Annotated in this window: 59 protein-coding genes and 1 pseudogene (2 of these 60 only partly in view); 18 read left to right on the top strand and 42 right to left on the bottom strand. The window is 73.4% G+C overall.

What is annotated here, in order from left to right; translation table 11 throughout:
- Window positions 1-1,186 carry the 5' portion of a TOMM precursor leader peptide-binding protein gene (locus ACZ3UD_RS18815; RefSeq protein WP_465588375.1) on the bottom strand. It extends 1,127 nt beyond the left edge of the window, so only the first 1,186 of its 2,313 coding nucleotides appear in the window; the start codon lies at window positions 1,184-1,186; the stop codon falls past the left edge of the window.
- A gap of 10 nt (window positions 1,187-1,196) precedes the next feature.
- Entirely contained in the window at window positions 1,197-1,349 is a 153-nt protein-coding gene (locus tag ACZ3UD_RS18810) for a hypothetical protein (protein WP_465588372.1), read from the bottom strand.
- A 359-nt stretch (window positions 1,350-1,708) separates the two neighbouring features.
- Here ACZ3UD_RS18810 and ACZ3UD_RS18805 point away from each other — a divergent pair, with 359 nt between their 5' ends.
- Window positions 1,709-2,512: an AfsR/SARP family transcriptional regulator gene (locus ACZ3UD_RS18805; RefSeq protein ID WP_465588369.1), complete on the top strand. Its 804-nt coding sequence runs from the start codon at window positions 1,709-1,711 to the stop codon at window positions 2,510-2,512.
- Window positions 2,513-2,571: 59 nt separating this feature from the next.
- Here the strand turns inward: ACZ3UD_RS18805 and ACZ3UD_RS18800 are convergent, their stop codons facing one another.
- The 10 genes from ACZ3UD_RS18800 to ACZ3UD_RS18755 all read right to left on the bottom strand — a co-directional run bounded on the left by ACZ3UD_RS18800 (window position 2,572) and on the right by ACZ3UD_RS18755 (window position 12,582).
- Window positions 2,572-4,116, bottom strand: a complete 1,545-nt coding sequence (locus tag ACZ3UD_RS18800; RefSeq protein ID WP_465588728.1) for an acyl-CoA carboxylase subunit beta — start codon at window positions 4,114-4,116, stop codon at window positions 2,572-2,574.
- Window positions 4,117-4,285: 169 nt separating this feature from the next.
- The gene (gene metK, locus ACZ3UD_RS18795; RefSeq protein ID WP_465588366.1) at window positions 4,286-5,479 is read right to left on the bottom strand and encodes a methionine adenosyltransferase; all 1,194 of its coding nucleotides are present in this window, start codon (window positions 5,477-5,479) and stop codon (window positions 4,286-4,288) included.
- Between the two features lie 116 nt (window positions 5,480-5,595).
- Entirely contained in the window at window positions 5,596-5,991 is a 396-nt protein-coding gene (locus tag ACZ3UD_RS18790) for a hypothetical protein (RefSeq protein WP_465588363.1), read from the bottom strand.
- A 62-nt stretch (window positions 5,992-6,053) separates the two neighbouring features.
- Window positions 6,054-7,295: an NAD(P)/FAD-dependent oxidoreductase gene (locus tag ACZ3UD_RS18785; RefSeq protein WP_465588360.1), complete on the bottom strand. Its 1,242-nt coding sequence runs from the start codon at window positions 7,293-7,295 to the stop codon at window positions 6,054-6,056.
- Complete coding sequence (locus tag ACZ3UD_RS18780; protein ID WP_465588357.1) at window positions 7,292-7,846, bottom strand: SRPBCC family protein; 555 nt, start codon at window positions 7,844-7,846, stop codon at window positions 7,292-7,294. Before ACZ3UD_RS18780 ends, ACZ3UD_RS18785 begins: the two co-directional genes overlap by 4 nt.
- Window positions 7,833-8,300 (bottom strand): SRPBCC family protein, encoded by a 468-nt coding sequence (locus tag ACZ3UD_RS18775; protein ID WP_465588354.1) that lies wholly within the window; start codon window positions 8,298-8,300, stop codon window positions 7,833-7,835. The genes ACZ3UD_RS18780 and ACZ3UD_RS18775 overlap by 14 nt, the downstream gene beginning before the upstream one ends.
- 5 nt (window positions 8,301-8,305) lie before the next feature.
- Window positions 8,306-8,845 (bottom strand): SRPBCC family protein, encoded by a 540-nt coding sequence (locus tag ACZ3UD_RS18770; RefSeq protein WP_465588351.1) that lies wholly within the window; start codon window positions 8,843-8,845, stop codon window positions 8,306-8,308.
- A 40-nt stretch (window positions 8,846-8,885) separates the two neighbouring features.
- A complete protein-coding gene (locus ACZ3UD_RS18765; RefSeq protein ID WP_393035233.1) occupies window positions 8,886-10,289 on the bottom strand; it encodes a coproporphyrinogen-III oxidase family protein in 1,404 nt (467 codons plus the stop codon).
- Window positions 10,290-10,357: 68 nt separating this feature from the next.
- A complete protein-coding gene (locus ACZ3UD_RS18760) occupies window positions 10,358-11,767 on the bottom strand; it encodes a cytochrome P450 (RefSeq protein WP_465588347.1) in 1,410 nt (469 codons plus the stop codon).
- Window positions 11,764-12,582, bottom strand: a complete 819-nt coding sequence (locus ACZ3UD_RS18755) for a hypothetical protein (RefSeq protein ID WP_465588344.1) — start codon at window positions 12,580-12,582, stop codon at window positions 11,764-11,766. The genes ACZ3UD_RS18760 and ACZ3UD_RS18755 overlap by 4 nt, the downstream gene beginning before the upstream one ends.
- A gap of 349 nt (window positions 12,583-12,931) precedes the next feature.
- On the opposite strand from ACZ3UD_RS18755, the gene ACZ3UD_RS18750 reads away from it, so the two are divergent.
- Window positions 12,932-13,348, top strand: coding sequence for an SRPBCC family protein (locus tag ACZ3UD_RS18750; protein ID WP_380613141.1), 417 nt, complete (start codon window positions 12,932-12,934; stop codon window positions 13,346-13,348).
- 37 nt (window positions 13,349-13,385) lie between these two features.
- Window positions 13,386-14,858 (top strand): MFS transporter, encoded by a 1,473-nt coding sequence (locus ACZ3UD_RS18745; protein WP_465588340.1) that lies wholly within the window; start codon window positions 13,386-13,388, stop codon window positions 14,856-14,858.
- A gap of 84 nt (window positions 14,859-14,942) precedes the next feature.
- Here the strand turns inward: ACZ3UD_RS18745 and ACZ3UD_RS18740 are convergent, their stop codons facing one another.
- The 3 genes from ACZ3UD_RS18740 to ACZ3UD_RS18730 all read right to left on the bottom strand — a co-directional run bounded on the left by ACZ3UD_RS18740 (window position 14,943) and on the right by ACZ3UD_RS18730 (window position 17,560).
- Window positions 14,943-15,866, bottom strand: coding sequence for a DNA-3-methyladenine glycosylase family protein (locus ACZ3UD_RS18740; RefSeq protein WP_465588337.1), 924 nt, complete (start codon window positions 15,864-15,866; stop codon window positions 14,943-14,945).
- Between the two features lie 3 nt (window positions 15,867-15,869).
- Window positions 15,870-16,397 (bottom strand): MarR family winged helix-turn-helix transcriptional regulator, encoded by a 528-nt coding sequence (locus ACZ3UD_RS18735; protein ID WP_465588334.1) that lies wholly within the window; start codon window positions 16,395-16,397, stop codon window positions 15,870-15,872.
- A 113-nt stretch (window positions 16,398-16,510) separates the two neighbouring features.
- Window positions 16,511-17,560: an alpha/beta fold hydrolase gene (locus ACZ3UD_RS18730; RefSeq protein ID WP_393035215.1), complete on the bottom strand. Its 1,050-nt coding sequence runs from the start codon at window positions 17,558-17,560 to the stop codon at window positions 16,511-16,513.
- Window positions 17,561-17,802: 242 nt separating this feature from the next.
- Here ACZ3UD_RS18730 and ACZ3UD_RS18725 point away from each other — a divergent pair, with 242 nt between their 5' ends.
- On the top strand, window positions 17,803-18,861 hold the full coding sequence (locus ACZ3UD_RS18725) for a serine/threonine-protein kinase (protein WP_465588330.1): 1,059 nt from the start codon (window positions 17,803-17,805) through the stop codon (window positions 18,859-18,861).
- A 69-nt stretch (window positions 18,862-18,930) separates the two neighbouring features.
- On the opposite strand, the gene ACZ3UD_RS18720 is transcribed toward ACZ3UD_RS18725, so the two are convergent.
- From ACZ3UD_RS18720 to ACZ3UD_RS18690, 7 genes are all read right to left on the bottom strand, one after another.
- Window positions 18,931-19,371, bottom strand: coding sequence for a MarR family winged helix-turn-helix transcriptional regulator (locus tag ACZ3UD_RS18720; RefSeq protein WP_465588327.1), 441 nt, complete (start codon window positions 19,369-19,371; stop codon window positions 18,931-18,933).
- Window positions 19,364-20,125 (bottom strand): 4'-phosphopantetheinyl transferase family protein, encoded by a 762-nt coding sequence (locus ACZ3UD_RS18715; RefSeq protein ID WP_465588324.1) that lies wholly within the window; start codon window positions 20,123-20,125, stop codon window positions 19,364-19,366. Before ACZ3UD_RS18715 ends, ACZ3UD_RS18720 begins: the two co-directional genes overlap by 8 nt.
- 3 nt (window positions 20,126-20,128) lie before the next feature.
- On the bottom strand, window positions 20,129-20,986 hold the full coding sequence (locus tag ACZ3UD_RS18710; RefSeq protein WP_387628582.1) for a cyclase family protein: 858 nt from the start codon (window positions 20,984-20,986) through the stop codon (window positions 20,129-20,131).
- 65 nt (window positions 20,987-21,051) lie between these two features.
- On the bottom strand, window positions 21,052-21,288 hold the full coding sequence (locus tag ACZ3UD_RS18705) for a phosphopantetheine-binding protein (RefSeq protein ID WP_350743348.1): 237 nt from the start codon (window positions 21,286-21,288) through the stop codon (window positions 21,052-21,054).
- A 67-nt stretch (window positions 21,289-21,355) separates the two neighbouring features.
- Window positions 21,356-22,585: a beta-ketoacyl-[acyl-carrier-protein] synthase family protein gene (locus ACZ3UD_RS18700; protein ID WP_465588319.1), complete on the bottom strand. Its 1,230-nt coding sequence runs from the start codon at window positions 22,583-22,585 to the stop codon at window positions 21,356-21,358.
- A gap of 28 nt (window positions 22,586-22,613) precedes the next feature.
- Window positions 22,614-23,861 (bottom strand): beta-ketoacyl-[acyl-carrier-protein] synthase family protein, encoded by a 1,248-nt coding sequence (locus ACZ3UD_RS18695; RefSeq protein ID WP_465588317.1) that lies wholly within the window; start codon window positions 23,859-23,861, stop codon window positions 22,614-22,616.
- Between the two features lie 99 nt (window positions 23,862-23,960).
- Window positions 23,961-24,905, bottom strand: coding sequence for an ACP S-malonyltransferase (locus ACZ3UD_RS18690; RefSeq protein ID WP_465588314.1), 945 nt, complete (start codon window positions 24,903-24,905; stop codon window positions 23,961-23,963).
- Between the two features lie 411 nt (window positions 24,906-25,316).
- Between ACZ3UD_RS18690 and ACZ3UD_RS18685 the strand changes: the two genes are divergently transcribed.
- Window positions 25,317-25,964 carry a formylglycine-generating enzyme family protein gene (locus tag ACZ3UD_RS18685; protein ID WP_465588725.1) on the top strand — a complete coding sequence of 216 codons (648 nt, stop codon included), beginning with the start codon at window positions 25,317-25,319 and terminating at the stop codon, window positions 25,962-25,964.
- A gap of 67 nt (window positions 25,965-26,031) precedes the next feature.
- Here the strand turns inward: ACZ3UD_RS18685 and ACZ3UD_RS18680 are convergent.
- Window positions 26,032-26,828: pseudogene (locus ACZ3UD_RS18680) on the bottom strand (IS5 family transposase); the annotation flags it as partial.
- 101 nt (window positions 26,829-26,929) lie between these two features.
- Window positions 26,930-27,613, bottom strand: a complete 684-nt coding sequence (gene rpe, locus ACZ3UD_RS18675; RefSeq protein ID WP_465588311.1) for a ribulose-phosphate 3-epimerase — start codon at window positions 27,611-27,613, stop codon at window positions 26,930-26,932.
- 291 nt (window positions 27,614-27,904) lie between these two features.
- On the opposite strand from rpe, the gene ACZ3UD_RS18670 reads away from it, so the two are divergent.
- A complete protein-coding gene (locus tag ACZ3UD_RS18670) occupies window positions 27,905-28,756 on the top strand; it encodes an SCO6745 family protein (protein WP_465588309.1) in 852 nt (283 codons plus the stop codon).
- Here the strand turns inward: ACZ3UD_RS18670 and ACZ3UD_RS18665 are convergent.
- The 6 genes from ACZ3UD_RS18665 to ACZ3UD_RS18640 form a co-directional block, all read right to left on the bottom strand.
- A complete protein-coding gene (locus ACZ3UD_RS18665) occupies window positions 28,726-29,412 on the bottom strand; it encodes a C39 family peptidase (protein ID WP_465588306.1) in 687 nt (228 codons plus the stop codon). The genes ACZ3UD_RS18670 and ACZ3UD_RS18665 overlap by 31 nt on opposite strands.
- A 272-nt stretch (window positions 29,413-29,684) precedes the next feature.
- A complete protein-coding gene (locus tag ACZ3UD_RS18660) occupies window positions 29,685-30,263 on the bottom strand; it encodes a DUF4188 domain-containing protein (RefSeq protein WP_465588722.1) in 579 nt (192 codons plus the stop codon).
- A gap of 124 nt (window positions 30,264-30,387) precedes the next feature.
- Complete coding sequence (locus ACZ3UD_RS18655; protein WP_465588303.1) at window positions 30,388-30,993, bottom strand: TetR/AcrR family transcriptional regulator; 606 nt, start codon at window positions 30,991-30,993, stop codon at window positions 30,388-30,390.
- Window positions 30,994-31,100: 107 nt separating this feature from the next.
- On the bottom strand, window positions 31,101-32,087 hold the full coding sequence (locus ACZ3UD_RS18650; RefSeq protein ID WP_465588300.1) for an aldo/keto reductase: 987 nt from the start codon (window positions 32,085-32,087) through the stop codon (window positions 31,101-31,103).
- A 59-nt stretch (window positions 32,088-32,146) separates the two neighbouring features.
- Entirely contained in the window at window positions 32,147-32,896 is a 750-nt protein-coding gene (locus tag ACZ3UD_RS18645) for an ABC transporter permease (protein WP_465588297.1), read from the bottom strand.
- 71 nt (window positions 32,897-32,967) lie between these two features.
- Window positions 32,968-33,948, bottom strand: coding sequence for an ATP-binding cassette domain-containing protein (locus ACZ3UD_RS18640; protein ID WP_465588294.1), 981 nt, complete (start codon window positions 33,946-33,948; stop codon window positions 32,968-32,970).
- Window positions 33,949-34,053: 105 nt separating this feature from the next.
- Between ACZ3UD_RS18640 and ACZ3UD_RS18635 the strand changes: the two genes are divergently transcribed.
- Window positions 34,054-34,848: a TetR/AcrR family transcriptional regulator gene (locus tag ACZ3UD_RS18635; protein ID WP_465588291.1), complete on the top strand. Its 795-nt coding sequence runs from the start codon at window positions 34,054-34,056 to the stop codon at window positions 34,846-34,848.
- Between the two features lie 37 nt (window positions 34,849-34,885).
- Here the strand turns inward: ACZ3UD_RS18635 and ACZ3UD_RS18630 are convergent, their stop codons facing one another.
- A complete protein-coding gene (locus ACZ3UD_RS18630) occupies window positions 34,886-36,286 on the bottom strand; it encodes a pyridoxal-phosphate dependent enzyme (RefSeq protein ID WP_465588288.1) in 1,401 nt (466 codons plus the stop codon).
- Between the two features lie 168 nt (window positions 36,287-36,454).
- Between ACZ3UD_RS18630 and ACZ3UD_RS18625 the strand changes: the two genes are divergently transcribed.
- From ACZ3UD_RS18625 to ACZ3UD_RS18615, 3 genes are all read left to right on the top strand, one after another.
- On the top strand, window positions 36,455-36,982 hold the full coding sequence (locus ACZ3UD_RS18625) for a hypothetical protein (protein WP_465588285.1): 528 nt from the start codon (window positions 36,455-36,457) through the stop codon (window positions 36,980-36,982).
- A gap of 143 nt (window positions 36,983-37,125) precedes the next feature.
- The gene (locus ACZ3UD_RS18620; protein WP_465588282.1) at window positions 37,126-38,268 is read left to right on the top strand and encodes a serine hydrolase domain-containing protein; all 1,143 of its coding nucleotides are present in this window, start codon (window positions 37,126-37,128) and stop codon (window positions 38,266-38,268) included.
- Window positions 38,256-38,846: a hypothetical protein gene (locus tag ACZ3UD_RS18615; RefSeq protein WP_465588279.1), complete on the top strand. Its 591-nt coding sequence runs from the start codon at window positions 38,256-38,258 to the stop codon at window positions 38,844-38,846. Before ACZ3UD_RS18620 ends, ACZ3UD_RS18615 begins: the two co-directional genes overlap by 13 nt.
- A gap of 61 nt (window positions 38,847-38,907) precedes the next feature.
- Here the strand turns inward: ACZ3UD_RS18615 and ACZ3UD_RS18610 are convergent, their stop codons facing one another.
- From ACZ3UD_RS18610 to ACZ3UD_RS18590, 5 genes are all read right to left on the bottom strand, one after another.
- Entirely contained in the window at window positions 38,908-40,296 is a 1,389-nt protein-coding gene (locus ACZ3UD_RS18610; RefSeq protein WP_465588276.1) for an alpha/beta fold hydrolase, read from the bottom strand.
- Between the two features lie 232 nt (window positions 40,297-40,528).
- Window positions 40,529-41,338, bottom strand: a complete 810-nt coding sequence (locus ACZ3UD_RS18605; protein WP_465588273.1) for an alpha/beta fold hydrolase — start codon at window positions 41,336-41,338, stop codon at window positions 40,529-40,531.
- Window positions 41,339-41,420: 82 nt separating this feature from the next.
- Window positions 41,421-41,873, bottom strand: a complete 453-nt coding sequence (locus ACZ3UD_RS18600; RefSeq protein WP_465588271.1) for an SRPBCC family protein — start codon at window positions 41,871-41,873, stop codon at window positions 41,421-41,423.
- Between the two features lie 81 nt (window positions 41,874-41,954).
- Window positions 41,955-43,454, bottom strand: a complete 1,500-nt coding sequence (locus ACZ3UD_RS18595; protein WP_465588269.1) for an outer membrane protein assembly factor BamB family protein — start codon at window positions 43,452-43,454, stop codon at window positions 41,955-41,957.
- Between the two features lie 143 nt (window positions 43,455-43,597).
- Window positions 43,598-43,834: a DUF6215 domain-containing protein gene (locus tag ACZ3UD_RS18590; RefSeq protein ID WP_465588266.1), complete on the bottom strand. Its 237-nt coding sequence runs from the start codon at window positions 43,832-43,834 to the stop codon at window positions 43,598-43,600.
- 187 nt (window positions 43,835-44,021) lie between these two features.
- Here ACZ3UD_RS18590 and ACZ3UD_RS18585 point away from each other — a divergent pair, with 187 nt between their 5' ends.
- Window positions 44,022-44,711 carry an alpha/beta hydrolase gene (locus ACZ3UD_RS18585; protein ID WP_465588263.1) on the top strand — a complete coding sequence of 230 codons (690 nt, stop codon included), beginning with the start codon at window positions 44,022-44,024 and terminating at the stop codon, window positions 44,709-44,711.
- A 65-nt stretch (window positions 44,712-44,776) separates the two neighbouring features.
- On the opposite strand, the gene ACZ3UD_RS18580 is transcribed toward ACZ3UD_RS18585, so the two are convergent.
- Window positions 44,777-44,959, bottom strand: coding sequence for a hypothetical protein (locus ACZ3UD_RS18580; RefSeq protein WP_465588734.1), 183 nt, complete (start codon window positions 44,957-44,959; stop codon window positions 44,777-44,779).
- On the opposite strand from ACZ3UD_RS18580, the gene ACZ3UD_RS18575 reads away from it, so the two are divergent.
- From ACZ3UD_RS18575 to ACZ3UD_RS18550, 6 genes are all read left to right on the top strand, one after another.
- A complete protein-coding gene (locus ACZ3UD_RS18575; RefSeq protein ID WP_465588719.1) occupies window positions 44,924-45,514 on the top strand; it encodes a serine hydrolase in 591 nt (196 codons plus the stop codon). The two genes, ACZ3UD_RS18580 and ACZ3UD_RS18575, sit on opposite strands and share 36 nt — an antisense overlap.
- Before the next feature lie 89 nt (window positions 45,515-45,603).
- Entirely contained in the window at window positions 45,604-45,960 is a 357-nt protein-coding gene (locus ACZ3UD_RS18570; protein WP_465588260.1) for a DUF6204 family protein, read from the top strand.
- Window positions 45,961-46,035: 75 nt separating this feature from the next.
- Window positions 46,036-46,512, top strand: a complete 477-nt coding sequence (locus tag ACZ3UD_RS18565) for a MarR family winged helix-turn-helix transcriptional regulator (RefSeq protein WP_465588257.1) — start codon at window positions 46,036-46,038, stop codon at window positions 46,510-46,512.
- A gap of 59 nt (window positions 46,513-46,571) precedes the next feature.
- Window positions 46,572-47,258: a methyltransferase domain-containing protein gene (locus tag ACZ3UD_RS18560; RefSeq protein WP_465588254.1), complete on the top strand. Its 687-nt coding sequence runs from the start codon at window positions 46,572-46,574 to the stop codon at window positions 47,256-47,258.
- Window positions 47,255-47,569, top strand: coding sequence for a sulfurtransferase TusA family protein (locus tag ACZ3UD_RS18555; protein ID WP_465588251.1), 315 nt, complete (start codon window positions 47,255-47,257; stop codon window positions 47,567-47,569). The genes ACZ3UD_RS18560 and ACZ3UD_RS18555 overlap by 4 nt, the downstream gene beginning before the upstream one ends.
- A gap of 124 nt (window positions 47,570-47,693) precedes the next feature.
- On the top strand, window positions 47,694-48,140 hold the full coding sequence (locus tag ACZ3UD_RS18550) for a hypothetical protein (protein ID WP_465588245.1): 447 nt from the start codon (window positions 47,694-47,696) through the stop codon (window positions 48,138-48,140).
- An 11-nt stretch (window positions 48,141-48,151) separates the two neighbouring features.
- Here ACZ3UD_RS18550 and ACZ3UD_RS18545 read toward each other — a convergent pair whose 3' ends face one another.
- The 4 genes from ACZ3UD_RS18545 to def form a co-directional block, all read right to left on the bottom strand.
- The gene (locus tag ACZ3UD_RS18545) at window positions 48,152-49,066 is read right to left on the bottom strand and encodes a MerR family transcriptional regulator (RefSeq protein ID WP_465588242.1); all 915 of its coding nucleotides are present in this window, start codon (window positions 49,064-49,066) and stop codon (window positions 48,152-48,154) included.
- Between the two features lie 55 nt (window positions 49,067-49,121).
- Window positions 49,122-50,555, bottom strand: a complete 1,434-nt coding sequence (locus ACZ3UD_RS18540) for an RsmB/NOP family class I SAM-dependent RNA methyltransferase (RefSeq protein ID WP_465588239.1) — start codon at window positions 50,553-50,555, stop codon at window positions 49,122-49,124.
- 87 nt (window positions 50,556-50,642) lie between these two features.
- Window positions 50,643-51,602 (bottom strand): methionyl-tRNA formyltransferase, encoded by a 960-nt coding sequence (fmt, locus tag ACZ3UD_RS18535; protein ID WP_465588236.1) that lies wholly within the window; start codon window positions 51,600-51,602, stop codon window positions 50,643-50,645.
- A gap of 42 nt (window positions 51,603-51,644) precedes the next feature.
- Window positions 51,645-52,187: a peptide deformylase gene (gene def / locus ACZ3UD_RS18530; protein WP_465588233.1), complete on the bottom strand. Its 543-nt coding sequence runs from the start codon at window positions 52,185-52,187 to the stop codon at window positions 51,645-51,647.
- A 255-nt stretch (window positions 52,188-52,442) separates the two neighbouring features.
- On the opposite strand from def, the gene ACZ3UD_RS18525 reads away from it, so the two are divergent.
- Entirely contained in the window at window positions 52,443-53,108 is a 666-nt protein-coding gene (locus ACZ3UD_RS18525) for a hypothetical protein (RefSeq protein WP_465588230.1), read from the top strand.
- Window positions 53,109-53,166: 58 nt separating this feature from the next.
- Here ACZ3UD_RS18525 and ACZ3UD_RS18520 read toward each other — a convergent pair whose 3' ends face one another.
- On the bottom strand, window positions 53,167-53,846 hold the 3' portion of the coding sequence (locus ACZ3UD_RS18520; protein WP_465588227.1) for a primosomal protein N'. It continues 1,405 nt past the right edge of the window; 680 of the gene's 2,085 nt are visible here — the last part of the coding sequence; its start codon lies off the right edge, out of view — the gene reads right to left on this strand; its stop codon occupies window positions 53,167-53,169.

Here is a 53,846-nt window from a genome sequence, read left to right as displayed (position 1 = left end):
CCTTGCCGCCGCTCATCTGCCGTAGCCCGGCGCGCAGTTGGGCGAGGTCGGCGGAGCCGGCCACCGGGTTGCGGCCGGAGAGGTAGCAGTTGATCCGGACCGGGGCGCGCGGGTCCCGGCGGATCTCGGCGATCACACCGGTCACCGGGCTCACCAGGTGGCCGTAGCGCTCGTACACCTGCTCCGGCGTCTCGGCGCGGTGGCAGTCGGCGCCCTCCGCCTTCGGACGGGCCACCGGAACGACCGGGCGGGCCAGTTGGGCGGCCATCAGGCCAGGGTCGCCGCACTCGGGGCACTGCGGGCGGCGGCTCACCCGGTGGCCCTGGACGGCCAGGCCGAGGCTGTCCAGCACCCGGATCTCCCGCTGGCCCGCGTGCCGGTAGCCGGCCAGCCACTTGGCCGCCTCCAGAGCGGCGAGCTGCGCGCCGAGCGCCCGGACGGCGGGCACCGAGGTGTCCGGCCGCGCCACCGGGCCGGCCAGGCCCAGCGCCCGCTGCACCGGCACCTCGGAGCGCCGGTGGGCGCGCAGCCGGTGCGCCAGGCAGGTCCAGCACGGGCCGTCGGCCTCACCGAACACCGGGCCCACCCAGGGGCTGGAGCCGCCGGGCTTGACCGCCAGCCAGGCCCGCCCGGTGGCCCGGTGGGCGGCGTCGATCTCCCGCAGGGCCGGGTCGAGGTAGTCGGCGCAGACCACCACCGACAGCTCCCCGGCGTCCGCCGCGGCGGTGACCGGCAGGCCGTTGTTCCGGCAGGCCTGCTCGACCTCCCCCGCGTCGGCGCCGCCGACCGCCAGCACCGCCGCGCCCGCCTCGACCCGGCCGAGCGCGGCGGCGCCGTCCAGGCCGGCCAGTTCCCAGTAGGCCCGCGCCGAACGGCGGGCCGGGTCGGCGGCGGTCTCGCCGTGGTAGCCGATCAGCCCGGCCCGGGCGAGCCGGGCGATCAGCTGCCGGGCCCGGCCGTCCGGGAGCCCGGGCGCGGCGTCCCGCAGCACGCCGGCGAGGTCGCGGGTGCCGTCGAGCAGCGGCACCAGCCGTTCGATGCCCTCCCCTTGCAGGGCGGTCACACCCTGGTCGGAGACCAGGTAGGCCGCGTCGCCGGGCACCACTTCGGTGCGCAGATGGCTGCGGAAGCCGATCAGGCGGCGGTCGGCGGCGGGTGCGGCGGTCGAGTCGGCTCTGCGGGTCACCGGAGAACCCCTACAGGCCGTCGGTCGAGAAGCAGACGCACAGGTCGGCACGCCCGGCAGCGGGGTGGTCGAGGTCCACGATCGTCAGGTCCAGGTCGTGGTCCCCGGCCGGGGACATCAGGTCGATCAGGTCCAGCGAGTCGAGAAGGGCAGTTCCGAACACGTTCTCCCCCAGATGTCGTGAAGGTCCGTCAGATCTCGTCAAGCTCCGCTGCGGGCTTCCCGGAGCGGCACGAGGATTCTGGGCTGGCGACCGGAGCGCGGGACAGTGCCGCGCTCATCGATCGACCGTGAAATCCTCATGCCTCGGGCCGTTCTCGAGTCACCCTCGATCGGTGAGGCCGGCACTGGGTTCCGGGCCGCCCCGGGTGCCAAGGTGAAGACGCTGCGAGGCGCATCCCCACTCCTGGGGTCCACGAGGTCCGAAGGCCGTCGTGAGCAGCGAGTTCGCGACGCAGAGCCTTCGCGACACCAGCGCCTTCGCAACGCAGCACGGAGCACGAGGCACGAAGGGAGACTCCGGTGGAGATCGGCATCCTGGGCCCACTGACCGCCAGGCTCGGACGGACGTCGGTGGTGCCGAGCGCGGGGAAGCCTAGACAGGTTCTCGCCCTGCTCGCCCTCCGATCCGGCACCAAGGTGCCGGTGGAGACGCTCTTCCACGAGCTGTGGTCGTACGACCCGCCGCGCAGCGCGGCCACCACCCTGCAGACCTACATCCTGCAGCTGCGCCGCATGCTGGCCAAGGGACTCGCGCCGGACGGCACCTGCCCCAAGACGCTGCTGCGCACCCAGTACAACGGCTATCTGCTCGACGTCCCGGTCGAGCAGACCGACGCGGCCCGGTTCGACCGGCTGCGGGAGGCCGGCCAGTCGGCGCTGCGGGCCGGCGACTGCGCGACCGCGGCGATCCAGCTGCGCGGCGCGCTCGACCTGTGGCGCGGGCCGGCCATGGCCGACCTGCAGCTCGGCGAGATCCTCTCGATCGAGGCCATCCAGCTGGAGGAGAACCGGCTGAGCACCGTCGACGACCGGATCAGCGCCGACCTGGGCCTGGGCCGGCACGCCAGCCTGATCGGCGAGCTGGCCTCGCTGACGGCCCGCCATCCGATGCACCAGAACCTGCACGCGCACTACATGCTTGCGCTCTACCGCTGCGGGCGGGCCTCCAACGCGCTGGACGTCTACCGGCGGCTGCACGGCACGCTGGTCGAGTCGATCGGTCTGGAGCCCTCTCCCAAGCTGCAGCGGCTGCACCACGCGATGCTCAACGCCGATCCCCAACTGGACGTCGTGGAGCGGCAGCCGGACCTCGCCCGGCTGTGACACGGAGACGACCGCTGCCGGGGGGGGATCCGGCAGCGGTCGTCCGTTTCCGGGGGCGGCTAGATCGGCTGGTTGCCGTGCTTGCGGCGGGGCAGCTCCGCGTGCTTGGAGCGGAGCACCGCCAGCGAGCGGATCAGTGTCCGGCGGGTCTGCGCCGGGTCGATGACGTCGTCCACCAGGCCGCGTTCGGCGGCGTAGTACGGGTGCATCAGCTCCTCGCGGTACTCCTGGATCAGCAGGTCCCGGGTGGTCACCGGGTCGGTGGAGCCGGCGATCTCCCGACGGAAGATCACGCTCACCGCGCCCTCCGCGCCCATCACCGCGATCTCGTTGGTGGGCCAGGCAAAGGACAGGTCGGCGCCCACCGAGCGGGAGTCCATGACGATGTAGGCGCCGCCGTAGGCCTTGCGCAGGATCAGCTGGATCCGCGGCACGGTGGCGTTGCAGTACGCGTACAGCAGCTTGGCGCCGTGCCGGATGATGCCGCCGTGCTCCTGGTCGACGCCGGGCAGGAAGCCGGGCACGTCCAGCATGGTGACCAGCGGGATGTTGAAGGCGTCGCAGAGCTGGACGAAGCGCGCGGCCTTCTCCGAGGAGTGGATGTCCAGCACCCCGGCCAGCGACTGCGGCTGGTTGGCGACGATGCCGACCACCGAGCCGTTCAGCCTGGTCAGCGCGCAGATCACGCTGTTCGCCCAGCGCTCCTGGAGCTCCAGGTACTCTCCGTCGTCGGCGATCGCCGCGACCACCTCGCGCATGTCGTACGGCTGGTTGCCGTTGACCGGCACCAGGTCGAGCAGTTCCTCGCAGCGGCGGTCGGCCGGGTCGCCGGTGGGCTCGACCGGCGGCATCTCCATGTTGTTCTGCGGCAGCAGCGAGAGCAGGTAGCGGACCTCCTCCAGGCAGGTCCGCTCGTCGTCGTACGCGAAGTGCGCCACCCCGGAGACCTCGGCGTGCACGTCGGCGCCGCCCAGGCCGTTCTGGCTCACCTTCTCGCCGGTCACCGCCTGGACCACGTCCGGGCCGGTGATGAACATCTGCGAGGTCTCGCGGACCATGAACACGAAGTCGGTCAGCGCGGGCGAGTAGGCGGCGCCGCCCGCGCACGGGCCGAGCATCACCGAGATCTGCGGGATCACGCCGGAGGCCCTGGTGTTGCGCTGGAAGATGCCGCCGTAGCCGGCCAGGGCGGTGACGCCCTCCTGGATCCGGGCGCCGGCGCCGTCGTTCAGCGACACCAGCGGCGCGCCGGCCGCCAGGGCCATGTCCATGATCTTGTGGATCTTCTGCGCGTGGGCCTCGCCCAGCGCGCCGCCGAAGATCCGGAAGTCGTGCGCGTACACGAAGACCGTCCGGCCGTGCACCTCACCCCAGCCGACCACCACGCCGTCGGTGTACGGCTTGCGGTCCTCCAGCCCGAGGCCGGAGGCGCGGTGGCGGCGCAGCGGTTCCAGCTCGACGAAGGTGCCCTCGTCGAACAGCACGTCCAGCCGCTCCCGGACGGTCAACTTGCCCCGGGCGTGCTGGCGTTCGGTGGCGTCCGCGCTCGGGCCGTCGTAGGCCTCCCGGTGCTTGGCGGCCAACTGCTCGACGGCGGAGCGCAGCTGCGGGCCGACCGCCGCGGTCCGGGGGTGCACCGGGGCCCGGACCTCGGCGGGCGGCGGGGTCGGGCTGCCGACGACGGTGCCGAGACGATCGGCGAGTCCGCTCTGGATGGTGGTCAACGTACTTCCCCTCTCGTACTTCGGCTCGGCGTCGGTGCGGAGCCGGGCGTCAGAGCCCGGCGGCCGCGCGCAGCTCCGCCGCCCGGTCGGTGCGCTCCCAGGTCAGGTCCTGCGACTCGCGGCCGAAGTGGCCGTAGGCGGCGGTCTGGGCGTAGATGGGCCGCAGCAGGTCCAGGTCGCGGATGATCGCGGCCGGGCGCAGGTCGAAGACCTTGGTGACGGCCTCCTGGATGGTCAGCACCGGGACGGTCCCGGTGCCGAAGGTCTCGACGAACAGGCCGACCGGCTCGGCCTTGCCGATCGCGTACGCGACCTGCACCTCGGCGCGGCGGGCGAGACCCGCGGCGACGATGTTCTTGGCGACCCAGCGCATCGCGTAGGCGGCCGAGCGGTCCACCTTGGACGGGTCCTTGCCGGAGAAGGCGCCGCCGCCGTGGCGGGCCATGCCGCCGTAGGTGTCCACGATGATCTTGCGGCCGGTCAGGCCGGCGTCGCCCATCGGGCCGCCGACCTCGAAGCGGCCGGTCGGGTTGACCAGCAGCCGGTAGTCGCTGGTGTCGATGCCGAGCGCGGCGAGCTCGGGCTCGACCACGTACTCGCGGATGTCGGGGGCGAGCAGGCCGTCCAGGCTGATGTCGGCGGCGTGCTGCGAGGAGACCACCACGGTGTCCAGGCGCACGGCGCGGTCGCCGTCGTACTCGATGGTGACCTGGGTCTTGCCGTCGGGGCGCAGGTACGGGACGGTCCCGTTCTTGCGGACCTCGGACAGGCGCTTGGACAGCCGGTGCGCCAGGGCGATCGGCAGCGGCATCAGCTCGGGGGTGTCGTCGCAGGCGTAGCCGAACATCAGGCCCTGGTCGCCGGCGCCCTGCTTGTCGAGCTCGTCCTCGGCGCCCTCGACCCGGGACTCGTAGGCGGCGTCGACGCCCTGGGCGATGTCCGGGGACTGCGAGCCGATGGAGACGGAGACGCCGCAGGAGGCGCCGTCGAAGCCCTTCTGCGAGCTGTCGTAGCCGATCTCCAGGACGGTGCGCCGGACGATCGCGGCGATGTCGGCGTAGCCGGAGGTCGCGACCTCCCCGGCGATGTGCACCTGGCCGGTGGTGATCAGCGTCTCGACCGCGACCCGGCTGCCCGGGTCCTGGGTGAGCAGCGCGTCCAGGATGGCGTCGCTGATCTGGTCGGCGATCTTGTCGGGGTGGCCTTCGGTCACGGACTCGGAGGTGAACAGGCGGCGGGCCATGGGTGCTCCGTAAGGGTTGGCGACTGGGACGGACGGGCGGACGGGCGGACAGGCGGACGGGCGGGGAAACGGCGGCCGGTCCCCGCCGGTGGGGCGGCGGGGACCGAGCGGGGCGGTCAGCTCGCTTCGAGCAGCCGCTTGAGCTGGACGAGCTCCTCGGCCATCTCGTTGCGCTGCCCGACCACCACGTCCTCGTCGACGTGGGGCGGCAGGTTGACGGTGAAGCGCACGGCCACGTGCTCGTCGTGCTCCTGGAGGTCGAGCTCGGCCTCCTCCTCCTGGCCGCGGATCAGCGAGTGGATGACGTAGCGGCGGGCGCCGGCGCTCTCGGTGCCGGTGATCCAGGTCTCGATCGGGCCCATCACGGACTGCACCTGGAACCTGCCGTCCCTCTCGCCGTCGACCGCCTGGAAGAAGGTGGTCCACTCGGTCAGGTTGGGCATGTGCCCGACGTAGGCGCCGACCGTGGCGAGGTCGCCCCTGATGTCGATGCCTCCGGTCACGGGGATCATTGCGGTTGTCCTCGCTCTCTCTCGTGGAGCTCGTGCTCGCTCTCGTGGTGCGGGGCTGCCGGTCAGAGCAGGCTGAACTGCTCGCGGACGCCGCCGATCAGCTCGCGCGGCGAGCCGGGCGGCTCCTCGGCGCTGCCCCGCAGGGTGCTCTGCAGCAGGGCGGCCAGCGGCAGCACGGTGGGCAGGTGCGGGTCGGCGAGGCCGATCAGCAGCTGCTGGTGGGCGCCGTCCGCGAAGGTGGCGTCACCGGCCGCGTCCGCGCCCTTGATCAGCGCGCCGACCTTCTCCTGGTAGCGGGCGACCACCGCGGAGCGCTCCTCGGCGCCCGGGGCGGCCAGGGAGTCGACGGCCGCCTGGCCGGCGAACAGCCCGGCCTGGACGGCGATGTCGATGCCGCTGCAGAAGAACGGGTCCAGGAAGGCGGCGGCGTCGCCGGCGATCGCGTACGCCTCCCCCGCCAGCTCGGTGGCGCGGAAGCGCCGGTTGAGCGCGGGCAGCACCGGCAGCAGCTGGTCGGCGCCGGCCAGCAGGGTCTGCAGCGGGGCGGCCTCGTCGACCTCGGCCCAGAACAGCGACTCGATGTCGCCGCCGTAGCGCTGGGCGTGGTCGTCGCCGACCACCACGCCGACGCCGACCCGGCCGCCGCCCATCGGGATCACGAACACGTAGCCGTGGGTGATGCCGATGATGGTCATCGTGCCCTCGACCGCCAGCTCGTGCTCGCGCTCGGGCTTGAAGTGGCTGAACACCGCCTCGCGCGGGTCGAGTTGCTGCTCGGGCTCCTCCCGGGTGCCGAGCGCCCGGGAGACCAGGGCGGACTTGCCGCTGGCGTCGATGACGTACCGGGCGGAGAGCTCGGCGATCCCGGCCGGGGTGGCCGCGGTGAGCCTGACGCCGCTGCCGTCGGCCGCGAACTCGACGTCGGTGACGGTGTGCAGCGGGCGGTAGCTCGCGCCCTGGCGGATCGCGTTGTCCACCAGGATCTTGTCGAACGTGGAGCGGTCCAGCCGGACCACGGCCGGCAGGTCGCAGCCGGCCGCCCGGGACAGCGTCAGCTCCAGGCCGAAGCGGCCGGTGGCGTTGAGGAAGCGCACGCCGGTGGCGGCCCCGAAGGCCTCCTTGACGTCCTCCACGCCGAGCCCGCGCAGCAGCGGCAGGGTCTCGCCCGACCACGACTCGGGCAGGTGGGGGGCGGGCTGCATCGCGCGGTCCAGCAGCAGGACGCTCAGGCCCGCCCTGGCCGCGGCCGCCGCCGCGGTGGAGCCGGCCGGACCGGCTCCGATCACGATCACATCGGTGGTCACGCGGCGGCTCCCAGGGCGGCGGGCGCAGGCTGCGCGCCCGCCTCGAAGTGGCTGACGAAACTGTCCAGGATCCGGCCGAGGCGGTCCTCGAAGCGGCGCCGGTAGGCGTCCCGGTAGTCCTGGTGGGCGGGGTCGGACGGGCTGCCGCCCGGCTGGGCCGGGAGCAGCTCGTAGTTCCGCTCGGCGGTGACCAGACAGCCGCCGTCCTGCTCGGTGAAGCGCCAGGCGCCGACGTGGTCGGCCATGCCAAGCGGCGGGGTCGGGCTGAAGAACTCGATGTCGCCGCCGGGGGCCAGGAAGCGGACGGTGCGGACGAACTCGGTCCGGCCGTCGCGCTCCACCTCCAGGTCGAACTCCTGGTGCGCGCCGTCGTCGTAGTGCACCCGGACGGAGGTGATCCGGTCCCAGACGGCGTGCCAGGAGGCGATGTCCCAGAACAGCGCCCGGACCTCGGCCACCGGGGCGTCGATCGACCGGCTGACGCTCAACAGGTCGCTGCGGTCGGCGAGTTCGGCTGTTTCGCGGGGTTCGGCCCGCTCAGCGGTCGACATCGGCCTCGACCGCCTCGCGGAACAGCTGCAGGTTGTGCTGCAGGTGGCCGGAGAGCCGGCGGCCGAACTCGGCCTCGTCCGGCAGCGGGGCGGCGGCCGGGTCGCCGGAGGGCGGTGCCTGCAGCTCGAACTCGCGGGTGGCGGTGACGGTGGTGCGGCCGTCCTGCTCGGCGAAGGTCCAGCGGCCGGTCATCCGCTTCAGCAGCGGCGGCGGCGTGGTCTGCACCAGCTCCAGCTCGTACGGGGCGCGGCAGTAGCGGACGCCGCGGACGGTCTCCTGACCGCCGGGGCGCTCCACCGTCATGGTGAACTCCTGGTTGTAGCCGTCGCAGTAGAGCACCTGGACGTCCAGGGTGTCCGGCAGGATCGCGGGCCAGCGGTCCAGGTCGGCGAAGGCGCCGTAGGCGGCCTCGATCGGGGCGTCGATGACGACGCTCTCGGTGATGGCGGCCACGGCGGTCACTCCCCGCCCTTGCCGGTGAGCACCTTGCGCCAGGAGTCCAGCGCCAGCCTGGAGTGGCCGGCCAGCATGGTCGTCACCTGCTCCTCGGTGCTCGCCTCCTCGGTGGCCGGGTAGACCAGCGGGGCGACCTCCTCGTGGAGGTTCCACACGTGGGTGACCTCGACGCGGGTGTGCTCCGGGTTGCCGGCGGCCTGGGTGAAGCGCCAGATCCCGCCGTGGTGCTTGAGGAACTCCGGCGGCTCGGGCTGGAAGAACTCGATCTCCCCGGGGCGGCAGTTGCGGATCGAGCGGACCCGCAGCTGGGAGCCGTCGGTCTCCGAGGCGACCGTCATGAAGAACTCCTGGTAGCGCCCGTCGTCGTAGCGGACGTCGATCTCCTGCACGTGCGGCAGGTACCGGGGCCACGCGCGGACCTCGAAGAGCGCCCCGTAGACGGCGTCCAGCGGCGCCTCGATCACGAGGGTCTGCACGGTGCGGTGGGCGAACCCGGGGTGGGTGTCGATGGTGAGGCCCGCCGTGGGGCTGACGGTGGTCATCTCTGCTTGCTCCTTGGGCTGTTGTGCGTTCGGTCGGGTCTCAGGCGCCGAGCCAGTCCTCGCGGCGGCCGGCGAACAGGTCGACCATCGGGGTGTTCATGGCCCAGTGCGGGTGCTCCAGCGCGGTGGTCTCGCCCCAGAAGTCCGGGTTGGTGAACTCGAGCATCACGTTCATGTGCCACTCGCGGCCCAGCTGGGTGAGGGTGAGCTTGTCGTCGGCGAGCTCGGCCAGGCCGCGGCTGAGGATCCGCTCGACCTCGGGCTTGAAGTCCTCCAGGAAGCTGGAGCCGAACTGGAACTCGTACTCCTTCAGGTCGACCGCGAAGGCCTGGAGGATGTTCATCACGTACCGCTCCTTGCGGACCCGCGGGCTCAGCTGGGAGGAGACGGCCGAGATGAAGTGCTCGCCGCGGTTGACGGCGGCGATGTAGCCCTCGACGTCCTTCCGGCCGCCGACCCGGTAGTCGTTGATGAAGCTGTAGGCGCTGGGGCCGACGCCGAGGATCTCGACGTTGTTCCGCAGGAAGGTCCACTCGTTGTAGACGTTCTCCCAGCCCGGCCGGCAGAAGTGGTCGAACATGTAGTTGTGGAAGCCCATGTTCTCGGTGGCCTCGACCAGGTCGCGGTACATGTTGCGGACGTACTCCGACTCCTTGTCCACCAGCGGGGCGACCTTGCCCATCTTGATGAACTTGTCCTGCGGGGTGCCGGGGTGGATCCGGTACAGGTAGGTGGTCAGGTGCTTGACGTCGAGGTCGCGCAGCACCTCCAGGTCACGCTGCCAGGTCTCCCGCCGGTGGCCGGGCAGGTTGTACATCATGTCCATCTGGATGTTGCTGAAGCCGCGCGAGGAGAGCTCGTTGATGGCCTTGATGGACTCCTGGGCGGCGTGCGGGGAGCCGATGATCCGCAGGATGCTCTCGTCGAAGGACTGCACGCCGAGGCTGACCCGGTTGATGTGCGAGTCGGCGACGTAGTCCAGCTTGTCCGGGGTGTAGTCGCGGGCGTTGCCCTCAAGGGTGAGTTCGTAGTCCTTGGCCACCGGGTAGTTGGCGAAGATGGTGTCCAGGATCCGCTTCAGGTACGCGGTCTTGAGCAGCGAGCCGGTGCCGCCGCCGATGTAGATGGCGCGCAGGCTGCCGGTCTGGAAGCGCTTGTAGGACGCCCAGCGCTCCAGGTCGGCGACGATCGCGTCGACGAAGCGCGCCTCCTTGTTGCGCGGGTCGTGCGGGGAGAGCTGGTCGACGAAGTACGGGCAGGAGTAGCAGCGCACCCGGCAGAACGGGATCGACAGGTACATCACGTAGTCCTGGCCGGTCTGGTCGAGCGCCAGCTGCGGCAGGAACTCCTGGCCGGAGCGGTTCTCCCAGAGCGCCGGCGGATACAGGATGAACGGGGTGGTGTACTTCTGCGGGTACGGCTGGGTGGTGACGGGCGCGGTCATGCTCAGGTCTCCAATCGGACGTTCACAGGCTGGGGAGCTGCGGCGCTCCGGATTCGACTGACGAACCGTCAGGACGCGCTGCGCGGCTCGGCGTACATCGGCAGGCCGCCCTCGGGGCGGAGGGTCATCACCGGGCCGGCGACCACCCGGTGGCCCGGCACGGAGCGCAGCCGGAACTGCTGGACCACGGTGGTGAGCAGCAGCTGCGCCTCCATCAGCGCGAAGTGCACGCCCAGGCACTGGCGTTGGCCGCCGCTGAACGGGACGTAGGCGTAGTGGTGCTGCTTGGCCAGGTTCTCCGGGGTGAACCGCTCCGGGTCGAAGCGCTCGGCGTCGCTCCAGTAGTCGGGGTGGCGGTGCACCACCCAGGGGCAGATGGTGATGCTGGCGTCCTTCGGCAGCGGCAGGCCGCCCACCTCGTCGGGGCCGTTGCCCCACCGGGCCAGCAGGTAGATCGGCGGGTAGAGCCGCATCGCCTCCTGGACCACCTGCTTGGTGTACGGCAGGCTCGGCAGGTCGGCGACGGTGGCGGTGCGGCCGGCCAGCTGGGTGTCGACCTCGTGCTCCAGCCGCTCCAGCACCTCGGGGTGCTCGGCGAGCAGGTGGAAGGTCCAGGTCAGCGCGTCGGCGGTGGTCTCATGGCCGGACAGCAGCAGGGTCATGACCTCGTCGCGCAGCTGCTGGTCGCTCATTCCGCGGCCGCCGTCCTCGTCGGTGACGGCCATCAGCAGGGAGAGCAGGTCGCCGGTGTCGACGGGGTTGTCGCGGCGGCTGGCGATGATGTCGTGGATGACCTCGTCCAGCTCGGCGACGTTGGCGTTGAACCGCTTGACCAGCGGCAGGAACGGCATGTTGACCATCAGCGGGCCGAACGGGTTGCCGAGCAGCTTGGCGAACTGCTCGCTGACCTCGCTGAACGCGGTGCCGACCTTGCCGGCCTCGTTGATGATGTCCATGTTGAACAGCGTCTGGCCGACGATGTCCAGGGTGAGCTGCATCATCTCGGCGTCGACGTTGACCGGGCCGTCGGCGCCGCGGGCGCCGCGCTCGCGCCAGCGGTCCAGCATCCGCAGCGTCGCGCCGGTCATCATGTCGCCGTAGGTGGCGACCCGCTGCTTGGTGAACCCGGGCTGGATCAGCCGGCGCTGACGGCTCCACAGGTCGCCGTCGCTGGTCACCAGGCCCTTGCCCATGACCCGGCCGAGCAGCAGGAAGGCCGGGTGCGGGGCCTTGCTGTAGTTGGCCGAGTTGGTGGCCAGCACGTGCCGGATGTGGTCCGGGTCGGAGAGGAAGTAGAAGTACTGGTTGGCCAGGAAGCGCACCTTGACGGCGTCACCGTGCTGCTGGAACACGTCGGTGAGCAGGGCGATCGGGTTCTTCGAGAAGCCGCGCATCACACCGAGCGGGGAGCCGCCGGTGGCGACCGCCCAGGTCTTCGCGGGGCCGGCGGCGGCCCGCCGCTCCGGGGCGATGGTCATCGGTCCGCCCCCTTCCCGCCCTCGATGCCGACGGGCCGGCCGATCAGGTAGGTGACCGGCGGTCCGCCACGGCCCTCGGGCAACAGGGCGCCGGCCTCCCAGGAGTAGTCCGACGCGTCGAGGTCGTGCACCATCTCTCGAAGCTCCTCAGTGGTGTAGGTGCGCAGGTTGGAGGCGATGCCGTCCCACATGAAGGCGAGCGGCACCAGCGGCACGAGGTAGCTGAAGAACAGCCGGCTGTAGCTGACCGGCCGCAGCCGGGCCGCCCAGCCCCAGACCAGCAGCGGGCCGAGCGGGACGGTGAGCAGGATCGGCGCCCAGCGACGCTCGGTGAACTCGAACACGGCGACGGCCTCGCGCCGGCGGTAGGCGTCCTTCAGCACCTGGCGGGCGGTGTGCGGCCGCAGGTGGTGGAAGCCGGTGAACAGGGTGCGCAGTCCGGACAGCCGCTCGGGCACGGCCGTCGCGTCGACGGACTGCGTCTCGAAGCGGGTTCGGCCGTCGCCGATCGTGCGGACCGCCGCGGCCAGCGCCTCCCGGTTGGGGTACTTGTCGGTGAGGACCAGCTCGACGTCGGCGTCCTCCTCGGCCAGCCGGCCCTTCAGCACCGTCCAGGGGCCGGAGCCGCCGGAGCACAGGTCGACGATCCGGGAGATGTCGTGCTCGCGGACCAGCTTGGCCAGCAACGGCACCACCGGCGCGTAGACGTCGCCGCGCAGCACGATGGCCTCGCGCAGCAGGTCGGTGATCGGGTTCCGCAGCACCGCGGGGAACCAGGACAGATCCTCGAACTCGAACAGGTGACGCCGTTTCATCGCAACTGACCTCGCTCCACTGGATGGCGCCGTTCGGATTTCTCGGCGGTCGACGCCGGACAACCCCCATACTCCGCACTGGAATTCGAGCGGACCATCCCCAAAACCATGCAGCGCTCCGGTCAAGCCCTGGCGGGCCGCTGCATACCGACGGCGGGTCGGCGCGCTTACCGCCTCTGAGCAGTCGATATGCCCGCATACCGAAGTCGCCGGTAAAGGCGCTCAAGTGGCGTTCAAGCGGGATTCGAGGGGTTACCGCAAAAGCCGGTGAAGAATTGCCGGGCACCAATTGCCGGATCGATGCGAATCATCGATGCGAATCCCTTATCACCGACGAAAGGACTTCCCCATGTGGGAGTACGAGCACAGCGTGATCGCCGACACCACCCCTGAGGCGGTCTGGGCCCTCTACAGCGACACCACCAAGTGGGAGAGCTGGGACCAGGGCCTGGACGCGATCGAGCTGCACGGCCCGTTCGAGGTGGGCACCAAGGGCCACCTGAAGCCCAAGGGCCAGGACGGCTTCCCGTTCACCCTGATCGAGGCCGAGCCCAACAAGCGCTTCACCGACGAGACCGTGGTCAACGGCCTGGTCCTGCACTTCATCCACATCCTGGAGGCGCAGGAGGACGGCCGCACCAAGATCACCCACCGGGTCGAGATCACCGGCCCGGCCGCCGCCGAGGCCGCCCCGCACGTCGGCCCCGCGGTCACCGCCGACATCCCGGCCACCGTCGCCCGGCTCGCGGAGATCGCCGCGGCCTGACGGCCTGAGCCGACCCCTTCCACCCCAGGAGGCGCACGTGTCCATCATCGAGTCCAGGACTTCCACGGAGACGGCGCCTCCCGGGGCGCCGGAGCCCGCCGCGGCGGCCGGCCCGGGCCACCGGGCGGCCAACGGGATAGTCCTGCTCCTGCTCTGCCTCAGCGAATTCATGATGTCGCTGGACTTCTCCATCGTGAACGTCTCACTGCCCGTGATCCAGGGCGACCTCGGCTTCCGCGCCGGGGACCTGGTCTGGGTGGTCACCGCGTACGTCCTCTCCTTCGGCGGCTTCCTGATCGTCGGCGGACGGCTCGCCGACCTCTACGGGCGCCGGCGTCTGCTGGTACTCGGCCTCACCGGCTTCACCGCCGCCTCGGTGCTGGCCGGACTCGCCGACTCACCCGGGCAGCTGGTCGCCCTGCGGGCCGTCCAGGGCCTGTGCGCGGCCGCCGTCACCCCGGCCGCGCTGGCCACCCTGACCACCACCTTCACCGGCGAGAAGGAGCGCCAGCAGGCGATGGGCGCCTGGGGCGCGGTGCTCGGCGCGGGCTTCGTCTCCGGCGTGGTCGGCGGCGGCGTCATCACTCAGTACCTGAACTGGTCCTGGGTGTTCTGGATGAACGTGCCGATCGGCGCCGTCCTCGCCGTGCTCGCCGCCCGGCTGCTCGGCCCCGGCCGGGACGGCCGCCGGCCGCGCCGGATGGACCTGCCCGGCGCCGTCCTGATCACCGGTTCGGTGGTGGCCCTGGTCTTCGCGCTCTCCGAGAGCAGCGTGACGGGCTGGACCTCCACCAGGGTGCTGGGCGCGCTGGCGCTGGCCGCGGTCGGCGCACTGGCCTTCGCCGCGGTCGAAGTGCGCAGCGCCGAACCGGTGTTGCCGCTCGGCCTGCTGAAACTGCGCCGGCTGGTGGTGGCCAACCTGGCCAATGTGCTGATGATGGGCTCGTTCTTCGGGCTGGTCTACACCGTCACCCTGTTCCTGCAGGACGTGATGGCCTTCTCCCCGCTGCGCGCCGGCCTGACCTTCGCGGGCGCCGGGGTGGCGGGGCTGGCGGCCGGCGCCGCCTCCGAGCCGCTGGCCCGGAAGTTCGGCGCCACCCGGGTCCTGATCATCGGCGCACTGTTCCAGGCCACCGCCACCGGGGTGCTGGCCACCCTGCCGACCAGCGGCACCCAGCCGTTCGTGTCGGCCTGCACGGTGGTGGTGAACTTCAGCGGCGTGGTGGCGATCGTGATGATCAACCTGGCCGCCACCGAGGGCGTCGCCGACCAGGACCAGGGCGCCGCCGGCGGCCTGCTGAGCACCTGCGAGCAGATCGGCGGGGCGATCGGTCTGGCCGTGATCTCCACGGTGGCCACCTCCCGGGCGCATCACCTGGCCGGTTCGGGACACCCGGACACCCACGCGCTGCTGGCCGGGGACCGCTGGGGCATGGCCACCGCGGCCGCCCTGGCGGTGGCCGGCGCGCTGATCGCCCTGGTCGGACTGCGCAAGCCCAGCAAGATCTGACGGAGCAGATCCGGCACGACGTCAAGAGCGCCCCACCGCAGCTGGACCGCGGTGGGGCGCTCTGCTGTTCGCCACGCGTTCGGCTCAGCCGCCGACGCGCAGGTAGTGCCCCCAGTAGCCCTGCCAAGGCCCGTAGTGCTCGGCCAGCCGCTGGAACTCGGCCTCGCTGACCGGACGGCCGTAGACCCGCTGGACCGCCCGGCCCATCTCCTTGTCGAGCACGATCCGCTCCATCCGGCCGAGCCCGCGGATCAGCAGGAAGGACGCCGACCACTCGCCGATCCCGGGCAGCTTCAGCAGCCGCTCACGGACCTCCTGGTACGGGCCGGTGCGCAGGAAGTGCTCGTCCAGCTCGGCCCAGAGCCGCACCGAGCGGTGCAGGTAGCTCGCCTTGCGCTGGTTGCCGATCAGGGCGACCAGCTCGGCCTCCTCGAAGCGGGCCAGCTGGTCGACGTCCGGGAAGGCCCAGAGCCGCTCACCGCCCACGTCGATCCGGTTGCCGACCGCCTCGACCAGGGCCCGCTTCATCTGGCGGGCCACCGGCATCGGCACCCGCTGGCACAGGATCGCCCAGCAGAGCAGCTCGAACGGCGAGGGGAACTTGACCTGGTGGTAGCCGTGCAGCCGCTCCACCACCCGGGCGAAGGGCTCGTCCTGCCGGGCCAGCCGGTAGAACTCGGCCAGGTCGTCGGAGAGCCCGAGGTAGAAGTCGATCCGGTCGGTGACCGCCGCCACCGCCTCGGCGGTGATCGGCTGCTCCGCGGCGAGCCGGGCGTCCAACCCGGACGCCCCGGACGCCCCGGACGCCCCGGGCGCCGCCGTGAGGCGCACGCCCAGGGTCGCCCCGGCCTCCCGGACGGCCAGCGTGAGCGCCGCCTGCGCGGTGCCCTGCTGGCCGGCCATCGCCGGGAAGGAGCCGATGAAGCCGAGGGAGGCCCGGAAGTCGAACGGCTCCCGGGCGGGCAGCCGGATGTCCGTCAGGTGCAGGGCCGCCGCTTCCGTGGCCATGACTCAGTCCTCCTTGCGGTTGCTGGGCAGTCCGGGCGCGAGCGGCTGACCCCACTCGTCGGAGAGCGCGTACAGCACGGCGAGCGCCGCGTTGCGCGGGACGGGGGCGAAGAACTCGGAGTCGGCCTTCTCCACCGCGTACATCGCCTTCTCCAGCAGGGCGGCCCCGGTCTCGGTGACCTGCACCCGCTTGGCACGGGTGTCGACCAGGTCCGGGATCCGCTCGACCAGGCCCTTGCTCTCCAGGGTGCGCAGCACCTGGCTGGTCATCATCGGGTCGGTGCCGGAGTGGTCGGCCAGGTGGCGCTGGGTGGGCGGGCCCTCCTGGGCGCCGAGCCAGCCGGCGCCGGCCAGCAACACGAACTGCACGTGCGTCAGGTCGTGCGGCCTGAGGGCCGCGGCGATGGCCCGCTGCCAGGAGAGGGTGACGCGCCAGAGCAGGAAGCCCGGGCTCTCGGCCGGCTTGGCGGGCCGCTCGAAGTCGGCCTCCGGCTGGTTCTGCACTGCGGACTGGTTCATGGCGGTGCTCACTTTCCCTCCGTGGTCTGCATGTACTGGATCCCCCACACAGGCGGGCCCCTCTCCATTTACTATGCGCGTTTACTATATCGGATACGAGTATCCTCGGCGACCCGGCGGACGGGTCAGATCAGGGCCAGTTCCATCGCCCTGGCCACCGCCATGCCCCGGCTGTTCACCCCCAACTTGACGTTGATGTTGGCCAGGTGGCGGGCCGCGGTGTGCTCCGAGATCCCCAGGATCCGGGCGATCGCCCGGTTGGAGAGCCCGTCCCTGGCCCGGCCGATCACCGCCAGCTCGCGGTCGGTCAACAGCCCCCGACCGGGGTTGGCGAACGCCGCGAGCTCGGCCAGCACCGTCTCCGGGTCGGTGAAGTACGGCAGCGAGGCCCCGCCAGGCAGGGTCCGGCTCACCGCCTCCGGAAGCGCCTCCACCATCCGGCGGGCGACCGCCGCCGGACACAGGTAGCTGTCCTCCCGGCGCAGCAGCAGCGTGGGAACGGCCACCTCGGCCAGCTCCGACCACGCGTTCAGCGCGCAGGAGTCCAGGAACAGCGCGGCGGCGGCCTCCGGCTGGGCGCACATCCGCTGGTAGTCGGCGTACCAGCGGACCTCCTCCGGCCTGGTCCCCGGCAGCAGCAGCTCGGCCACCAGCCGGGAGCCGAGGTGCCAGTCCGCCCGGACCAGCCGCTCCACCGCGCCGGGCAGGTCGTCCGCCAGCCCGTCCGGGTGGTCGCGGTCCGCGGTGAAGGACGGCGCGGTGCCGAACAGCACCAGCCGGCTCACCCGGTCCGCGTACCGGGCGGCGAACAGCATGGCCAGCGGACCGGCCAGCCCGCTCGCCAGCACGATCACCCGCTCCTCCGCGCACGCGTCCACCACCGCCGCCAGATCCGCGAGTTGACGCTCCCGGGAGAAGTCCGGATCCTCCTCGGCGGACATCCCCACCCCGGGCGGGTCGTAGCGGATCACCCGGAAGGACTCGGCCAGCGAGCGGTGGAAGTCGCCCACCGGCCCGACCGACCAGTCCACCGACAGGTGCGAGACCCAGCCGGGCAGCACCAGCAGCGCCGGGCCCTCGCCGCCGGCCGTCCACGAGATGTGCCGCCCGCCGTCGACCAGGCGGCGGCGGACCAGCGGTGCTTCCCCGCCTCTTGCTCCGGTCGGCCTGCTCATACCTCGTTCTTCCCCCTTGCTCCAGCAGCCACGTTCCGTTGCTGTGCTGTTCGCAGCGTAAGGAAGCCCGGGGCCCGGAGGCTTGAGCCGAACTAGACGCCGACAGGACCAAAAGCCCGCTCCGGCGAAGTACGCAGGTCGGGGCGGAACGCCCCGGCCGCCCTGCACAGTTCTGGGGATGGAGCACCCGTCGGCCGCCCCGCACACTGAGGTCCGGAAGGCGGGAGGAAGGAAGGCCGAGGATGACGACGACCGTCGAGGAGACCATCTGGACGTCCGTGGTGCACGGCGCCGTGCACGGTGCGACCGTGACCGACCTCGGCGGACGCCACCCCATGTCCGTCTCCGCCTGCGGCTTCACCGCGGCGGACGCCCGGCGCGGCGCGCTCGAGCGCTACCACGCGGCGCGCGCCCTCCAGGCGGCCGCCAACGGCCCGACGGCCGTCGGGCCCGGCCCGGTCCGGGCACTGCGCCCGGCGGACTTCGTCCCCGGCGCCGCCGAACCCGGCGCCGCCCCACCTCTGCCCGCGCTCTCCGGCGTCGGCGCGGTCAGCGGGCTGCGCTACCTGGTGCCGGCCCGGATCTTCTTCTCCGCCCCCGTCCCCGCCGCCGTGCGCGAACCCGTCCTGGACGGCGCCGCCACACCCGGCCCGGCGCTCGCCGAGGTGCTCGCGCTGGACGTCGCCGCCCGCTGGTGGCGCCACCCGCACACCCGGCTGGCCGACGCCACCGTGCTGCTGGCCGACCGGCTGCCGGAGGAGGTCCGACGGGCTCTGCCCGCGCAGGGGTTGGCGGCGGAGGCGTTCCTGTGGACCTCGGCCGGCTTCGCGCTCGGCATGGTCGTGATGCACCGCGGCGACGGCGAGGCGGCGAGCTTCGGGGTGAGCGGGCGGGAGACGCCCGGGGCCGCCCTGGAGGACGCCTTCCTCAAGGCGATGGCCGCCCGGCTGGGCCGCCCGCCCGGGCCCGGCTCCGGCGGCCGGTCGGCACGGCCCGGTCCGCACCGCGCCCGGCGCACCCGCTTCGCGCCGCCCACCGGCCCGAGCGGCACCCGGGCGCTGACGGCCTGGCACCAGGGCTCCGAGCAGCTCGCGCTGCTGCGCCGCCATGCCGTCGGGCGCCTGCCCGTCGGCCCCTGGCCGTCCGTCGACTGGATCGAGCTGGCGCACCGGCGGTTCGGCCACGAGCCGGTGCTGGTCACCCTGCCGACGGCGGACGGCGGGCAGACCGTCCAGGTCGCGTGTCCGGGGGCCGAGGTCTACCGGGCCTCGGGCGTCTCGGTGCCGAGCTTCCCGTTCTGAGCCCGTTCTGAGCCTGTCCTTCAAGCCAGTGGTGTCCCGGCGTCGGCGCGCCGGGCCTTCGTCGTGCCGTCACACCGCCAGCAGGTCGAGCAGCCTCCCCAGCGCGCCGCGGTCCGCGGCGGCCAGGCCGGCCAGCAGGTCCTCGTCCACCTGCCGCTCCAGCACGGCGAGTTCGGCGGCGAGCCGGACACCCGGCTCGGTCAGTTCGATCCGGTAGGCGCGCCGGTCGGCCGGGTTGCGCCGGCGGACCACCCAGCCCTGCTCCTCCAGCTGGTCGATCAGCCCGACCATGCTGGTCCGGTCGATCCCGAGCTGTTCGCCGAGGGCCTGCTGGGCGCTGGGGCCCTGGGCCGCCAGGGTGGCCAGCACGGCGTGGTCCTTGGGCCGCACGCCGCGGTCCGCGAGCGCCCCGGCCAGCCGGTCGGAGAACCGGTCGGCCGCCAGGCGCAGCAGCCGGCCGGTGCCGGGCTCGGGCCGCCGGGCCGTGGCGGTGTCCGCGGTCTCAGGCATGGACCGTCACCTCCTTGAGCAGATTGTCATGCGCGATGATAGTCAGCTCTAGAGATGGTTTTCCAGACCCCGGGCGCGAATCGCTCGTCAGCTCCTGCGGGTCCCACTGTTCTCGGGCAGCGGGCAGCGCCACCAGCGCGGCCGCCAGCCCGGCGCCGTGGGCCAGCGACACCGGGACGCGCAGCCCGTCCACCGTACGCAGCACCGGCGCGCCCGCCTCGGTACGGCCCCAGCGGGTCCCCCCGGCCCTCCGGCCGGCGCCCGCGCACAGCGCCTCCCAGGCCCGCCGTCCGGCCAGCCGGGCGGCCGCCGAGTGGGCCCGATGCCGCTCCCGGCGCGGCAGGCCGCCCGGGACGGCCACCAGGGCGGCGCGCAGCCGCGGCGGCGGGCGGTGGCCGGGGCCCGGGGCGGCGACCACCGCCGCCAGCACCGAACCCCCGACCTCCCGCACCGCGCCGCGCAGCACCCGGGGAAAGCCCGGCGGGTGGCGGCCGCCCGCGATCCGGACCACCCGGGGCCCGTCACCGGGCGGCGCCACCTCGATCCCGCGCCAGCCGATCCCGTCGAAGCCCGTCCCGAGCGCCTTGAGCACGGCCTCCTTGAGCGCCCACACCTCGGCGAGCGCACGCGGGTCGGCCGCGGTGGCGGCGAGCTCTCGCTCGGTGAACGCCACCGCGGCCACCTGCGGGGTGCGCCGCAGCCGTACCGCCCAGTCCGCGACGTCCGAGACGTCGACCCCCAAGCGGACCACCACGGCTCAGTCCGCCTCTCGCCCGTCCGGCTCCGCGGCACGCCGGGCGGGGCCGGCGGGGTCCGCGGGGGCCTGCCCGGTCGGGCCGACCATCGCGACCACCCTGGTCCAGCCGGCGCCCGCACCCGCCACGGCGACCGGGAAGCAGGTCACCATGAAGCCGGTGGGCCCGGGCAGTTCCTCCAGCCGGTTGAGCTTCTCCAGCTGCAGGTACTCACTGATCCGCCCGTAGATGTGGGCGGGCCACAGGACCTCGCGGTCGCCGGTGCGGTGGTACTCCTCGACCATCGCGGCCATCGGGCGGTCGAGCCCCCAGGCGTCGATGCCGATCACCTTGACCCCGCGCTCTACCAGGAAGGCGGTGCCCTTCCCGGAGAGGCCGGCGTACTCGGTGAGGTACTCCGCGGTGCCCCAGTGCTTCGAGGCGCCGGTCCAGAGCAACACGATGTCGCCCGGGGCCAGTTCGTGCTCGGCCTCGTCCAGTGCGGCGATCAGCTGGTCCACCGTGATCGCGCTGCCGACCGGCACATGGCGGACGTCCAGACGCACGCCCGGCCCGTAGCACCACTCCAGGGGGACCTGGTCGATGCTCTTCGCGGGCGCGCCGCCGGACTCCGGCCCGTAGTGCAGGGGCGCGTCCATGTGCGTCCCGGTGTGGGTGGTCAGCGTGACGGTCTCGCTGGAGACCGCCATGCCGTCCGGGAACGCGTCCGGACCGAGTCCGAGCACGACGGCGCCGGTCTCGTGGTCGAGGACCTCGACCTCGACCGGAGTCGCCTCGCTCGGGGTGTCCTGGACGATGACGCTCAGGTCGATCAGCCGGAGCCCGGGCACCGCGGGCGGTGGGCCCTCGTGCTCTGTCATCACGCCTCCTCCTCTCCTCGCCTGCCGGCGGTCCTCGCCCACCGCACGGGCGGGCGAGCCGCGGTTCAGATCCGGCCGTCCAGGAACTCGACCAGCTGGGCGACCGTACGGACGTTCTTCAGCGCCTTGCCGTCGGGGGCCTGGCCGCCCACCAGCGAGGCGACGGTCTCGACCAGTTCGGCGGAGTCGATGTCCAGGTCGGCGCGCAGCTGCGCCTCCGGAACGATCTCCTCGGCCTCGATGCCGAGTTCGACCAGCACAGCCTTGAGCCGGTCGAAGGTGGACAGGGTCTGGGTGCTCATCTCGGGTTCTCCCTCGACTGGTTGTGTTCGGTTCTCTGACGACTGATCAGTTCTTCTCGTCTGTCCGTCAGTTCGTTTCGGCGTCGGGCCCGCGCAGCACCAGGGCCGCCACGGTGCCGTCCGCGCCGCGCGCGTTGACCAGCGCGGTGCGCACCGGCCGCACCCGGGGGGCGTCGACGATCAGGTCCAGCTCGGTCGCCTCCCGCTCCCCCGCGGTGATCCCGGCCACCGGCGGCACCGCTCCGTTGCGGATCGCCAGCAGCGCGGCCAGCAGGTCCACGGCCGGAGCCGCGCCGAGCAGGTGGCCGGTGACCGGCTTGACGGTGGTGCACGGCACCTGGTCGACCGCGCCCGCCCCGAGCAGGTCCGCCACCGCCCGGACCTCGCCTGCGTCGGCGTAGACGGTGCCCTGCGCGTCCAGGGCGATCAGGTCGAGGTCCTGCGGGGCGACCTCGGCCTCCTTCAGCGCGGTCTGCGCCACGTGGGTCAGCACGTCGGTGCCGGTGCGGCCGAAGACCTGGTCCGAGCCGGCGTGCCCGGCGGCGAACCCGGCGACCTCGGCGAGGACCTCGGCGCCGCGCGCCCTGGCGCTCTCCTCGGACTCCAGGGTGAAGACCACCGCGCCCTCGCCCACCAGGTAGCCGTCCGCCCCGGCGCCGAACGGCCGGTAGTCGCCCGGGGTGAGCCGCCCGCTGGTCTCGCAGAAGGTGTAGGTGTACGGCGTGACCGGCGCCTCGGCGCCGCCGGCCAGCATCGCCTCCGCGCGGCCCTCGGCGATCGCCCGCACCGCGTAGCCGATCGCCACGGCGGCGCTGGCGGTGTCCGCCGCGACGGTCTTGGAGAAGCCCTTGATCCCCCACTTGATGCTGATCTGGCCCTGCGGCGCGGTGGGGAACCAGGCCGAGGCGATGTACGGGCTGACGCCGGTGTAGCCGACCCGGCAGAGCCGGCGCATGCTCTCCTCGGTGATCTCCCAGCCGCCGTACATGTTGCCCAGGTAGACGCCGACCCCCTCGGGGGCCTCGGCCGGGTCCAGGCCGGCGGCGGCCAGCGCGTCCTGCGCGGCGACCAGGGCCAGTTGGCAGAAGCGGTCCATCCGCTTGCGCAGCCGCAGCGGGATCGAGGCGACCGCCTCGTCTTCGGCGATGCCCGCGCGGTGCGCGGTGTACCGCTCGGTCGGGAAGCGGTCGATCTCGGCGACCGCCGGGCGGGCCGCGCCGACCAGTTCCCAGAACTGCTCGGTGGTGCGGGCGCCCGGGAGAGCCAGCCCCACCCCGGTGATGACGACCTTGCGCATCTCGTGTCCTCTCTTTCCGTCGGGTGGCTCAGGCGCGGCCGAGGACGACCGTCGAGTGGATGCCGCCGAAGCCGCTGGAGAGGCTGGCGATGGCGTCCACGGTCGCCTCGCGGGCGGTGTTCGGGATGTAGTCGAGGTCGCAGTGCTCCCCCGGCTCGACGTGGTTGACGGTGGGCGGCAGCCGGTGCTCGTTCAGCGCGAGCACGCAGGCCACGAACTCCAGGGCGTTGGCGGCGGCCAGCGCGTGGCCGACCATCGACTTGATCGAGCTGACCGGCGTCCGGTACGCCTGCTCGCCGAGCACCAGCTTGACGGCGTTGGTCTCGCAGACGTCGTTCTGCGGCGTCGAGGAGCCGTGGGCGTTCACGTAGCCGATCCGCTCGGCGGGCAACTTCGCGTCGTCCAGGGCGAGTTGGAAGGAGCGCGCGAGGTCGGTGCCGTGCTCGGCCAGGTCGGTCATGTGGAAGGCGTTGGCACTGCTGCCGAAGCCGAGCACCTCGCCGAGGATCACGGCGCCGCGCTCGCGGGCGTGCTCCCACTCCTCCAGCACCGCGATGCCCGCGCCCTCGGCCAGCACGAAGCCGTCCCGGAACCGGTCGAACGGACGGGAGGCGTGCTCCGGGTCGTCGTTGCGCACCGACAGTGCGCCGATCACGTCGAAGCAGGCGACCACGAACGGGGTGATCGGGGCCTCGGCGGCGCCGGCCACCATCACGTCGGCGTCGCCGCGCCGGATGGCGTCGAAGGCGAAGCCGACCGCGTCGTTGCCGCCGGTGCAGCCGGTGGTCAGGGTGACCGCCGGGCCGTACAGGCCGAAGGCGTCGGCGACCGCGGCGGTCGGGGTGTTGAAGGTCGCGGACAGGTGCAGCCGGCGGTGCGCGGCGGCCACGTCGATCGGGCCGGTGCCGCCCGCCGTCAGGTCCGGGAAGTGCTCGGTCATGAACTTGGTGCCGCCGATCGCATTGGCGATCACCACACCGGTGCGGAACGGGTCGACGTCGCCCGGTCCGTCCAGTCCGGCGTCGGCCATCGCCTCGTACGCGGCGGCCAGGGCGATCCGGACCACCCGGTCGTCGCCGTCCGGCTCCTCGGCCGGGCTGCCGGGCAGGACCACCGGTGGCAACTGGCCGGCGATCTGCGAGTTGAATCCCGCGGCATCGAAGGAGCCGATGCGGGAGACGCCGTTGCGGCCCTCCCAGAGGCCTTCGGCGAAGTTCTTCTTTCCGATGCCATTGGGGGCCAGGACCCCCAGGCCCGTGATCGCGACTCGACGCATCGCGCTCTCCTTGTCCCTCTCGGTCGGTGAAGTGATCGGTGCTCGGTGCTGTTGCGGCCGGTCGGGCTCTTGCTGCCGGTCGGGCCGGGTGGGGCGGGCCTAGGCGACCAGCAGGTGCTCGTCGCCCACGGTGAGGGCCATCGCGTCGCCCCAGCCGGCGCAGGACGCGGAGACCGCTTTGCGGTCGAACTGCCGCAGCAGGCCGCGCAGTACGGTGCCGGGGCCGACCTCGATGCAGGTGTCCACGGCCTCCGCGCGCAACGTCTCCATCACGCCGACCCACTCCACGGGGGCGGCGATCTGACGGGCCAGCAGGCGGCGGTAGGAAGCGAGGTCGGTGACCAACTGGCCGGTCATGCTGCTGATCAGCGGGGTGTGGCCGGCGCGCAGCGGCAGGTCGGCGATCAGCGGGGCCAGCCGGTCCTCCGCCTGCGCCATCAGCGGCGAGTGGAAGGCACCGTGCACCTCCAACGGGATCACCGCCTTGGCACCCCGCTCCAGCAGCGCCCCGGACAGCAGCCGGACGGCCTCGCTCTCCCCGGAAACCACCGACTGGCGCGGGCTGTTGGCATTGGCGACCACCACCGTGCCGGACACCTCGGCGGCGGCCGCCCGTACCGCCACCGGGTCCATCCCCAGCACGGCGGCCATCGCCCCCGGCGTCGCCACACAGCAATCCGCCATCTCGGCCGCCCGGTTGGCGACCACCACCAACGCGTCGTCCAGATCGAGCCAGCCGCCCGCCACCAGCGCCGAGTACTCCCCCAGGCTGTGCCCGGCCACCGCGGCCGGGGCCAGCCCGAGCAGGTCCAACTCGGCCGTCAGCGCGCAGGACAGCGCCAGCACCGACAACTGGGTTGGCACCGTCTCGGTCAGCCGGTCGGCCGGACCGACCAGCACCGCCTCCTCGATGTCCTGCCCCACCATCGCCCCGGCCCGGCGCAGCACTTGTCCGAAGAAGGGCGACCGCTCGTACAGGTCGGCCCCCATGCCCACGTGCTGGCTGCCCTGCCCGGGGAAGAGGAACGCGTACCGGTGCCCCATGAGCTGCCCCCCTCTCTGTGCATCACCATTCTTGAATGTCAGCATGACTGATGGTTTTGCAGACTGTCAATCAGCTCATCCGACCATCAGTTCCCATCGCCACCCTTTCCCCGCCCCGCGACCCGCGCCGCGACCCGCACACGGAGGCCCGGTCCGGACCCCGTCCGGACCGGGCCTTCCCGGGGGTGGCGCCGGCACCGCGGGGGGTGGATCACCTCTGCACCCGCACTGGTGATGGATGGTCAGGGCCGTTGCGACGTAGGGCGATACGATCACCCCATGACATTGCAGGATCCGGACGGTTCGTGGACGGATGCCGTGACAGATGGTGGGAGCGCGGTGCGGACGCTCCCCGAGCTGCCCGTGATCGGGGTTCCGGCCGGGGAGATCGTGCTGCGGGACGAGGGCACGATGACGGACTGGAGGAGTGGCGTGGCGGCGTTCGAGCTGGCCGCGCACCCCGTGACGCGGGAGCTGTACGCGGCCGTGGTGGGCGGGGAGCCGGAGCCGGCGGCCGGGCAGCGACGGCCGGTGACCGAGGTGTCCTGGAAGGACGCCGTCCGGTTCTGCAACCTGTACTCGGAGGCGCTCGGGCTGCGCCCCTGCTATGTGCTGGACGACGGGCCCGACGCGTTCGACGTGGTCTGGGACCGCACGGCCGACGGCTTCCGCCTCCCCTCCGAGGCGGAGTGGGAGTACGCCTGCCGGGCCGGCGGCTCCGCCGTCCGGTACGGGGAACTGGACGACATCGCCTGGCACCGCGGCAACTCCGGTGAGCGGGTGCACGACGTCGGTGGCCGGGCGCCGAACGCCTGGGGGTTCCACGACATGATCGGCAACGTGTGGGAGTGGTGCTGGGACCACTACGACCCGCGCGTCTACGGGCCGTACCGGGTCTTCCGCGGCGGTGGCGCCTACGACCTGCCGCGCTCCTGCCGCGCGTCGTGCCGCCGCAAGAGCCACCCGACCTTCCGCATCGACGACCTGGGGTTCCGGCTCGCCCGCACCCCCCGGGCCGCGGCACCCGACCCGGCGGAAGGACCGGCCGGCCCGCGCTGACACGGACGCGCCCCCGCCCCCCGCGCTCCGGTCGGAGCGGGCGGGGGGCGGGGGCGCGACGGCGCGGCGTCAGGCGGCGGGCCATGACGGAGGTCATCGCCCAGAAGACGCGTGAACACGGGGTGGCAGGTCGGTGTTCGTAGTCGCGGACCAGGCGCCGGCAGAACATCAGGATCCCGTTCGTCTGCTCCACGACCCACCGCTTGACCTGCGGAACGAAGCCCGTGTCGGCCGGATTGCGCTCAACGATCTCGACATCGATGCCATGCTGCGTGCCGTGGTCGACGACGCTCTTCTTGAACCCCTGGTCGACCAGGGCCTTGCGCACCGTGTCCGTCTGTGCGGCCACGCAGTCCAGCAGGGCTTTGCCCGCAGCGTTGTCGTGCGCGGAGGCCGCCAGCACGACGACCGCGACGACCAGGCCCAATGTGTCCACGGCCAGGCATCTCTTGCGGCCCGGCACCTTCTTCGCGGCATCTCGGCCCGTCGTCGTGGCCGGCACGCCGACAGCGGCATGGATACTCTACGTGTCCAGGATGACCAGGCCGGGTCGGCTAATCGCCGCTTCTTCTCCCGCAGTTGCCATCGCAGCAGATCATGAATGGTCCGATCGGTGCCGTCGTCGCGCCACTTGTAGAAGTAGTACTTCACCGCACCGGCGGGCGGCCGGTCGTGGGGCAGCTGGTCCCACTGGCAGCCGCTGCGGTTCTGGTACAGGACCGCGTTCACGATCTCCCGCATCGCGTACTTGCCCTGGTGGCCACTGACCGAGGGATGCCCGGCCTTCCACGCTGTGATCACGGGCTCCACCAGGGCCCACTGCTCGTCGGAGACGTCACTCGAGTACGGCTTGCGATCACTCATCCCGCCACCCAAGCGAATCACGAACGCTTGACCGGCAACGATGCCCCAACGCCACCCCATCGAGTGATGACAAGCCAGACATAAGGTCGCGTACCGCACTCTCAGTGCTCGCAGGCCCACCAGGCGTCCGCGCTCGCCTTGGCGGCCAGCTCGCGCAGGTTGCGGACGGCCTCGGCCGGGTCCTCGGCCCCGTACACCGCCGAACCGGCCACGAACACGTCGGCGCCGGCCTCGGCGCAGCGCTCGATGGTGGCGGCCGAGACGCCGCCGTCGACCTGCAGCCACAGCTCCAGGTCGTGCTTGGCGATCAGCTCCCGGGTCCGGCGGATCTTCGGCAGCATGATGTCCAGGAACGCCTGGCCGCCGAAGCCGGGCTCGACCGTCATGATCAGCAGCATGTCGAGCTCGGGCAGCAGGTCCTCGTACGGCTCGATCGGGGTGCCCGGCTTGAGCGCCATGGACGCGCGGGCGCCCTTGGCGCGGATCTCGCGGGCCAGCCGCACGGGCGCGGCGGCGGCCTCGATGTGGAAGGTGATCGAGCCGGCTCCGGCCTCGACGAACTGCGGGGCCCAGCGGTCCGGGTCCTCGATCATCAGGTGGCAGTCGAGCGGGATGTCGGTGGCCCGGGCCAGCGACTCGACCACCGGCACGCCCAGGGTCAGGTTGGGCACGAAGTGGTTGTCCATGACGTCCACGTGCAGCCAGTCGGAGCCCCGGACGGCCTCGGCCTCGTCGGCGAGCCGGGCGAAGTCGGCAGAAAGGATGCTGGGGCTGATCTGGGGCATGGCCGACTACCTTCGTGCGAGGGGCTTGCGCGGGCGGGGCGCCCGGTCCACGGGCACCTCGTCCCATCATCTCGCGCCGCACTGCCGGCGACCGCACCCCGCGGCCCCCGCGTGACCGTCATCACACGCCGTGCGGGGTTACCGGGCCCGCCACCGTGGTCATCAGCACGTGAGCGGCCCGTGCGTCCGCCCGTACGGCACCGGCACCGCGCCGCCCGGGCGTCCGCCGGACCGTCCCGACCAGTCGAGCTCCCCGCGCCCGCCCGGAGCTCTGTCCGAGGAAGGCTCCCGATGGCCGATCTCGTCCACCCCGCCCGCGCGCTCTGGTGGCTCTTCGAGCCGGTGCACGCCGTCACCTACTTCCAGCCCGAGAGTCACGACACCTTCGAGGCGGCCGGGTTGCGCGGCTTCTGGCGCGGCTACTTCGCCGGCCGCTCGGCCCCGCTGGGCGCGGTGGACGCACCGCCGGTGATCGCCGCGTTCTTCAGCTTCGCGCCGGCGATGGTGGAGCGGGCGCTGCCCGCGGTGTGGTCGCTGGCAGGCCCGGAGGAGACGCTGGCCGCCCGGCTGAAGGGCTCGGGGGCGGCGCTGGCCCGGCTGCTGGAGCACGTGGACCGGGCGCAGGTCGAGCGGGCGGTCGAGCCGCTGGAGCAGGCCGCGGCCCGGCTGGACTGCGCCGGCCGGGTGCTGGCCGCCGCCAACGCGGCGCTTCCCCGGCCGACCGGGCTGTACGAGCGGCTCTGGCAGGCCGCCACCGTGATGCGCGAGCACCGCGGCGACGGCCATGTGGCCTCGCTGGTGGCCTCCGGGCTGGACGGCTGCGAGGCGCTGGTGATCCGCTGCGCGATGGACATGCGGCGCGAGCAGCTCCAGCCGGTGCGCGGCTGGACGGACGCCGAGTGGGAGGCGGCCGCCGAGCGCCTGGTCGAGCGCGGCTGGCTGACCGCGGCCGGCACGGTGACCGAGCTCGGCCGGATCCGCCACCAGGCCCTGGAGGCGGCCACCGACCTGGCCGCCGCCCGGGTCTGGGAGGACTACCCCCGCGCCGAACTGGACGAGCTGGCAGCCGCGTTGAAGCCGATCTCGGCGCTCTGTCGGAGCAGCCTGCCGTTCTACCCGGTCGGGCTGCCGGACAACACCTGACGCTCCCCCGCACCGGGCGGACCGAGCACGATCCCCCGCCCGGCGTAGAACTGCCCGAACGAGCGCCACGGCACCCGTGCGAAGGCCTGCGACTCCTCCGGGAAGCCGGAGGGGTTGTGGATCAGCAGCGCGGTGTCCGTGGCGCCCACCGCCAGCACCAGGTGGCCGCCGCGCCGGACCGGCTCCGGCCCGTGCGGCTCCCGGATCGTCGGGTGCACCGAGAGCACCACCAGCCGCCCGTCGGCCACCTCGGCCGCCACCTCCCCGGGCGTCAACTCCCGTGCGTGCGCGGCCAGTCCCCAGCGCCGCCGGACGTAGTCGGCGAACGGCGCGTGGACCAGCCCGCGCAGGCTCTCGCCGTCCTTCACGTACGCGCCCGCCGCCACGCACTCGGCGGCCAGCGCCATCGCCGTCGGGGTCACCCCCCACCAGTGCTCCAGCGCCATCCGCAGACAGGCCACCCCGCACAGCCGCCAGGACCACCAGGCGTACTCCTCCGGGCTGGCCGCCCCCGACTTCCCCCACCGCGGGTCCCGCGCCGCGTCCAGCCGCCCGTCCAGGATCTCCCGCACCAGCTCCGCGGACTCCCACTGCGCCCGGTACGGCACCTCGTGCACCACCCGCGCCGGCCGCGCGGCGCCGCCCTGATCGACCATCCCCCGACGCTCTCACGCCCGGCTGGTCGGACGACTCACGACACTCCTTGAGCAGCCGTTGAGTACCCGTACTCAGGCGCCCGGCCGACCGGTCCGCCTAACGTGATCACGCCACGAACGGGGAACGGGGAGGCAGCGGTGAAGAAGGTCGCGCTGGGAGTACTGGCCTTGGTGGCGACGGGCGCGCTGGTGGTGATCGGGCCGTGGATCTACCTGGCGATCTCCATGGGGCCGGACTCGCCCGACAGCTCGCCGGCCGGCGGTGGCCACACCTACGCGCCCGCCACCGCGTCCCCGACGGCCGCCTCGCCGACCCGCTTCCCCGCGCCGCTCGACTCCCCCGCCCCGCCGGTCTCGCCGGACCGGTAGGCCAGGCGCTGCGCGGCGTGCCGGCCGCGGTCCTCCACCGGCAGCGCGCCGGTGGCGCCGGCCAGGCCGAACGGTGGCATGTCGAAGTAGATCGACTCGTAGCCGCCCTCGGGGGCGATGTACGTCTCGTGCCAGAGCCCGACGTGCTGACGGGTCCTGCCCTCGCGCACCCTGCGGTTGGCGATGCCCCACACGGTGTGGTGGAAGCCGTCCGGCGCGCTCGCGTAGCCGTACAGCTTCTCCTTCGACTCCCAGTACTGGACGACGTAGTAGGTGCGCGGCGAGGCGGTGAGCAGGATCCGGCCGCGCAGCCCGCGCTCGGGGCTGCGGCGCAGCTCGCGCAGCATCCGGAGCATCGCGAACATCACCGGGCCCCAGTGGTGCACGGCCCAGAAGCGGTTGATCCGCATGCCGATCAGCAGCACCACGGTGTCGCCGGTGGCGCCGGCGGTGGTGTAGCCGGGCAGCGGTTTGGCGAACATCGAACGGACGAACGTGGCTCCCCTGGACATCCCGACCTCCCGCACCCGGACCCGCACCCCATGTAATCGGTGATTACATCAAGGCCCGGAAGGCCGGTCAAGGCTCACCACGGCCACAATTGCGTTACTGCTCGGGCCTGTTGGCGATCCCCTGGCGGAAGGTGTCCAGCACCTGCACAGCCAGCTCCTCCGCCTTCTCGGCCGGCAGGTAACCGTCCACGATCATCTGCGCCAGCCCGTACACCAGCGCCTGCCCGGACAGCAGCACCAAGTCCGGATCACCGGGCCCCAGCCGTCCCGCCTGCTGGTCCGCCACGATCAGTCCGGTGAACGCCCGGTCCATCCCGTCCAGCCGCTCCCGCAGCGCCGGATCCGGCGAGGCCGCGAACACCCGCGAGCGCACCAGCTCGAACCGCCGCGGATGACGCAGCGCGTACCGGACGAACCCCAGCCCGAGCGCCCGCATCCCCGACCCGCCGGCCGCCTCCGCGGCCGCCACCTGCGCCTCCTGCCAGCGCTCGAAGTCCGCCAGCACCCGGTCCGCAAGCGCGGTCAGCAGTGCCTGCCGATCGGCGAAGTGCCGGAACGGCGCCCCCGCCGACACCCCCGCCCGGCGCGCCACCTCCCGCACGCTCACCTTCTCCTGGCCCTGCTCGTCCAACACCTCGAACGCCGCCGTCACCAGCGCCTCCGGCAACGCCCCGTGGTGGTACGCCTCCCGCTCCCTCATGGCTGCCTTGCTACCACAATCCGGGCCGTCGACGGACGGGCGAACGGCTGTTCACCGGGGTCCGACCTCCGGGCCAGGCCCCGGAGGTCGGCGCCGAGGGCCCGGGCCTACCAGGCGTAGTCCTCCGGGGCGGGCTGGTGCCCGGGGAAGAGGTCGTCGAGGTGGTCGAGGGTCTTCTGGTCGAGCTTCAGGTCGAGGGCCCCGAGGGCGGCGTCGAGGTGGGCCGGGGTGCGGGGGCCGATGATGGGGGCGGTGACGGCCGGGCGGGAGAGCAGCCAGGCGAGGGCGAGGTCGGCGGGGTCGGTGCCGAGTTCGGCGGCGAAGTCCTCGTAGGCCTGGATCCGCTCGCGGTGCTCGGCGAGGAGTTCGCCGGCGAGGCCCAGGGCGCTGCGGCCGCGGGTGCCCTCGCGCTCCTTGCGGAGGACGCCGCCGAGCAGGCCGCTGCGCAGCGGGGACCAGGGGATCAGTCCGAGGCCGTAGTGCTGGAGGGCGGGGATGACCTCGAGTTCGACGGTGCGGTCGAGCAGGTTGTAGAGCGACTGCTCGCTGACCAGGCCGAGGAAGTGGCGGGAGCGGGCGGCCTCCTGGGCCTGGGCGATGTGCCAGCCGGCGAAGTTGCTGGAGCCGACGTAGATGATCTTGCCCTGGGCGACCAGGACCTCCATCGCCTGCCAGATCTCCTCCCAGGGCGTGTCCCGGTCGATGTGGTGCATCTGGTAGAGGTCGATGTGGTCGGTCTGCAGCCTGCGCAGGCTGGCCTCGACGGCCTTGCGGATGGCGAGCGCGGAGAGCCGGCCCTCGTTGGGCCAGTCGCTCATCTCGGCGTAGGCCTTGGTGGCGAGGACGGTGCGCTCGCGGCGCCCGCCGCCCCGGGCGAACCAGCGGCCGATGATCTCCTCGGTGCGGCCCTTGAGGTTGCCCTCGCTGTCGCGGCCGTAGGCGTTGGCGGTGTCGAAGAAGTTGATGCCGCGCTCGTGGGCAGTGTCCATGAGGCGGTGGGCCTCGGCTTCCTCGGTGTGGGGGCCGAAGTTCATGGTGCCGAGGCAGAGTCGGGAGACGGTCAGGCCGGTGCGGCCGAGGTGGGTGTACTCCATGGCGCCCCACCCAAGACCACACCGGCACGAGTGTCCAGCACATTTCAGGGCCCGGCGGGTCACCGTCCGTGCGTGGCGAACTTGCGTACGGCCAGCGGCCCGCAGACCGCGAGCAGCACGGCGCTCCAGAGCAGCGAGGCGAGCACCGCGTGCTGCATCGGCCAGGCGCCGCCGGGCGCGGACGGGTTGCCGAAGAGTTCGCGGCAGGCCTGGACGACGGAGCTGATCGGGTTCCAGTCGGCGACCACCCGCAGCCAGCCGGGCATCCCGCCGGTGGGCACGTAGGCGTTGGTGATCATCGCCAACGGGAAGACGACGACGGAGAGTTGGCCGGCCGCCTCCTCCTTGCCGACGGCCAGGCCGAGCAGCATGCCGACCCAGGTCATCACGAACCGGAAGAGCAGCAGCAGCGCGAACGCCCCCAGCGCGTCGGCCGTGCCGTGCCGGGCGCGCCACCCGGCGGCCAGCCCGACCAGCGCGAGCAGCGCCAGCACGACCACGCTGACCAGCAGGTCGGCGAGGGTCTGCCCGAGCAGCAGGCCGGTGCGGGAGACCGGCATCGAGCGCAGCCGGTCGGTGACCCCGCGCCCGACGTCACGGGCGGCGCCGACCATGGTGGGCATGATGCCGTTGGTGGCGACCATGGCGAACAGCCCGGGCATCAGGAACTCCCGGTAGTCCCCGCCACCCGGCACCTGCATGGCGCTGCCGAAGACGTACCCGAAGACCACCACCATGACCACCGGCACGCCCAGCGAGGCGGCCAACAGGCCCGGCGAGTGGCGATAGTTGAGCAGAATACGGAGCATCGATGTCCCGGTGTCGGAGACCAGCCGAGCCCCGACGGACGGACGCGAAGCGGTGTGCGCGACAGCGGACATCAGGCGGCCTCCCCCAGCATCGCAGCGGACTCCCGGGCCGTCCCGGTGAGCGCGAGGAACACGTCGTCGAGCGAGGGCGCCCGCACCGCGACGTCCTCGGCGACGACGCCGGCGGCGTCCAACTCCCTTACCAGGTAAGGCAGCAGGACTTTCACCCCGGGCCTGGCCAGCACCGCGACCGCCCGCTCGGCCACGTCCACCTGGGCATCACCCCCGGACAGGCTCGACAACACCACGGCGGCGGCGCCGAGTTGGCCCGGGTCGGCCAGAGTGACGGAGACCTGGCTGCCGATCGCCGCCTTGAGCCGGGCCGGCGGGCCGGTGGCGATCGCGGCGCCGTGGTCGACGACCACGATGTCGTCGGCCAGCCGATCGGCCTCCTCCAGGTACTGGGTGGTGAGCAGCACGGTGGTGCCGCCGTCGGCCAACTCCTTGACCGTGTCCCAGATCCCCTGCCGGCTGCGCGGGTCGAGCCCGGTGGTGGGCTCGTCCAGGAAGAGCACCGGCGGGCTGGTGACCAGGCTGGCGATCAGGTCCAGGCGCCGGCGCATGCCGCCGGAGTAGGTGCGGACCAGCCGGTCGCCGGCCTCGGCGAGGCCGAAGCGGGCCAGCAGTTCGTCGGCGCGCGCCCTGGCCCGCCGCGCCCCGAGGCGGTGCAGCCGGCCGAAGAGGCGGAGGTTGTCCCGGCCGGTGATGCCCTCGTCCAGCGCGGCGTGCTGCCCGGCGAGGCCGATGGCCCGGCGGACCTCCTCGGCGGAGCGGACGGCGTCGTGCCCGGCGACCCGGACGGCGCCCCGGTCGGGGGCGACCAGGGTGGCGAGAACGCGCACGGCGGTGGTCTTGCCGGCGCCGTTGGGCCCGAGGAGGCCGCAGACGGTGCCGGCCGGGACGGTGAGGTCGAGGCCGCGCAGGGCCTCGGTGGAGCCGAAGCGTTTCTCCACGCCCGCCATCTCGATGGCGGGCCGGGTGGTGTCGGACATGGCTCTGCCCCTTCTCTAGGTACAGCGTACGTAGACGAGCACGCAGACGCGATCGTACTACGTACGCCGTACGTATCTAAGATGGGGGTGCGAGGTGATCTTCCAGTGCCGTCCAGCAAGACCCCCACCGGCTCCGACAGCCCCAAGAGCCCCCAGAATCCCGGCAGTCCCGAGCAGCCGGAGCAGCCGGAGCAGCCGGGCAAGCCCGTACCCCCCGAGGCCCCCGAACTGATCTGGCTGCGCCCCGAGCGCACCGGCCGCGGCCCCCGCCCGGCCCACAGCCGCGAGTCGATCGCCGCGGCCGCCATCGGGATCGCCGACGCCGAGGGCCTGGACGCCGTCTCGATGCGGCGGGTCGCGGCCACGCTCGGCGCGGGCACCATGTCGCTCTACAACTACGTGCCGAAGAAGGAGCACCTGCTCGACCTGATGCTCGACGCCGTCACCGGCGAGTACCGGCTGCCGCCCGAGCCGAGCGGCGACGTCCGGGCCGACCTGGCCCGCCTGGCGCACGAGCAGCTCGCCATCTTCCGCCGCCACCCCTGGCTGCCCGCCCTGGTGCTGGCCCGCCCGAGCATCGGCCCCAACGCCCTGCGCTACACCGACCACTTCCTGGCCGTCACCGCCCCCACCGGCCTGGCGGGCGGTGCGCGGATGGAGGCGATGGCGCTGTTCAACGGGTTCATCTGCCAGTTCGCCCAGTACGAGCAGACGGCCGCCGCGGGCGCCAAGTGGCAGACCGAGATGGTCGGTTACCTCACCCGGGCGGCGATGAGCGGCGCATACCCGCACCTCGCCCAGGCGTTCGCCACCGCGGGCCCGCCGGCCGACCCGGACCAGGCCTTCGACCGCACCCTGGACCGAGTCATCCACGCCATCCTGGCGCCCGCGGCGGGATAGGGCCGGTCCGACAAGACCGCCGGACGGGCCCGGTCGGCTACCGGATGAGCGCGGCCCGGGTCAGCACCCCGGCCGCCTTCCCGTCCACCAGCACCACCACCCCCGGCTGCCCGCCCGCCAGCAGCGCGGCCCGCGCCTCGGCGGCCGGCTGCCCGACCCCGAACGTCGGCAGGGCCGGCCCGAGCAGCGGGCGCACCGGGTCGTCGCGCTTGGCGTCGCCGTTCGCGAGCGCCACCTGCAGCACCTTCCGAGACACCGAGCCGAGCACCTCCGCGTCGGCCACCCCGTACGGCCGCGCCGCCCGCGGCAGTACGGCCGGGGCGATCCCGCCGGGCGCGGCCCGCAGCGCGTCCAGCGCCTCGCCGACGGTCGCATCCGCGCCGACCGTCACCAGTGGGCCGGCGGCCGCCAGCGCGGCGCGCAGCTCCGTCTCCCCCGGCTCCTCCAGGAAGCCCCAGCGCCGCATCCACCCGTCGCTGTGCACCTTGGACAGGTAGGAGCGGCCCGAGTCCGGCAGCAGCACCACGACCAGGTCCTCCGGCCCCAGCCCGCGCGCCACCCGCAGGGCCGCCGCCACCGCCGTACCGGACGACGGGCCGGCCAGGATGCCCTCCTCGCGGGCGAGCCGACGCGCCGTCAGCAGCGATTCGCGGTCCGGGATCCGCTCGAAGGAGTCGATCACCTCCGAACGGTAGGCCTGCGGCCAGCGGTCCTCGATCGTCTCGGGGTGCAGGAAGTGCCCGATGCTCTCGACGAACCACGGGCTGCCGTCCCCGCCGCCGTACGAGGAGGACTCCGGGTCCGCGCCGATGACGGTCACCGCGCCGCCGGACACCTGCTTGAGGTGGCCGCCGGTGCCGGTGATGGTGCCGCCGGTGCCGACGCCCGCCACGAAGTGGGTCACCCGACCGCCGGTCTGCTCCCAGATCTCGGGACCGGTGGTGCGGACATGGGCGTCCGGATTGGCCAGGTTGTCGTACTGGTTGGCGAGCCAGGCACCGGGGATCTCCTCGGTCAGCCGCCGGACCACGTTGAACAGGTGCCGGGGATCCTCCTGCGGCACCGAGGTCGTCGCGAGCACCACCTCGGCGCCGTACGCCCGCAGGATGTCCGACTTCTCCGGCGACGACTTGTCCGACACCCCGGCGATCACCCGGTACCCGCGACGACGGCCCACGATGGCGAGCCCGATGCCGGTGTTGCCGGAGGTCGCCTCGATGATCGTCCCACCGGGCTTCAGCAGACCCTCCCGCTCGGCGGCCAGGATCATCGACAGTGCGGCGCGGTCCTTGACGCTGCCGCCGATGTTGAGGAACTCGGCCTTGGCATAGATCGGCGCGGCGATCCCGGCACCCAGCCGGGCGAGGCGGAACAGCGGCGTCCCGCCGATCGCGTCGAGGACGGATTCGTGCACTGCGGCCATCATGCGCTCCTTCATCCGGTGCAACGTGTGCATACGTGTCCGAGCGAGCCTGCCCACACCCGCGCCCCGCTAGCCGTCCCGCGGCGCACCTCCCCCGCCGGGGGGAGGCGGCCCCTCCCCGGGCAGGACGCCGGCCGACGGCGAGGACGACAGGCTGGGGACACCAGACCCCGAGGAGCGGACATGACCCGGAACCAGGACATGACCCGGAACCAGCTGCGCGCCGTCACCCTGGCCGGCAGCCTCGCCCTGCCGTACATCGCGCTGAAGACCTACTGGGCGGCAGGCGGCCGGGCCGGGGTGGCCGACGGCTTCGACATGGCCGACGAGTTCCGGCGCAACGGCGCGCCCGCCGCCCTGATCTGGCTGGAGCACCACGGCGTGGACTTCACCGCCGTACTGGCCCTGATCGGCCTGGCCCTCGCCACCGTCCTGGCCCGCCGCCCGCCGCAGCACCGCCTGCTCCGGCGCCTGCTGCTCGCCGCCGCCTTCGCGGGCACCCTGCTGGTCCCGTACGGCCTGCTCACCGCCCTGTTCGGCGCACTCGGCCACCACGACGGCGGCGGCCCGCTCACCGGCTGGGTGGTCCCGGCCGGGGCGGCGGCCTTCGTCGGCCTCGGCACGGCACTGGCGCTGGCGGCCTGGCCGCACCGACCGCGCCGGTCGCGCCCGACCGCCACCCTCAACGCCGCCGCCACTTCCGCCCGTTAGCGTCCCAGGCCGGGCCCGTCCGTCACACCCGCACCATCCGTCCCGACCCGGCCGAAACCGTTCGTCGCGGCCGTCCCGACCCCGTACCGTGGTCCGGTCGATGATCTTGGCTCAGGCCACACGAGCAGAACGGGGCAGCACGGATGCAGCAGTATCAGGGGTGGGCGGACGAGCGCTACGGCGCCGTCGCGGACGTCTTCGCCGCCAACTTCGAAGAGTTCCCCGAGCTCGGCGCCGCGGTCACGGTGTACGTCGGCGGCCGCAAGGTGGCCGAGCTGTGGGGCGGCACCGCCGACGAGCGCACCGGCCGGGCCTGGACGCGGGACACCCTGGTGCCGGTGTTCTCCTGCGCCAAGGGCGCGGTCGCCATCAGCGCCCTGCTCCTCGCCCAGCGGGGCCGGCTCGACCTGGACGCCCCGATCGCCCGCTACTGGCCCGAGTTCGCGCGCCACGGCAAGCGGGACATCACCACCCGGATGATCCTCGGCCACCGGGCCGGCCTCCCGGCGCTGGACACCGTGCTCTCCTTCGAGGATGTCGCCGCCTGGGAGCCGGTGGTCCGCGCGATCGAGGAGCAGGAGCTGCTCTGGGAGCCGGGGACGACCTACGAGTACCACGGCCATGTGCTCGGCTTCGCGGTCGGCGAGGTGATCCGCCGGATCACCGGCCTGACCCCCGGCGCGTTCCTGCGCAAGGAACTCGCCGAACCGCTCGGCCTGCCACTCTGGATCGGCCTTCCGGAGAGCGAACTCCCGCGCGTGGCACGGCTGGTGGAGGCCGAGGGCCGCCGCCCGATGCCCGGCCCGGAGCACCTGCTCACCCGGATCGTGACCATGAACGGCGCCCTGGTCTTCCCCGGTCTGGACGTGCCGCACGGCTGGAACGACCCGGCCCTGCACGCGATCGAGCTGCCCGGCGCGGGCGCCGTCGGCTCCGCCACCGGCCTGGCCGGCCTGTACGCGGCAGCGGTCACCGGCCTGGACGGCGGCGAGCGGGTGCTCTCGTCCGACACCGTGACCGACGCGGTGCGCGAACTCTCCGCAGGCCAGGGCTTCCTGGGCTTCGACATGGGCGCCCGCTGGGGCTCCGGCGTGCTGCTCGACTCCCCCGCCTTCCGTCGGCTGTTCGGCCCGCGCAGCTTCGGCAACGACGGCGCGGGTGGCCAGTTCGCCTTCGGGGACGACGAGTTCGGCGTCGGCTTCGCATACGTCGCCAACCGGATGATCGGCCACGGTGACGCCCGCGCCAACCGGCTGATCGAGGCGGTGCGCGGGTGCCTGGGCTGACGCCCGAAGTGCCCTCCGGGGTACCGGACTTCCTGGCCCGGCTGATCGGACTCGCCGCCACCGGCGCCCTGGACGAGCTGCGCTACGACGCCTCGCTGCCCGAACTCGCGGCCCACTACGGCGATCCGTGGGACGGCGGCCGCGTCCACCGCGACGACCGCTGGCCGCACGCCTTCGGCTGGGGCGATGTGCAGACGGTGTTCTGCCGCTGCCGGCGGCTCCGGTCGCTGTCCCTGCCGATCTGGCACGGCGAACTCGAACTCCCGCAACCGGCAGGCGGATCGCTGACGCTCGACACCCACCTCGGTGAGTCCGCGCTGACCGCCGCGCTGACCGCCGCCGGCTGCTCCTGGCAGACGGTGACCTACGAGAACGTGCCCGGCCAGCGGACCTTGGAGTTCGCTCCGGCCGAGGAGGTCCGGGTGGCCCTGGTCCTGACCGACCGGGTGGGCTACGACGAACCTCCCCTGACGGACTGGCTGTTGTACAAGGCCGTGCTCTGGGGCTACGACCACGTCGACTGCCCCGAGCCGGACCGCACCCGGCCCGACGACGGCTGGGGTTCGGCCGAACGCTGAAGCGGCGACGGACCGTTCCGACCCCTGTGCGGAACGGTCCGTCGCCGCTTGCGGCTTCCGGTTACTTCAACAGGAAGTCGTAGACCGCCTGCCGCCCGAGCGGGTTGGCCGCCCGGGTCTGCACCGAGTGCGAGGCCCCGGGGACGATCACGATCTCCGGGTCGTGGGTCGACTCGGCCTGCTGGTACAGCCACTCGTACGGGGTGGAGAGGTCACGGTCGCCGCCGAGCAGCAGCACCGGCACGTTCGGCAGCTTGCGGTGTGCCGGCGGGGTCGGCGGCACCTCCTCGCGCGGCCAGTCCTGGCAGACCAGCAGGCTGCCCAGCCCGGTCGCGGTCGCCGCGTCGTACGGCCAGGTCTGCTCGGGGGTCAGGTCCTGCCTGGCCTCCTCCAGCGCGGCCGCCCGGCCCTCGACCGGGGTGTCCGACGTGCCCCACGGATAGCGCCCGTCGGCGCACAGGGTGGCGGCGTGCAGTCCCTGGCTGAGCAGTTCGGCCGGTGCGGCGTCGTTCTTGTGCACCTCGCCGATGAAGGCCTGGAGCTTCTCCGGCTGCCCGCCGGCGGCCGCGTGCAGGAGCTCCGGCACCACGGCGTAGTCGGGGTCGGCGAACTCGTAGCTGGTGAGCGCGTCCAGGATCTGCGGCCCGTTGCCGTACGTCCGCACGGTGGTGGCGAGGTCGGAGGCCGGATCGGTGGTGCAGCCGGTGGCCTGGCAGGCGGCGCGCAGCACCCGGGCGGTGGCGGGCAGCGCGACCAGGTCCAGCGGGTCGTAACCCCCCTGCGGCACCACCGAGTCGAGCACCAGCCGCGCCACGTGCGGCGGGTGGGCGAGCGCGTACCGCTCGGCGACGAAGGTGCCGTAGGAGACGCCGTCGATGGTGAGGCGGCGGTCGCCGAGGGCCTGGCGCAGCAGGTCCATGTCGCCGACGGTGTCCGCGGTGCTGTAGAAGCGGGCGTTCGGGCCGAGGGCGGCGGCGCAGTCGGCGATGGACTGCTTGCGGGGCGGGGTGAGGTCGGAGGAGCCCATGTCCTCCTGCAGCCCGGGGCACCGCAGCGCCCGCTCGCCGGTACCGCGCTGGTCGAACATCACCAGGCGGTAGTCCTTGAGGACGGGCGCGATCTTGCCCGCGATCCGCCGGATCAGCGGCACGCCGGGCTGGCCGGGGCCGCCGGTAAGGAACAGCAGGTCGCCCTTGGGGGCGTCGGCGTTGCCGGTCATCGCCACGTCGAGCTGGAGGGTGCCGGGGACGGCGCCGCTGTGGTCGAGTGGCACGGTGATGGTCCCGCAGGTGAATTCGGGCGCGCCCTGGCAGGGGGCCTGCCCGGTGATCCCGCCGCCGTGCCGGTCCGGCCCCGCCGGCGCCGCGACGGCGGGGCCGGCCAGGGTGGTGCCGGCGACCACCGCGACGGCGCCCAGCAGTGCGGCGAAGCGGCCGCGCTTGCTCGTCATGTTCGTCCTTCCGCTCGCACCGCGTCCGTGCTGACGCGGTCACGGAAGTAGCTTGCGCCCGGGACGACTTCGAAGGCGAGCACGCGTGCCAGGATTCGACCAGGGTCGAATGGTCACGGACCGAAAGGACGACAAACCCGGCCGTTCCGACCCTCCGGCCGTTCCGACCCTCCGGCCAGAGCATCGCGGCACGGCGCGCGGGGAGGAGCGGTCGGCGGCCCGCTGACCGGCTTCAGAGCACCGCGCGCGGCAGGACCACCCGCACCCACTCCTCCGGCTGGGACAGGTGCGGAGCGTGACCGGCGCCCTCGAACAGGTACCGTTCCGCCTTCGGCAGGGCGAGGTCGATCAGGTCCAGCACCTCGCCGAACATCGGCGCGCTGTCGTCGCTCTGGGTGAGCAGCGCGGGGTCGGTGAACCGGGCGAGCGCGGTGAGGTCGAGGTCCAGGGCGTCCGGGTCGCGCAGCTCGTCCAGGTAGGTCGGCGCGTTGCGGATGTAGGTGTGCCGGATCGGCGCGGGCAGTTGCTCCCACGCGCCCGGCCCGAACGCGAGGCTGTCCACGTACAGTTCGGCGGCGGCCGCGGACTCCGCCTGCTCCAGCAGCTTTCGGACGGCGGCGACCCGGTCGGCGAAGGCGGTGCCGATCGGGCGCAGGTCCGGGTCGGCGAGCAGGAGGCCGGTGCCCGGCGGCTCGTGCACGGCGATTCCGCGCAGTAGGTCGGGCCGGGCGGCGGCGAGACGGAGCGTGACCAGCGCGCCGTAGGAGTCCCCGCAGACGAAGGCGGGCGCCAGGCCGAGTCCCTGGATCAGCCCGGCCAGGTCGGCCGCGTCCTCGTGCACCGAACCCTGGGTGAGCAGGTCCTCGCTGCGGCTGTGCCCGCGCCGGTCGTAGGCGACGGCGGTGGTGGACTCCGCCAGGCCGGGCAGCACCCGCGCCCAGGAGTCCCCGTCGCCCCACGACCCGTGCACCAGCACCACCCCGGGGCCGTCGCCACGGGCCTCGTAGTGCAGCGACACCCCGTTCACCCTGATCTCGGCCATCACGAGCCTCCCGACCTCGGCGGTGCTCCCCCACCAGCCTGACACAACCGCTGGGAACGCTCAGCCTTCGATCCGGGTGCGGTCACGCGCGGTCACCGACGAGGGCGGCGGCCGCGGCGTCCAGGATCCTGCCGAAGGTGTGGGCGATCAGCGGCTTGGCGACGGCCCGGGTCAGCGCGGGCCCGAGCAGCGGCAGGCGCACCTCGAAGGTGGTGGTCCAGACCACCTCGGTCCCGCCGTCGACCTCGGTGAAGGTCATCCGCCCGAGCTCGTGCCGGGAGGGCGGGAAGCTGCGCTCGACGGTGTACTCGAAGTCGTACGGCGGGTGGTACGAGGTGACCCGCTCACGGAACCAGCCGATCGCCCAGGTGTGCACCCGCACCGCCCCGACCCCGTACGGCGCGTCGGCGCCGGGGCGGGCGAGGCGGGCCTTGAGGATCAGCGGGGAGCGGGTGTAGTTGGTGGTCGTGGCGCACCAGTCGAAGACCTCGGCGATCGGCGCGGCGATGATGCGACGGACGGTCAGGGTTTCCATCGGGCGTCCCTTCGGGTCGGTGGGTACGCCAGTGCAGACCGGAGGGCCCGCCGGAACGTGACATCCGGGAGGACGGAGCCGTCAGCTCATCCCCCGCACCGGGGGTTCGTCCCGGGTCCCGTCCTCCGCCACCACCGTGAACCGCTCCCTCCCTGCCACCGACAGGTCGACCGGGTACAGCGAGGTGGTGTCGTTGACGTCCAGCTCCCGGCTCTGGCGGCCCGTCGCCGCGTCGACCCGGGTCAGCCTGTCGCGGGTCATCGCCCACACCGAGGCGCCGTCCACCAGCACGCCGGTCACCTGGTCGTCCAGGGCCGCCGTCCAGCGCTTGCCGCCGTCCGCCAGCGAGTACGCGACCAGCCGCCCGGTGGCGGTGCGGCTCGGGTGCTTGCCGCCGCTGATGCTCACGTCGCCCGGCTTCTCGCCCGGCACGATGAACAGGTCCCCGACCACCACCCCGCCGAACAGCGGGCGGGCGCTGAACTCGTCGAAGGCGTGGACGCCGCCCAGCATCACGTCGAGGTCGTACTCGTCGCCGGATACCGGTATCGAGGCGCGCTGCCGGCCCGCCCCGTCGTAGCTGAGCACCGCGTGGGTGCCACGCTCCGCCTGGGCGTCGACCCAGACCGCGAGCGGGTCGACCGAGACCACCGCGAGGTTCTTCACCCCGCCCTCGCCCGGCAGGACGACCTTCAACCGCTCCTTCCCGTCCGCCGGCGCCAGCGTGCGCAGCACCGGCGGCGCGGTGTCGCCGCACTGGGTGACCGTCACCACGTCCTGGTCCCCGCCCGAGACCTGCACCGGGGTGCACCCCGGGTCGGCCGCGCTGTGCCAGAGCGCGGCGCCGTCCGTCAGCCGGACGGCCCGCCAGCCGTCCTTGTCCTGCAGGACGGCCTGCGGACCGGCGACCGCGACCAGGTCCGGCGAGGCGGAGTCGCCGTCCCGGGCGGGCGCGTCCACGGTGGCATGCCAACTCGCGCTGCCGTCCGCGAGGTTCAGCGCCGTCACGGCGGTGCAGGGCCTGTCGTGCGGGGAGTGCCCGATCAGACCGATGCCGGCCCCGGTCCCCCGGCTCATGGTGCACACGGAGTCCTCACCCGGCGGCGTCCACCGCCAGGCGACGGCCCCGCCGACGTTGCGGTAGGCCACCACCTGGTCGGGCCGGACCCGCACCACCAGGTTCCCGCTGGTCCAGCTGCCGACCGCGCGGACCGTGGACGGGCGGTCCAGCGGGGCCTTCCAGGCGTCGTTGAGGCCGTCCCCGGCGAAGCAGAGGAAGATCCCCAGCCCCAGCAGCGCCCCGACGGCCACCGACGGGAGCCCGTGCCGGGGGTGGATCAGCGCCCAGACGAAGCCGGCGCCGCAGGGCATCAGTCCGAGGATGCTGGCGGCGCCCATGAACCCGAGGCTGTCGCCGCCGAACCCGTTGGCGGGGGCGAACAGCACCGCCAGGCCCAGGCTCGCGAACATCGCGCCCAGCACCCCGCCGGAGACCACCATCCAGGTCTCCTTGCTCATGGCGAACCTGGCGCGCCACCTCGTCCGCACCCGGACGACGCTGTCCTCAGGCCCCTCGGCCATGCCGGTCTCTCCCCTGCGACGCGCCGCCCACCGCGATAGGGCGACGATCATCGGATCGTCGCAGAGCAGGACGAGATCCTAAACAAAGAGCAGGGAAAACCCCGTTCTCCCCTGCACATGGGAGGTCCTGACCGGCGCGATCGTTACGAATCGCGGCTCAGCCGGCCTGGACGCCCGCCCAGCCCGGGCCGGGCGATCAGCACCCGCTCCTTCGGCACGCCCGCGAGCACCGGCAGGTCGGGGCGGTTGAGCGCGGCGCACGGCGCGGGGTACTTCGGCGAGTCCGTTCCCCCCGCCGGATTGCACTTCGCCGGCCCGTCGCCGTCGCCCGACGTGCCGTCCCCGCCGTTCCCGGCCACTGCCCAGGGCCCGGCGAACACGGCCCCCCACCAGCACGACCGCCCCCACCAGCACGACCGCCGCCGCCAGTTGCGGCCCACCCGCGGCTCGCGGCTGCCGGTCCCGGGCTCGGCGGCGGGTCCTCCGGTCGCTGCTGACGCATCACACGACCCGCCCCCGGAACCGTAGAATCCGCCTGTCCGGCTGGAAGTCTCAGGAAGGATCGGCGTGTTCCGAGCGCAGCGTCCGCGCACCCCAGAGCTCACCCCGTGGGAGGGCGAGGGCCCCGTCAACGGCGTCGCGCTGCTGCTGCCCGGCGGGTTCCTCCGGAGCCGGCGCGGGCCGCTGAAGATCGTCGAACTGGGCCTGCGGGACCTCGCCACCGAGCTCACCGACCGCGGCCGCCCGCACGGCCTCGCGGTGCACCTGCTGCGCTACCGCTACAGCGGCTGGAACGGCGCCGACGCCGACACCGCCGTCGACACCCACTGGGCGCTCGACGAACTCGCCCGCCGCCACCCGGGCGCACCGGTGGTGCTCATCGGCAACTCGCTCGGCGGGCGCGCCGCCTTCCGGTGCGCCGGGCACCCGAGCGTCGTCGGCGTCGCCGGGATCGCCCCCTGGCTGCCCAGCGGCGACGCCGTCGAGCAGCTCGCCGGGCGCCGGGTGCTGATCGTGCACGGCACCGCCGACCACAGCGCGGCCGGCGCCGCCGGGTCGCTGGAGTACGCGCTGCGCGCCCGGCAGGTCGTCCCGGACCTCGCGCGCTACGAGGTGCCCGGCGGCACCCACTTCCTGATCCGGCAGACCGCCGACATCAACGCGCTGACCACCGCCTTCACCCTCACCGCGCTCGGCGCCGAGGCCACCGCACTCGCGACCGGCACGGTCTGCGCCCGGCTGCCCACCCGCGCCTGACCAGACCTCAACTCCCGTACGGGGCCGGGTACTTCCCCATCGGCCGACACGGCAGGACCCGTCCGCTACCCGCCGACGGCCTGATCGCCCAGCGCTTCAAGGTCGAGACCCTCGACGAGGTCGTCCAGCGCACGCTGCACCCGAAGGGCGGGCCCGCCGCCCCGGTCTTCGACCCGGGCACCCAGCAGCAGTACAACAACTTCAACTACCGCCTGGCGGGCCGGATCATCGAGCAGGTGACCGGCCACTCCGTCAAGCAGGAGGTGACCGCCCGCGTCCTCCGGCCCCTGCACCTGCACCTGCACCACACCGAGGTCACCGAGGGGCGGCCCGAGATGCCCGAGCCCCACCTGACCGGCTACCTCCAGAACGACGCCGGCTCCCCGACCGACGTCTCCGAGCAGGGCGGCAACCCCGAGTCGATGGTCTCCACCCCCGCCTCCCTGGACCGCTTCCTGCCCGCCCTGCTGGACGGCGAACTCCTGCCCCCGCAGGAGCTGCACGACCTGCTCACCCTGCCGCGCGACGCCGCCGGGAAGCCGGTGCCCTACCGCGACGCCGGGGACTGCCAGTTCGGGCCGGACAAGGGCAAGGCCTGCTACAGCGCCGGGCTGATGGCCATTCCGCTGCAGGACGGCACGGTGGTCTGGGGCAAGACCGGCCACGACCTCGGCTACTCCGGCGGCTTCTTCGCCACCCCGGACCTGAGCAAGCGCCTGGTCTACTCCGTCGGCGCCAGCGGCGTCACCCCGGCCCCGGCCCTGCGGCTCGCCTCCACCGTCTTCGGCCCCTTCGCCCGCTAGCACCCGCGGGTCCTGCCGCCGGGCCGGGCGGCGGGACCCGGCGGAAATCGCATTGGCGGCCCACCACCCCTCCTGCCTATCGTCGGGGCATGACTACCCGAACCTTCCGCATCATGGTGCGCGGCGTCTTCGACGGCCTCACCGACGAGCAGCGCGCCGAACTCCTCGCCGCCGCACCCGAGCACGACGTGCTGCACGCCTCCTTCACCCGCGAGGGCCACCTCAGCTACGACCTCTCCGCGCGGGCCGCCTTCACCTTCCGCTTCCTCGACGGGGGCGAGGCCGAGGAGGACATCCTGGAGGCCACCGAACGGGCCGAGCAGGCCGCGCGGTCCTGGCTGTCGGGCCGCGGCTACGGCTTCAGGAACCTCCGCTCCCAGGCCGAGGACCTCTCCCGGGCGCCACTCGGCAAGCGCCTGCGCCGCGCCGCCAACGCCACCGGCTGACCCTGCCCCCTCCCCCCCCGCCACCTCCTTGACGGCTCCGCACGAGCATATACTTGAGCAGTCAAGGAGGTGGCAATGACAGAGCCCACGACACCCGATCCCCTGCACACCGCCCTGCGCCTGGTCCGCGCCCAGACGGCCGTCGTCAAACGCTTCGACGCCAGCCTCAGCGGCCTGCACGGCGTGAGCCTGTCCGACTTCACCGTGCTGCTGCACCTCGCCCAGGCCCCCGGCGGCCGGATGCGCCGGGTCGAACTCGCCGAGGCGCTCGGCCTCACCGCCTCCGGCGTCACCCGCGGCCTCGCCCCGCTGGAGCGCATCGGCCTGGTCAGCCGCGAGGCCGCCGCCCGAGACGCCCGGGTCGCCTACGCCGCCCTCACCCCGACCGGCCGCGAACGCCTCACCGAGATGCTGCACACCGCCCGCCAGGTCGCCGCCGACGCCTTCGCCCAGTGGCCCGCCGAGGACCTCACCCTCCTCTCCGCCCTGCTCACCCGCCTCGGCGGCAGCGCCCCCGACACCGCCCGCCCGAGCGCACCGCCCCACCCCTAAGCTGAACCCGTACGGCACGCACCACCGGCACCACCCCCCACCCGCGCGAAGGCAGCACCATGACCCACGAGTCCGGCACGGCGCCCCGCCGGGAGCCCGCGCTCGCCGACGCCCAACGCGAGCACTGGCAGCGGACGTACCGCGTCAACCCCGGGATGTACGGCGAGCAACCCTCCGCCCCCGCGCGGTACGCGGCCGAGGCCTTCGCCGCCGCCGACGCCCGCGAGGTGCTCGAACTGGGCGCCGGCCACGGCCGCGACGCGCTGCACTTCGCCCGCGCCGGCTTCACCGTGCTGGCCACCGACTACAGCCCGACCGGCCTGGCGCAGCTGCGCGCCGCCGCCGCCGAGCAGGGCCTGTCCGACCGGGTCGGCGCCGCCGTCCACGACGTCCGCGAGCCGCTGCCCCTGCCCGATGACTCCGTCGACGCGGTCTTCGCCCACATGCTGCTCTGCATGGCGCTCTCCACCGAGGAGATCGCGGCGCTGGTCGCCGAGGTCCGCCGGGTGCTGCGCCCGGGCGGCACCTTCGTCTACACCGTCCGCCACACCGGCGACGCCCACTACGGCGCCGGCACCGGCCACGGGGACGACATCTGGGAACACGGCGGCTTCGCCGTCCACTTCTTCCCCCGCGGGCTGGTGGACCGGCTCGCCGAGGGCTGGCACCTCGCCGACGTCCATCCCTTCGAGGAGGGCGAACTGCCCCGCCGCCTCTGGCGCATCACCCAGGAGACCCCGCGATGACCGCCCCCGACCGGACCGCCCCGGACACCGCCCCCGACCTCACCGTCGACGGCACCGGACTGCTCTGCGTCCAGCTCCTGCTCCGGCTGCGCGCCCGGATCGCCCACCTCCCGGCCGGCGCCGTGGTCCACATCCACACCACCGACCCCGCCGCCCCGCTGGACCTGCCCGCCTGGTGCCACCTGACCGGCCACGCCTACCTCGGCCCGGTCCCGTACCCGGCCGACGACCGCGAGGTGTACGCGCTGCGCCTCACCTCCTCCCCGGTCCCGACCCGCCCCGACCGCCCCTGGCACCCTACCGCGGACTGACCCGAAAATCCCCGCGTGGCGAGCCGCCCGAGGACCGGTCACGCCCGGCTCCGACAATCCGCCCGATGTGCCACGATGAGGTGCGGGGGCAGAACGGCCGCGCACCACAGGGAGGTTGACCACCATGGACCCGATCCTCAGCTGCCGCTGGCGCGACCAGGACGGCGAGTGGGCACTGACCGTCAGTCACAACGGCAACAGCTGGGAGCTGTACGCCGCCGCACCGCTCTGGTCCGAGTCGCTCCCCTTCGCCGATCCGGACGACGTCCGCCGACTCGCCCAGACCCTCCTCGACCTGCCCGCCGAACCCGAACCCTACGAGTTCGAATGGCAGCTCTCCCGAACGGAGTTCGAGCGCACCGACAAGGAGCGGATCCACTTCGCGACCTTCGCCGTCGGCCTCGACCCGACCGACGGCCACCGCCCGTACCTCGCCTACCAGTCCTACTACCACCGGGGCCAGGCCACCGGACTCGGCCTGGAAGTGGTCTGCGAGGATCCGCCGGTCGACCACCTCCGCGCCCAGGCCCACGCCTTCCTCACCAACTGCCCGGGCCCGCTCCAGCCGTAGGGCCCGGCCCGCTACGAGCGCACGGCCCGCACCGCCCAGTCCAGCGCCGGTGCCGAACTCTCCAGCGCCGCCCATCCGTTGACCACCGCGAGCAGCGTCAGGTAGCGCTCCCGCCGTGGATCCGCCATGGCCCGCAGCCGCTCCAGCAGCCGGGCGCGCACCGGACCGTCCGCCCCGGCGACGCCCGGCAGCCCGGCGTACCGCTCCAGCAGCCCGGCGACCACCCCGGCCGCCTCCGCCGACTCCGGCGCCACCCCCGCCGCGACCGCCCGTCCGGCCGACTCCCGCACCAGCACGGCCAGTCCGGGCCGGGGCAGGCCGCCCGCACCAAACTCCGCCGCCTCGTCCGCCGCCAGGCCGCGCAGCAGCTCCCGGAACCCGGCGTCCCCGGCCAGCCGCGCCAACTCCACCCACGCCTCCACCTGTTCGGCCGAGGCATCCTCCGGCAGCTCCGGCGTCAGCGACCGGGCCACCCCTTCGAAACGACCGTCCGGGCCGAACACCTCGGTCAGGAACTCCCCGACCAGGCGCCGTCGTTCCTCCCCCGTCAACCGGGCCAACTGGTGCACGAGCGTCAACTCCTCCGTGGTGGACCCGTGCCCGGCCACCGCCCCCAGTACCGCCCGCCGCAGCCGCAGCACCCGGATCTGGACGTCCAGCGCCTCGGCGTGCGCCGCCGCGACGTCGGACAGCGCGAGCTCGCGCGCCAGCACCTGCCGGATCACCGGCAGTCCGAGCCCGAGCTCGCGCAGGGTGCGCACCAGCTCCAGGCGGGCGACGGCGTCCGCGCCGTACCGCCGATGGCCGGCCGGGTTGCGGTCGGCCGGCGACACGATCCCCTGGTCCGAGTAGAACCGGACGGTCTTCACCGTCAGCCCGGTCCGCCGGGCCAGGTCACCGATCAGGTAGTGCGCGTCGCCGTTCATGGCCACCACCCTGGCCCCTCCCCCTGGGGGAGATGCAAGCCCCCGCGACCGCCCCTCAGGCCGTCCGCCGCAGCAGCGCCAGGTACATCGCGTCCGTCCCGTGCAGGTGCGGCCACAGCTGGACGTCCGGCCCGTCCCCGAGCGCCGGGACGCCGGGCAGCAGCGGCCGCGCGTCGATCCACTCGACCCGGCCGCCCTCGCCGCGCAGCACGTCGTCCACCACGGCGCGGGTCTCCGCCAGGTGCGGCGAGCAGGTCGCGTAGCCGACCACCCCACCGATCCGGGTGGCCTCGATCGCGGAGCGCAGCAGGTCCCGCTGCAGCGGCCCGAAGGCCGCGACATCGGCCGGCCGGCGCCGCCAGCGCGCCTCGGGACGGCGGCGCAGCGCGCCCAGGCCGGAGCACGGCACGTCCACCAGCACCCGGTCGAAGCCGCCGGAGCGCCAGGCCGGGCGCGTCCCGTCCGCCGCGATCACCGTGTACGGGCCGGGGTTGCCCTCCAGCGCCCGTGCCACCAGCCGGGCCCGGTGCGGCTGCTTCTCGCTCGCGACCAGGGCCGCGCCCCGCTCGGCGGCCAGCGCGCCGAGCAGCGCGGCCTTGCCGCCCGGTCCGGCGCAGCCGTCCAGCCAGAGCCGGTCCGGGCCCTCCACCGGTGCCGAGGCCAGCGCAAGCGCCACCAGCTGGCTGCCCTCGTCCTGCACGCCGGCCCGGTTCTCCCGGACGGCGGTCAGCGCGCCCGGGTCGCCGCCCTCGGCGAGCCGCAGCGCGAACGGGGACCAGCGGCCCGGCTCGGCCTCGGGCAGCGCGTCGGCCAGCTCGCCGACGGTGGCCCGGCCGGGCCGGGCGACCAGGGTGACCTCGGGCCGCTCGTTGTCGGCCCGCAGCAGTTCCTCGACGGCGGCGCGCCCGGAGGCGTCCGGCTGCCAGCGGCCGAGCGAGTCCCAGAGCGCGGAGACGACCCAGCGCGGGTGCGAGTGCACGACGGCGAGGTGGTCCTCGGCGTCCTGGTCGTACGGCGGGGCGACCTGCTCGATCCAGGTGTCCAGGTCGTGGGCGCTGATCCGGCGCAGCACGGCGTTGACGAACTTGGCCTTGCCGTCACCGAGCACCACCCGGGCCAGCTCGACGGTCGCCGAGACGGCCGCGTGGCTGGGGATGCGGGTGGTGAGCAGCTGGTGGGCACCGAGCGAGAGCACGTCCAGCACCGGCGGGTCGACCTTGCTCAGCGGCCGGTCGATGCAGGCCGCGATGACCGCGTCGTAGGTGCCCTGCAGGCGCAGGGTGCCGTAGACGAGCTCGGTGGCGAGGGCGGCGTCGCGCCGGTCCATGCCCTTCTGCTCGGCCTCGCGGAGCAGGGAGGGCAGGATCAGGTTGGCGTACGCGTCGCGCTCGTCGACGGCGCGCAGCGCGCGGAACGCGACGATCCGGGCCGGGTCCTTCTTCGGTCGGCGGTGCGGGCGGGGGGCGCGCTTGGCGCTGGGGGTGGTCACAGGTGCCTCAAGGTGCTGCGGTGGTTATCAGAAGATCTCAAACGAACAGTAACGCCAAACCCGACGGAGTAGCGCCGAACCCGACGGTCAGCCCTCGGAGCCGCCGGCCGGGACGCCGAGCCGCTCCCCCGCCTCCAGCCGCGCCCCGCGCGCCCAGTCGGCCGCCCGCATCTCCTTCTTCCCCTGCGGACGCACCTCCCCGAGCTCCAGGTCGTGGCTCCCGGTGCCGACCCGCACGCTGTTCTTGCCGACCATCGCGAGCTCGCCCGGCGCCAGTTCGGCCGACTCCGGCAGCAGCCTGACCGGCCCGGTGACCTTCAGCCGCTCACCCCGGAACTCCGTCCACGCCCCCGGCGCGGGCGCGCAGCCGCGCACCACCCGGTCGATCCGCAGCGCGGGGTGGTTCCAGTCGATCCGCGCGTCCTCGACGGTGATCTTCGGCGCGAGCGTGACGCCCTCGGCCGGCTGCGGCACGGCGTGCAGCGAGCCGTCCTCGATGCCGTCCATGGTGGCCACGAGCAGCCGCGCGCCGGAGACCGAAAGCCGGGTGAGCAGTTCGCCGCTGGTGTCGCTCGGGCGGATCTCCTCGGTGATCACGCCGTAGACCGGGCCGGAGTCGAGGCCCTGTTCGATCAGGAAGGTGGAGGCGCCGGTGACCTCGTCGCCGGCCAGCACCGAGTGCTGCACCGGGGCCGCGCCACGCCAGGCGGGCAGCAGAGAGAAGTGCAGGTTGACCCAGCCGTGCTTGGGGATCTCCAGGGCGCCGGGCCGCAGCAGCGCGCCGTAGGCGACCACCGGGCAGCAGTCGGGGGCGAGTTCGGTGAGCCGGGCGACGAACTCCGGGTCGCTGGGCTTCGCCGGCTTGAGGACCTCGATCCCGGCCTCCTCGGCGCGCTGGGCGACGGGGCTGGCGACCAGCTTGCGGCCGCGTCCGGCCGGGGCGTCGGGGCGGGTGACCACCGCGACGACCTCGTGCCGGTCGGAGGCGAGCAGCGCCTCCAGGGCGGGGACGGCGACCTCGGGGGTGCCGGCGAACACGAGACGCATCGAGTGCCTTTCTGTAAAAGGAAGTTCAGGAAGCCAACGAGATCAGCGGGCAGTGCCGAAGGTGCTGTGCGGCGAGACCTTGACGACCGGCGCCGGCCCGCACCAGTCCGTCTCCCGGATCGCCTTCAGCGCGGCCTTGCGCTGCTCCCGGTCGAGCCGGTCGATGAAGATGATGCCGTCCAGGTGGTCGGTCTCGTGCTGGATGCACCGGGCGAGCAACTGGGTGCCCTCCAGCGTGACCGGGTCGCCGTACATGTTGTAGCCCTTGGCCACCACGCCGTACGCCCGCTTGGTGTCGTAGCGCAGACCGGGCAGCGAGAGGCAGCCCTCGGGGCCGTCCTGCTCCTCCTCGCTCAGCGAGAGGTCCGGGTTGATCAGGTGCCCGGTGACGCCGTCCACGTGGTACGTGAACACCCGTAGCGAGACGCCGAGTTGGGGCGCGGCGAGGCCGGCGCCGGGGGCCTCCAGCATGGTGTCGGTGAGATCGCGGACCAGGTTGCGCAGTTCCTTGTCGAACGTGGTCACCGGCTGGGCGGTGGCCCGCAGGACGGGGTCTCCGAAGAGACGGATCGGCTGGATCGCCACGGGGTACGGGCTCCTGTCCGTAAGGGCACGGGCTACGGGCAACGACTGGTTCACCGCAAGTCTATGCAACCCTCCCGGGGGACCTGTCGGGCCGTCCTGGGACAGCCGCACCGGTATCTGACACATCCCGAGTCTGCCGAGCCGCGTTACCCCGGCCCCCGCTTCGGCGTTGGTCAAGAGAGATTGACCGGGGCCGGGCGCACGGGACACCGCGCCCCGGCCGAGCTGAACCGTACGGAAGGTGGCACGTAGGCCATGGCCGAGCAGATCAACCACGACGCCCGAGCGCGGGCGAGCCTGCACCTGCTGGTACGGGACATCGAGCGGGTGAGGCGCCAGGTCGACGCGCTGCGGACGCTCACCGCCCAGCTGGGCAACGTCTACCGGCCGCGCCGCCCCAGCACCTCGGCCGGCTTCGTGGTGTACGGACGCGCGCCCGCGCCGACCGTGCGCCTGGCCCAGGAGCTGCGGGAGAGCGTGGAGACCCTGGTCGCGGCGGCGGTCGAGTTCGACCGGGCGCTGGGCTTCTCCTGGGACTCGGTGGGCTCCGCCCTCGGGGTCACCAAGCAGGCCGTGCACCGCCGCTACGGCATGCGCCGCCCGACCAGTGAGCTCCTCGCCGCCAGCGGCGCCGTCCCGGGCCCGAGCCGCCCGGACCGCTCCGAGGACCTGCCCGCCCCCGCCGAGCGCGGCGGCCTGGCCGCCATCGTCCCCGCCGCCCGCCAGGGCGGCCTGGACCGCACCGCCCTGGACCGCGCCCCGATCGAGCGCACCCCCGTGGACCGCACACCCATCGAGCGCATCCCCGTGGACCGCACACCCATCGAGCGCACCCCCGTCGACCGCGGCAGCAGCATCGACCGCGGCAGCGGCATCGACCGCCCGCAGGCCGACCGCACCGGCATCCCCCTGCGCGGCTGACCGGCCCCGCACCACCGGGCCACCCGGGGCGGGGTGGCCCACTCACCCCGCCCCACGCCTACCCGATGTCCGTCGGATCCACCCGCACCCGCACCGGCTCCGCCGTCCGCAGCGCGATCCGGGCGATCTGCGCCGCCTTGAGCGCCGCCGCCAGCGCGGCCCCCTGCCCGGGCGCCACCCGCAGCAGCGCGCGCTCCTGCTCCTCCCCCCGCAGAGCGGGCACCGGCACCGGCCCGAGCACATCCGCCCCCTCCGGCAGCCGGATCAGGTTCAACAGGTCGGCGACCGCCGCCGGGCTGCCGCTCACCGAGGCCATCCGCGACACCGGCGGGAAGTGCAGCTGCGCCCGCTCGTCCCGCTCCAGCCCGGCGTGCCCCAACGGGTCCCAGCGCACCAGCGCCTGCACCGGACGGGCCGACGGCTCGGCGACCACCACCACCGTCCCGCCCTCCGTCGAGGGCCGGGCCAGTGCGGCCGCCGCCAGCCAGAGCCGCAGCGTCTCCTCCCCGGCCCGCAGGTCCGGTCGGCTCAGCAGCGCCCAGCCGTCCAGCAGCAGCACGGCCCCGTACCCGGAACCGCCCTCGACCACCGGCTCGGCGCCCGGCGTGGAGATCACCAGCGAGGGCTCGTCCGGCACGGTGGCCAGCACCGCCTCCCGCCCCGAGGTCCGCACCGGGATCCGCGGGAACGCCTTGCCCAGCTCCTCCGCCGTACGGCGGGCGCCGACCACCTGCGCGC

The organism is Kitasatospora sp. NPDC023118 (genome assembly GCF_055560875.1).
This window is presented reverse-complemented; position numbering and strand designations above follow the sequence as displayed.

What these genes read in the sequence shown, in the direction of transcription:
- ACZ3UD_RS18600 (WP_465588271.1), bottom strand. Translation starts at nt 41,873, where the DNA reads ATGGAAACCCTGACCGTCCGTCGCATCATCGCCGCGCCGATCGCCGAG.
- ACZ3UD_RS18705 (WP_350743348.1), bottom strand. Translation starts at nt 21,288, where the DNA reads ATGAGCACCCAGACCCTGTCCACCTTCGACCGGCTCAAGGCTGTGCTG.
- ACZ3UD_RS18550 (WP_465588245.1), top strand. Translation starts at nt 47,694, where the DNA reads ATGGACCCGATCCTCAGCTGCCGCTGGCGCGACCAGGACGGCGAGTGG.
- ACZ3UD_RS18570 (WP_465588260.1), top strand. Translation starts at nt 45,604, where the DNA reads ATGACTACCCGAACCTTCCGCATCATGGTGCGCGGCGTCTTCGACGGC.
- ACZ3UD_RS18725 (WP_465588330.1), top strand. Translation starts at nt 17,803, where the DNA reads ATGACGACGACCGTCGAGGAGACCATCTGGACGTCCGTGGTGCACGGC.
- ACZ3UD_RS18625 (WP_465588285.1), top strand. Translation starts at nt 36,455, where the DNA reads ATGACCCGGAACCAGGACATGACCCGGAACCAGCTGCGCGCCGTCACC.
- ACZ3UD_RS18605 (WP_465588273.1), bottom strand. Translation starts at nt 41,338, where the DNA reads ATGGCCGAGATCAGGGTGAACGGGGTGTCGCTGCACTACGAGGCCCGT.
- ACZ3UD_RS18695 (WP_465588317.1), bottom strand. Translation starts at nt 23,861, where the DNA reads ATGCGTCGAGTCGCGATCACGGGCCTGGGGGTCCTGGCCCCCAATGGC.
- fmt (WP_465588236.1), bottom strand. Translation starts at nt 51,602, where the DNA reads ATGCGTCTCGTGTTCGCCGGCACCCCCGAGGTCGCCGTCCCCGCCCTG.
- ACZ3UD_RS18555 (WP_465588251.1), top strand. Translation starts at nt 47,255, where the DNA reads ATGACCGCCCCCGACCGGACCGCCCCGGACACCGCCCCCGACCTCACC.
- ACZ3UD_RS18620 (WP_465588282.1), top strand. Translation starts at nt 37,126, where the DNA reads ATGCAGCAGTATCAGGGGTGGGCGGACGAGCGCTACGGCGCCGTCGCG.
- ACZ3UD_RS18720 (WP_465588327.1), bottom strand. Translation starts at nt 19,371, where the DNA reads ATGCCTGAGACCGCGGACACCGCCACGGCCCGGCGGCCCGAGCCCGGC.
- ACZ3UD_RS18685 (WP_465588725.1), top strand. Translation starts at nt 25,317, where the DNA reads ATGACGGACTGGAGGAGTGGCGTGGCGGCGTTCGAGCTGGCCGCGCAC.
- ACZ3UD_RS18670 (WP_465588309.1), top strand. Translation starts at nt 27,905, where the DNA reads ATGGCCGATCTCGTCCACCCCGCCCGCGCGCTCTGGTGGCTCTTCGAG.
- ACZ3UD_RS18560 (WP_465588254.1), top strand. Translation starts at nt 46,572, where the DNA reads ATGACCCACGAGTCCGGCACGGCGCCCCGCCGGGAGCCCGCGCTCGCC.
- ACZ3UD_RS18645 (WP_465588297.1), bottom strand. Translation starts at nt 32,896, where the DNA reads ATGCTCCGTATTCTGCTCAACTATCGCCACTCGCCGGGCCTGTTGGCC.
- ACZ3UD_RS18630 (WP_465588288.1), bottom strand. Translation starts at nt 36,286, where the DNA reads ATGAAGGAGCGCATGATGGCCGCAGTGCACGAATCCGTCCTCGACGCG.
- ACZ3UD_RS18610 (WP_465588276.1), bottom strand. Translation starts at nt 40,296, where the DNA reads ATGACGAGCAAGCGCGGCCGCTTCGCCGCACTGCTGGGCGCCGTCGCG.
- metK (WP_465588366.1), bottom strand. Translation starts at nt 5,479, where the DNA reads ATGGCCCGCCGCCTGTTCACCTCCGAGTCCGTGACCGAAGGCCACCCC.
- ACZ3UD_RS18730 (WP_393035215.1), bottom strand. Translation starts at nt 17,560, where the DNA reads ATGAGCAGGCCGACCGGAGCAAGAGGCGGGGAAGCACCGCTGGTCCGC.
- ACZ3UD_RS18545 (WP_465588242.1), bottom strand. Translation starts at nt 49,066, where the DNA reads ATGAACGGCGACGCGCACTACCTGATCGGTGACCTGGCCCGGCGGACC.
- ACZ3UD_RS18660 (WP_465588722.1), bottom strand. Translation starts at nt 30,263, where the DNA reads ATGTTCGCCAAACCGCTGCCCGGCTACACCACCGCCGGCGCCACCGGC.
- ACZ3UD_RS18780 (WP_465588357.1), bottom strand. Translation starts at nt 7,846, where the DNA reads ATGTCGACCGCTGAGCGGGCCGAACCCCGCGAAACAGCCGAACTCGCC.
- ACZ3UD_RS18595 (WP_465588269.1), bottom strand. Translation starts at nt 43,454, where the DNA reads ATGGCCGAGGGGCCTGAGGACAGCGTCGTCCGGGTGCGGACGAGGTGG.
- ACZ3UD_RS18700 (WP_465588319.1), bottom strand. Translation starts at nt 22,585, where the DNA reads ATGCGCAAGGTCGTCATCACCGGGGTGGGGCTGGCTCTCCCGGGCGCC.
- rpe (WP_465588311.1), bottom strand. Translation starts at nt 27,613, where the DNA reads ATGCCCCAGATCAGCCCCAGCATCCTTTCTGCCGACTTCGCCCGGCTC.
- ACZ3UD_RS18755 (WP_465588344.1), bottom strand. Translation starts at nt 12,582, where the DNA reads ATGAAACGGCGTCACCTGTTCGAGTTCGAGGATCTGTCCTGGTTCCCC.
- ACZ3UD_RS18765 (WP_393035233.1), bottom strand. Translation starts at nt 10,289, where the DNA reads ATGACCGCGCCCGTCACCACCCAGCCGTACCCGCAGAAGTACACCACC.
- ACZ3UD_RS18740 (WP_465588337.1), bottom strand. Translation starts at nt 15,866, where the DNA reads ATGGCCACGGAAGCGGCGGCCCTGCACCTGACGGACATCCGGCTGCCC.
- ACZ3UD_RS18760 (WP_465588347.1), bottom strand. Translation starts at nt 11,767, where the DNA reads ATGACCATCGCCCCGGAGCGGCGGGCCGCCGCCGGCCCCGCGAAGACC.
- ACZ3UD_RS18770 (WP_465588351.1), bottom strand. Translation starts at nt 8,845, where the DNA reads ATGACCACCGTCAGCCCCACGGCGGGCCTCACCATCGACACCCACCCC.
- ACZ3UD_RS18650 (WP_465588300.1), bottom strand. Translation starts at nt 32,087, where the DNA reads ATGGAGTACACCCACCTCGGCCGCACCGGCCTGACCGTCTCCCGACTC.
- ACZ3UD_RS18565 (WP_465588257.1), top strand. Translation starts at nt 46,036, where the DNA reads ATGACAGAGCCCACGACACCCGATCCCCTGCACACCGCCCTGCGCCTG.
- ACZ3UD_RS18665 (WP_465588306.1), bottom strand. Translation starts at nt 29,412, where the DNA reads ATGGTCGATCAGGGCGGCGCCGCGCGGCCGGCGCGGGTGGTGCACGAG.
- ACZ3UD_RS18690 (WP_465588314.1), bottom strand. Translation starts at nt 24,905, where the DNA reads ATGGGGCACCGGTACGCGTTCCTCTTCCCCGGGCAGGGCAGCCAGCAC.
- ACZ3UD_RS18790 (WP_465588363.1), bottom strand. Translation starts at nt 5,991, where the DNA reads ATGATCCCCGTGACCGGAGGCATCGACATCAGGGGCGACCTCGCCACG.
- ACZ3UD_RS18640 (WP_465588294.1), bottom strand. Translation starts at nt 33,948, where the DNA reads ATGTCCGACACCACCCGGCCCGCCATCGAGATGGCGGGCGTGGAGAAA.
- ACZ3UD_RS18710 (WP_387628582.1), bottom strand. Translation starts at nt 20,986, where the DNA reads ATGACAGAGCACGAGGGCCCACCGCCCGCGGTGCCCGGGCTCCGGCTG.
- ACZ3UD_RS18655 (WP_465588303.1), bottom strand. Translation starts at nt 30,993, where the DNA reads ATGAGGGAGCGGGAGGCGTACCACCACGGGGCGTTGCCGGAGGCGCTG.
- ACZ3UD_RS18525 (WP_465588230.1), top strand. Translation starts at nt 52,443, where the DNA reads ATGGCCGAGCAGATCAACCACGACGCCCGAGCGCGGGCGAGCCTGCAC.
- ACZ3UD_RS18750 (WP_380613141.1), top strand. Translation starts at nt 12,932, where the DNA reads ATGTGGGAGTACGAGCACAGCGTGATCGCCGACACCACCCCTGAGGCG.